Consider the following 57,671-nt stretch of genomic DNA (forward strand, 5'->3'; position numbering starts at 1 on the left):
CTGGCTCCCGCGGCGGCCGGGTTGATTGCCGTGGTCGCCAGCAGGCCGGTCAGCAGGGCTCCGACGATGCCGCCCAGACCATGTATGCCGAAGGCATCGAGACTGTCGTCGTATTTGAACAGTCGCTTGAGCCAGACCGCGCCGAAATAGCAGGTCGGCCCCGAGATCATGCCGATGATCAGCGCCCCCTTGGGGTCAACCAGACCGGCGGCCGGGGTGATACCGACCAGACCGCCGACCAGCCCGGACAACAGGCCCAGAAGGGTCGGGCGTTTGCGCTCGATCCACTCCACCGCCATCCAGCCGAGGGCGGCCGCGGCGGCCGCGACGATGGTATTCAGGGCGGCGACGGCGGCGATGCCGTCGGCGGCCCAGGCCGAACCGGCGTTGAAGCCCATCCAGCCGACGAACAGCAGGCCGGTACCGATCGCCGTATAGGCCAGATTGTGCGGGGCCATATTGTCTCGCCCGAAGCCATGGCGCGGACCCAGCACCAGGGCACAGACCAGACCGGCGACACCGGCGTTGACGTGCACGACGGCACCACCGGCGAAATCAAGCACCCCCAGGCCGCCCAGATAGCCGCCGCCCCAGACCTGATGGCAGATCGGCGCATAGACGATCAGGTGCCACAGCCCGAAGAACAGAAGAGAGGCCGAGAATTTCATCCGCTCGGCGAAGGCCCCGGCGATCAGGGCCGGGGTGATGATGGCGAAGGTCAACTGATAGGCGACCCACAAGAACTCGGGCAGGCCGGGGGCAAGGGCGTTGGCCGTGTCGATGCGCACGCCGTTAAGGAAGGCGGCCTGCAGACCGCCGATCACGCCGTTGACGGCGGCTGGCCCGGTGCCGAACGACAGGCTGTAGCCGACGATGAACCAGAGCACGGTGACGATGGCCAAGGCGGCGGTCGAGTGGGCGATGGTGGCGATGACGTTCTTGCGCCGGACCATGCCGCCGTAGAACAGGGCCAGACCCGGCAGGGTCATCAGCAGCACCAGGGCGGTCGAGGTCAGGATCCAGGCCGTCGCCGCCCCGTCGATCACCAGCGGGGCCTGATGCGCCAGAAGCGGGGCAGGCACCGCTGCCGCAGCTCGGCCGGCCAGTCCCGCCAGTCCGAGCGCCATTGGGATGAGGACATTTCTCGATCGTATCATGGCTGCGAACTCGGCTTGGGAAGCAGAAGTGCGGGCCGATCCCGGTCAAGGGTGGCATCACATCGCCATGAAAGACCATGAGTCCCGTGAGGGCAATTCATTTTGTGTGCGGCGCAACATGGCCAGTAACGCGCACATTTTCCTTGATTTTGGTGAAGGTCGCGTACGGATCGTGCGAGTTAATTGTGCGCAGCACAATATCATTGCCCCGATTCCACGGTTCACGGCCGTGCCGTTTCACGCATCGGTGTGCACGGTGGGGCAACAAGGGTCGTTTTCCAGGGAAACGCTCCCGCGCGGGAGTTCAATGAGTGTCGTAGAAGTCCCGATACCAGTCGACGAAATGTCCCACCCCGACATCGATCGGGGTGACGGGCGCATAACCCAGGGCGGTTCGGGTTTCGGTGATGTCGGCCTCGGTGCGGATCATCTCGCCGTCCTGGGCCGGCAGGACATTCAGCTGCGCCTTGCAGCCGAGCTTGTCCTCGAGCACCTCGATGTAGCGCTGCAGCCGTTCCCGGCGGCCGGCCCCGAGGTTCAGGATACGCCAGGGTGCGACGCCGCTGGTTGAGGGGTCGGGCACCGCCGCGTTCCAGGTCGGATCGCTGGCAGCGGGGGCGTCGAGGGCCGCGATCACCCCGTCAACGATGTCATCGATATAGGTGAAGTCGCGTTCCATCTGCCCGTCGCCATAGACGTCGATCGGCTCGCCTTTCAGGATCGCCCCGGTGAATTTGAACAGGGCCATGTCTGGCCGTCCCCACGGTCCGTAGACGGTGAAGAACCGCAGGCCGGTGCAGGGCAGGCCGAACACATAGGCATAGGCATGGGCCATGGCCTCATTGGCGATCTTGGTGGCCGAATAGACATTCAGTGGGTGGGCCACGCCCTGTTTCACCGAATAGGGCAGGGTCCCGTTGGCCCCGTAGGCCGAACTGGTCGAGGCGAACACCAGATGGCCGACGCCGACGTCTCGACAGCCCTGGAGCACGCTCAGAAAGCCGACGATGTTGGAATCGACATAGGTCTCGGGGTTCTCGACGCTGTAGCGGATTCCGGCCTGGGCCCCGAGGTGGACGACGCGGTCGGGCTGCTCCCCGTCGAACAGGGCGGCCATGCCCTCACGGTCGGCCAGGTCGAGGTGATGGTGGCGATAATTTCGATAGGCCGTCAGCTGCGCCAGCCGGGCCTCCTTCAGCGACACGTCGTAATAGGCGTTCATATTGTCGAGGCCGACGACCTGTTCGCCGCGCGCCAGCAGGCGCAGGGCGGTGTGAAAGCCGATGAAGCCGGCCGAGCCGGTGACGAGGACAGGACGGGTCATGCGAATCGGAACGCCTTGAAGCCGGAGCGACGCGGTCGGAAGGCCGCAGCGTCTCGATAGCCCCGCCGGGCACAAGACGCCACATCGCAGGCCGGAACGGAGCCCCTGACAATTCTGTCAGTGAGGCTGCTGCTGGAGCCGATTGGCTGGTAGCCTGTGCGTCGGTGAAGGAGACACGATGGCGATGGTGAGAGCGGCGCGAGGTTTGGGTATCCTGTTGGCCGTGTGCCTGTCGGTCGCACTGGCGGCTTCTCCGGCGGCGGCGGCGGTGACGGCCACCTTCCATGCCCATAGTGGAAACAAGATTCGCGGCGGCTGGCTGCTGTTTCCCCATGCCTATGTGACCCTGACCGGTACGGTCGACGCCACCGGCGAGGTTGTCGACGAGGCCGTCGGATTTACGGCGAAATATCCGGGGCCCCAGCTGCTGATGTTTTCAGGACCCGGCGTCGTCGAACGCCCGGACGCCCTCTATCTATCCGAGGGGCGGGCCTATCTGACGCTGACGCTCAGTGACGCCGTGTACGAGGCCGTGATGGCGCGGATCGCTCACTGGGGCAGTCCGGAGGGCTCGACCTACAGCCTGTGGCGTCGGAACTGCATCAACTTCATCGCCGACATCGCCCGCACGGCCGGCCTGTTGACCGCGAAGGAGGACACTCTGAGCCCGAACGGCTTTATGACCGGCACGGTGGCGCTCAATCCCGCGGCGGCCATCAACCCGGTCGAGGCGGGCATGACCGAACAGGACGGCGTGGCTGAAACCCCGGCTGAGGCAGGGGCCGCCGAAAGGGGGCGTTAATGATACTGTGGCGAACGTGGAACCCGATGACTCACAGAAAGGGCCGGGCATGAGCGTCCCGCCAATGATGCCGGCAGCGGACCCGAAGCGGCCTACCCTGGACAGTCTGGTCGGCGACTCCGCCTCACCGGAAGCCCTGTCCCGGCTGTCGCGCGCATCGCGCCCGGCGCGCCGTGCCGCCGGCAAGAAGGCCGGCAAGGCGTCGCCTTCGTCACGGGTTGTCCTGCTGCTTCAGGCGGCGCTCAAGGCGATCGCGGCCGAGACCTATGGCGAGGCCTCGCAACTGGCGCTCAAGGCGCTGAAGCTGGATGAGCGCAACGGGCTGTCCTGGCATATCCTGGCGATTGCCCAGGAGAAGGCCGGCGATCTGGCTCAAGCCTTTTCCGCCTATGAGGCGGCGGTGCGCCTGCTGGCGGACGAGACCACCGTGGCGTTTGATCTGGGTCGGCTGGCGCATCGCCTGGGCTATCTGGAAATCGCCGAAAAACTGCTGAGCCGCTATCTGGCGAGCCATCCCGGAAACGTTGAGGCGATCAACAACCTGGCCTGCGCCCTGCGCGACCAGAACCGCTATGACGAGGCTATCGAACTGCTGCGCGACGCCCTCGGTGCCAATCCTGCCGAGCCGATCCTGTGGAATTCCCTCGGCACGGTGCTGAGCGAGCGGGGCGATGCGGCCCAGTCCCTGCCGTTCTATGATGAGGCGCTGCGGCTGGAGCCCGGATTCTACAAGGCGCGCTACAATCGGGCCAATGTCCGCATGAGCCTGGGCGAGCCCTTGCTGGCGATCGCTGACATCGACGAGGCCCTGACCGGGGTCACCGCGCCGATGGAAATCGCCACGATGAAGATGGCCAAGGCTCTGACCCAGATGGCGGCCGGCCAGCTGGACCAGGCCTTCGACACCTATGAGGCGCGCCTCGACCCGGCCCTGGCTGATGCGGTGACCTTTGCGCCCGGTGGCACGCGCTGGGCTCCCGGTGACGACCTCAAGGGGCGGACGCTGCTGGTTTACGGGGAGCAGGGGCTGGGCGACGAGATCCTGTTCGCCAACCTGCTGGGCGATACGCTTGAGGCGCTGGGGCCGAACGGCACCCTGATCCTGTCCGTCGAGCACCGGCTGGTACCGCTGTTTCAGCGCAGCTATCCGCAGGCCCGGGTCGTGCGGCACCGCAGTGTGCGTCATCTGGGGCGGCTGTACCGCGCCGCGGATCTGCCCGATCCGGTCCCGAATATCGACCTGTGGACGCCGATGGCCAGCCTGTTTCGCCAGTTCCGCCCCCGGGCTGAGGCCTTCCCCACAACGCCGGGCTTCCTGACGCCTGACCCCGACCGGGTCGCACACTGGCGCGCGGTCCTGGCCGAGGCCGGGCCGGGTCTGAATGCCGGGGTGCTGTGGAAGAGCCTTCTGATGAAGGGCTCGCGCGTGCGGGTCTATTCGCCGTTCGAGATGTGGCGGCCGGTGCTGAGCGTTCCGGGTGTGCGCTTCGTCAATCTGCAGTACGGGGATGCCACCGCCGAGCTTGAGGCCGCCCGCGCGGCAGGACTGGAAATCTGGACCCCGCCCGGGATCGATCTGAAGGACGATCTGGATGACCTGGGCGCCCTGTGCGCGGCGCTCGACGTGGTGATCGGCCCGGCGACCGCGACCACCAATATCGCGGCCGCCTGCGGGACCCGGGTCTGGATGACCTCCACCGCCGAGGCCTGGTCCGGCTTCGGCCCGAACGGCTATCTCTGCTATCCGACCGTCGAGGTGTTTCGCACCGCTGCGGTCGGTGAATGGGGCGAGGTCATGGACCGCATCGCCTCCGCCCTGTCCGCCGAGGTTGCGCAGCGTCATGCGGCCTGAAGTCCCGACCATTCCCGTCATCCCCTATGGCCGTCAGTCCATCGATGCCGAGGACGAGGCCGCGGTCCTGGCCGTGCTGCGCTCGCCGCTGCTGACCCAGGGACCCGCCACCGCCGCCTTCGAAGCCGACCTCGCCGCTCATGTCGGAGCCCGATACTGCGTCGCCGTCGCCAACGGCACAGCGGCCCTGCACATCTGTATGGCAGGGCTGGAGATGGGGTCTGGCGAGGGAATCACCACGCCCAACACCTTCGTCGCGACCTCGAACGCCATGGCCTATGTCGGCCTGACCCCCGTGTTCGCCGATATCGACCCGGACACGCTGAACCTGTCCCCGGCGGAAACCGAGGCGGCCCTCACGCTGCAGACGCGTCTGATCGCCCCAGTCCATTTCGCCGGACTGCCGGCCGACATGCCGGCCTTCCAGGCCATGGCGGCAGATCGCGATATCCGCATCGTCGAAGACGCTTCCCACGCCATCGGCTCCGAATATGTCGGTGGCGGCAAGGTCGGCGACTGTCGCTATTCCGACGCGACCATCTTCTCCTTCCACCCGGTCAAGACCATCACCTCGGGCGAGGGCGGGGCGATCACCACCAATGACGAGGGCCTCTATCAGCGGCTGCTGATGCTGCGCTCGCACGGCATCACCCGCGACCCGGCCCGGTTGTCCGACAACCCCGGTCCCTGGTGGTACGAACAGCAGGCGCTGGGCTTCAACTACCGGATGACCGAGATGCAGGCGGCCCTGGGGGCCAGCCAGCTGCGCAAGCTCGACCGGTTCATGGCCCGGCGTCAGGCGATCGTCGCCCGCTACCATCAGGCGTTCGCCGGCCTGAACTGGCTGGTGCGTCCACCCGAAACCCCTGGCCAATCGGTCTGTCAGCATCTGTTCGTGGTCCAGATCGATTTTGAGGCGATCGGCCAGACCCGGCCTGAGGTCATGACGGCCCTGCTGGACCAGGGCGTGGGGACCCAGGTCCACTACATTCCCGTCCATCTCCAGCCCTGGTATCGTCAGACCCATGGCACGGCGACAGGGCAATACCCGGCGGCCGAACGCTACTACGACCGCGCGCTCAGCCTGCCCCTGTTCCCGGCCATGACCGACGCCGATGTCGAACGGGTCATCACCGCCGTCAGGGCACTGGTGTGAGGGTTCTGGCCGTCATCGCGGCGCGGGGCGGCAGCAAGCGCATTCCGCGCAAGAACGTCCGCCCCTTCGCCGGTCGGCCGATCCTGGCCTGGCCGATCGCCGCGGCGCTGGACAGCGGTCTGTTCGACACCGTCATGGTCTCGACCGACGACGACGAGATCGCCGCCGCCGCCCGCGCCGTCGGGGCCGAGGTCCCCTTCCTGCGCAGTTCGGCCACCGCCGATGACCACAGTACCCTGCTGGACGTGCTGGCCGAGGTCGTCACCGCCTATCAAACCCGGGGCCAGAGCTTCGATACCGTCTGCTGCCTGCTGGCGACGGCGGCCTTCGTTACACCCGAGGCGCTGAAGCGCGGGCATCAGCTGTACAAGTCGGGAGAGTTCGACAGCGTCTTTCCGGTGGTGCGTTTCGGTTCGCCGATCCAGCGCGCCCTGCGTCGCGACGCCGCCGGCCACACCGCCATGCTGGCTCCCGAACACTATGCCAGTCGCTCCCAGGATCTGGAGCCTGCCTATCATGACGCCGGCCAGTTCTACTGGATGAGCGCCGCCGCCTGTCTGGCGAAGACCCCGACCTTCTCGGGCCGCGCGGGCAGTTTCGAGGTCGATGAGACCGAGGTCCAGGATATCGACACCCCGACTGACTGGCGTCTGGCCGAACTGAAATTCGCGATACTGGGACGCGCGCCGGAACCGCGCGCATGAGCCGCCCGGGCCTGCTGGTCATCTTCACCGAGGGGGGACGCGCGCGCGGCCTCGGCCATGTCAGCCGCTGCAGCGCCTATGCCCGCTACCGGATGGCGCAGGGTGGCCGGGTGCTGTGGCTGCTGGACGGCGATGACCTGGCGACCGCCATGATCGCCGACTGTGGTGAGGTGCGGATCGGTGCCTGGCAGGACGACCCCGCCGCCCTGCCGGACCTGAGGCCCGCCGTCGCCATTGTCGACTCCTACCGGGTGAGCCCGGCCGTGGTTGCCGCCATCGCCGGGCAGGCCACCACGCCCGTCTTCATCGACGATCTGCAGCGGCTGGCCTATCCGCGCGGCCTCGTCATCTATCCGGCGCTGGACCCGGCACCGTTGCGTCCGGACGGGGCAGAATGGCTGACCGGACCGCTGTGGCAGCCTCTGCGCCCCGCCTTCTGGAACGTAGCCATGCGTGGACCGGTGCGCCCTGTGGTCGAGCGCATTCTCGTCATCCTGGGCGGCAGTGATGTTCATGATTTGGGCGCGGTGATCGTGCGCCAGGTGGCGGACGCTTTCCCCGCCGCGCGTATCGACTGGGTCACCGGCGACGGGCCCGCTCCGCCGCCCCCGGGCGTCATCATGCATCGTCGACTGTCGGACCAGGCCATGGCCGCGCTGATGCTGGAGGCCGACCTCGCCGTCAGCGCCGCCGGAACCACCACGTTTGAACTGGCCCGCTGCGGGGTGCCGACGGTATTGCTGGGCGTGGCCGACAACCAGCAGCCCAATCTCGACCACTGGCCCGACCTGTGTGGTTTCGTCGACGCCGGTCGCTGGGACGCTGCGGACCGGGACCGGCGGATACGCGCCGGGCTGGACCGGCTGCGCGATCCCCGGCTCCGGCGCACGATCACTGACCGGGCCGAGGCGACGGTGGACGGGCAGGGGGTCCGGCGGCTGTTCGAGCGGCTGCAGACCGAAGGCAGGAAGGGCAGACCATGAGTGATACCCCACGCACGCCGCGATCATCGGGCCTGCGATTCGAGGACTGCCGTCTGCGTCCCCTCGGACCGGAGGATCAGGCCCGAACCCTGGCCTGGCGCAATCAGGACCGGGTGCGCGCCAATATGTACAGCGACCACCTGATCGGCACGGACGAACACGCCCGCTGGTTCGCCGGCAGTCTGTCAAACCCCGCGGCCGCCTACCGGATCTACGAGTATCAGGGCCGCCCGATGGGTTTTGTCTCCTTCACCGGCATCGACCGGCACAATGACCGCTGTAGCTGGGCCTTCTATCTGGGCGAGGCGGACGCCCCGCGTGGCTCGGGGGCGGCCATGGAGCTGCTGGCGCTGGACCAGGTGTTCGGCGATCTCGGCATCGGCAAGCTGTGCTGCGAGGTCTTCGCCTTCAACGCGGCCGTGGTCCGCCTGCACAAACGCTTCGGCTTCATCGAGGAGGGCCGGCTTGTGCGCCATGCCAGCAAGGACGATCAGCTGCAGGACGTGGTCCTGCTGGCCCGGTTCGCCGATGGCTGGGTCGCGGACCGTCCGGCCCTGATGAGCACCGTATTCGAAGGCCCACCCGCATGAGCTTCACCTATCCCGACCACGTCTTCATCGTCGCCGAACTGTCGGCCAACCACGGCGGCTCGCTGGAGACCTGTCTCGAGACCGTGCGCGCGGCAGCGACGGCGGGGGCGGATGCGATCAAGGTCCAGACCTATACGGCCGACACCATCACCCTCGACTGCGACAGCGACTGTTTCCAGATCAAGGACGGCACCCTGTGGGACGGCACCACCCTGCACGCCCTGTATCGCGAGGCCGCCCTGCCGTGGGAATGGCATGCGCCGATCCAGGCCGAGGCCGGGCGCAACGGCCTGGTCTTCTTCTCCTCGCCGTTCGACTTCACCGCCGTCGACTTCCTCGCGGCCATGGACGTGCCGCTCTACAAGATCGCCTCATTCGAGATCGTCGACATTCCGCTGATCGAATATGCGGCGGCCAAGGACCGGCCGATGATCATCTCGACCGGCATCGCCGGCCTGGCCGAGATCGAGGAGGCGGTGGCCGCCTGCCGGCGGGTCGGCAATGACGACATCACCCTGCTGACCTGCACCTCGGCCTATCCGGCCGATCCGGCGGACGCCAATCTGGTCACCCTGCCGAAGCTGGCCGAGACTTTCGGCGTTCGTGTCGGCCTGTCGGACCATACAACCGGTGATGTGGTGGCCATCGCCGCCGTGGCCCTTGGCGCACGGTTGGTCGAGAAGCATTTCATCCTTGACCGGGCCATCGGTGGCCCCGACGCCAGCTTTTCCCTGACCCCGGACGAGTTCGCGACCCTGGTGCGCAATCTGCGGGTGGCCGAATCGGCCCTCGGCACGATGCAGTTCGGCCCGACCGGCCAAGCGGCGATCAACCGCCGCTTCGGCCGCTCCCTGTTCATCGCCGAGGATATGAAGGCCGGTGACGTCCTGACCGCGCGGAACCTGCGTTCGGTCCGACCCGGCGACGGCCTGCATCCGCGCCACTATGCCGAACTGCTGGGCCGCCAGATCACGCGCGACGCGGCCCGGGGCACGCCGATGCGCTGGGGCCTGGTCGAATAGGGTTCAGGCCACCGCCTGGCTGTTGAAGGCCCGGGTTTCCTCGACCGACAGGAAATGCGGGTTGGAGCCCGAGTTATACTCAAAGCCCGGCTCGACCCGGTCGCCGGTTTCGCCCATCGCATTGTGGGCGAAGTCGCTCTCGACATTGTGGAAGCGGATGGTCGGGGCGATCACATAGTGGTCGGCGAAATCATAGGTCAGGTGCGAATCGTCGGCCGGGCACATGATTTCATGCAGCTTCTCGCCGGGCCGCACGCCGACGACATGGGTGGCCATGCCCGGGGCCAGGGCCTCTGCCAGGTCGATGATGCGTACGGATGGAATCTTGGGAATGAAGATCTCCCCGCCCTGCATGCGTTGGAAATTGGTCAGGACGAAATTGACCCCCTGATCCAGCGAGATCCAGAACCGGGTCATGCGGGGATCGGTGATCGGCAGGGACTCGGCCCCTTCGGCCATCAGCTTCTGGAAGAAGGGCAGGACCGACCCGCGCGAGCCGACGACATTGCCGTAGCGCACCACGGCGAACCGGGTCTTGTGGCTGCCGGCCATATTGTTGGCGGCGACGAACAATTTGTCCGAAACCAGCTTGGTCGCGCCGTACAGATTGATCGGGTTGGCCGCCTTGTCGGTCGACAGGGCGATGACCCGGTCGACGTCATTGGCCAGGGCTGCGGCAATGACGTTCTCGGCCCCGCTGATGTTGGTGCGGATGCATTCGGTCGGATTGTATTCGGACGCCGGCACCTGCTTCATCGCGGCCGCGTGGATGATGAAGTCCACGCCCCGGGTCGCCTGGATCAGCCGCTCGCGATCGCGCACGTCGCCAAGGAAGAAGCGCATGCACGGGTCGGTGAACTCGTGCTGCATCTCGAACTGTTTCAGTTCGTCGCGCGAATACACGATCAGGCGGCGCGGCTTGAACCGGGCCAGAATCGCCCGGATGTACATCTTGCCGAACGATCCGGATCCACCGGTGATCAGGATGGACTTGTCATCAAACATGCAGGGAACGCCTCGGGACCGACGGGATTCGTCGGGGCCTTTGTGGCATCCCGCAACTTTGGCGCGGGCGGGTCAAGTCTATTCGGACCTCCGACGTGTCCGGACCTCCGGCGGGGCCGCGGCCCCTTCCAGAATGGCGGCGAACAGGGCGAAAAGCACGGCAATCGTCTCCGTGCGCAGCGGATAGTCGACGACCGAGTGGAGTAGAATCATCAACATGGCAGCGCTCGCGGCCCGCTGCATATCGGTCAACCGGGTGGGCGGAGCCCGCCAGCAGGCCCAGCTGCGACGCCCCCACCAGGCCAGGAAAACCAGGACCAGCGCCATTCCCATCCAACCCGTTTCCAGCCAGATTTCGAGATATTCGTTGTGCGCCTGGTTGAAATAGGTTGGGTCCAGCCGGTCGAGCGGCTCGATCGACCGGTACACGGTGTCAAAAGAGCCAAGTCCTGAGCCGACCGGCAGATAGGTCTGAGCCGCCTCGGCAACATAGGGCCAGTTTTCGAATCGGCCTTCCGCGGGCGCATTGGGATCGAACCGGTCGAGAATCGGTGCCAAGGCAAACACGCCGACAGCTGCGATGGCCACGCCGACAACCGCGGCCAGGCCAAGGAAGGCCGGACCCGGTCGGCGCCGGCCAGAGGCAATCCAGGCGGCCAGTACGCTCAGGACCAGAGACGGCCCGATCAGGATGACACCCGCTCGCGATTGGATGACACCAATCGCAACGACGACCAAGCCCATGAACAGGGCACCCAGCCACACGGCATTCTGACCCTGGCTCGAACTCCGGCGCAGTGAAGCGCCGGCAAATGCAGCGGCGAAAGGCGTGACGGCCAGCAGCAGGGTGGCGTGATGATTGCGGTTGGCGAAGAAGCCTTCCACGCCGTCCCCGTATGCGGCCGGCCAGAGATAGAATACGCCGCCACCGGATATCTGGAGTACGCCGATCAGGATGGAAATCACTGTCGCCCCGAGGGCCAGATAGATCAGCTGGCGCCTCAGTTCATAGGAGGCCATCAGCGCCGCCAGGAACATTGCCACCGGCGGGATCAGGGCAAGAAAATGCTGCCAGGTTCGGTCGGGGGTTACGGAGAGGGACGACCAGCCGGGCTGCAGCCCGGCCAGGGTCAGGGCCAGCGTCAGCTGTTCGCGCCCGGGTAGGGCCGTCCATACGGCAGGCGGCAGGGGGACAAGCTGGATCAACGGCACAGCGATCAGGCCGATCAGAAGGCCGAGGATCAACTTGTGTTCCCGCCAGCTTCCCCATTTCTGGAGGTGGATGCCGACGATCGCGAGCAGGGGCAGTGCCGCCAGCTCGACGATGGCCAGGCGCAAGGCGTGCATCCGGCTCGCACCGCCGAATGCAAAAGAAAAGACCAGCAGAACGATCATCGCAATCGCGATGGCATCCCACTGGCCTTTTCGAAGACTAATTTTCACGAACCGCCCTGGGCGACGTCAATAATGCGCCTGGGCTGCTGTGAATGATTTAGTTGCTGTCCGAGTCGTCGTCCGAAGCGACAACGATCGCGCCGATCAGAACGGCAGTGCCGATCAGGAGGACGGGAAGCGGAATGCCGGCAAACTCGCTGCTGGCGTCAGCGCGGGCACCAACGCGGTCGCCAACTTGAGCGGTCGAGGTGGAGCCGGCGGCAGCAGCCTGGCCGGCGACGAGCAGAAGGCCGACAACGGCGGCGGTGACGGTCTTGCGCATATTAGAACCCCTTCAGGAAATGGTGCAGGTCGAAGCCTGCGGTGTTGATCGTCATCATATCTACGGCTGCTAAGTTGCCGGTGCAAGGGAAAAATCTTCCCGTTCCACAATGCAGGCGTGTTCCCCAAATGGGTGTCACTCATTGGCCTCAGTCATAAGCCGTCTGCCTAGGCGCACGATTGCGAAGCGGTCATACCATCCCACAACTGTCGTGCGTCGATCTCCCGGGTTGGGGATCAGCCGTATCCACTGTGCGGAACAACCGCGAGTAGGCACCTCAAAGCTGAAAGAAAAGGGTTTCCAACGTTGCTCGCCCGGAACCGTGACGATTCTCGATTCGCCGATTTTGGCCCCCGTTTCGAAACAATAGACCGTCCAGGTCAGGCGCGCGCCGGGGTCGCCAACCTCGGCCCACGTTTGCCCCGAAAACCTGTAGGAACCGGCTTTCAGCTGAATCAGTTGTTCGGCGAGTCTTGCGGACGAATAGCTGCCGAACTGTGCGCGCAAGGCACTATCTCCGCGTATTTCATCGGGAAGAATTTCGGCGACTGAACCGCCGGCGGTAAATAGCCGCCATTCATATGGAACTGGTTGGTGGATGACGTCGAACTCACCATTCACCAATGTCATGCTGACGTCTGGACGTCCCAGATGGGTCCGAACCGCAGTCATCGCTTGCAGTCGGTTTTTGGCCAGCAATTGAAAATAGAGTTCAGTAAGTTCCGCGTTGGAAAAGGGCGACTCCGTAGGCTGCAGGGAGACGGCCAGATTAGCCGCCACGCTCAATCCCGACTCCGTCTGGTATAGGCTGCTTATATAAGACGACCGCCAGGGAGGAGCAGCTTCCAGGAGGGAGGCTAACACGGGAAGAGCGCGTCCGTCAGTTGAGGCGGCGACGGTGAACAGTCGGAACAACTGGGGTCTGAGATCTTCGCGACGACGCGCCAAGGTGTCAGCGTGGGCGAAGGACGAGCGGTAGTCTCCACGCGTCAGACGGTAGTCCATCAGCCAAGCGTGGGCCGGGTCGTCTCTGAGGCTCCAGTTGCCCGCCAGCGTGAGAACATCATCGGCCTGCTCCTTCCGGCCGCCTTCCGCTGCCGCGAGGCCGAGAACTCGAAGAGCCTGAACGTTAAACGGAGCGCGCACCAAGGACTGCTGGGCCAGATATTCCGCATTGTCGAAGCGATCATCCGCAAACTCCGACTCAGCGGCCCGGCCAAGTACGACGGCCGAATCCGGGGAAAGTCGGAGCGACTGTTCGGCGGGCAAGCGACCGACGGCCATTTCCCGGACGACCTGCCATCCAAGCCAGATCGCTACGGCAACAAATACATACGAACCGACTTCGGCAATCCACTGCCTCCGACCCCGCGCCGACCCCTGTCTGCTCAACGTTTGGGTCTCTTCGACGGTGTCGACTGGGCTCCATAGTTGTAGTCGTAGGAATAATCATAGCCGCCGTATGAGGTGGCCCGAGAGTCGAATTTGGTCAGAACCACGCCTAGCAGTCGGGCCGAGCCCATCTTGAGTCTGCGCATCGCGCCCCGGGCTTGACCACGCCGCGTACCTTTGGATTCCAGAACGAACAGGGTTCCTCCGACCGTCGCTGCCAAGATGGGGGCATCTGCGAAGCCCAGAATTGGTGGGCCGTCGATGATGATGTGATCGAAGCGCGTCAGTGCGTCATCCAGGAAGGTGCGAATCCGATCGCCGCCCCAGAGTTCTGCGGGGTTGGGCGGAAGCGGGCCGCAGGAGACGAATGACATGTTGTCGATACCCGTCTTGTGGACCACGGCATCCAAGTCTGCGGAACCGGACAGCAAATTGCTCATCCCCTTGTCATTATCAACGCCTACCAAGCGGTGCATCGAAGGATTTCGCAAATCGCCGTCGATCAGCAATACTCGCTTGCCGCCACGCGCGAAATTCTGGGCCAGGGCGTAGGCCGTCGTGGACTTGCCTTCAGCCGGACGCGAGCTGGTGACTAGAATACTGCGCGGAGCCCCGTCCGGTGTCGAAAACTGAAGCGCTGTTCGGAGGGAATAATAGGCTTCGGAAAACGCCGAGCGCATGTCGGCGAGGGCTTGGGCGGGAGTCGCCCCTTTAGGCAACAGAGGGACGGCTCCCAGAACCGGGAGGCCAAGTTTGGCTTCCACATCATCCGGGCTGGCTAGCGACTCGTCCAGAGCTTCGAGAATGAATGCTGCAAGGACGCCGAGACCGAGCCCGAACAGAACCGCAATAGCGAGATTCACCAGAAGTTTGGGGCTGGAAGGTTTCGACGGTGCCGCTGCCTCATCGACTATCGATATGTTGTTGGTAGTGACGCCGCCCGTTACGCCGACTTCCTTGTAGCGCTGGAGCAGGCCGTCATAGAGTGTTCGGCTGGTGTCAACCTCACGCTGTAAAATGTTGTACTGGATTGTGCGGTCCCGCAAGTCGAGTACATCAACCTTCAATCCGTTTACGCGTCCCTGAAGCGCCCGCTCTTGGTTTACCGCCACGGTATACTGGCCGCGAACAGAGTCCCGAATGGTGGTCGCGACGGCGTTGATCTGCCTGTTCATTTCATCGATTTGAGCCTTCAGTTGCAGCATTTCGGGGAACTCAGGTCCGAAAATGCGGGCCTTCTGCTGATATTGGGCGTCAAGTTTGGCGCGTTCTTCCATCAGGCGCTGGATCGTGGGATTCTGGATCACGTCGGGCACGGTCATAAGCGGCGCAGAGCTTGTCTGACGCCATTTTTCCTCTGCACCAACCCGCGCCGCGGTTGCCTCGGCCAATGCGTTGTTCAGCGCCACGAGATTGCTGGAAGCGAGAGACTGATTCTCGCCGGGATCCGTGCCGCCGTCATTGACGTTGATGATCTGTTGCTGGGTGGCATAGGCTACCAATTGCCGTTCCGAATCCTCCAGCTTGGTCTTGGTCTGGGTAATCAGATCTTCAAGAAACTGTCGTGCGTAGGATGAGGATTCAAACCTGCGGTCCAGATTCGACTGAATGAAGTTTTCGGCAAAGGCGTTGGCGACGCGGGCGGAGAGTTGAGGGTCTGGGCTGCTGAAACTAACAGACACCAAGCGAGAGCCCCGCACGGGACTGACGCCAAGATTTTCCTGAACGGCACGCAGCACCAGTTCACGACGCTTCGCAGCACCGCCCGGTCCGGTTGCCGGGGTAGTTACGTCCATGGCCTCCAGAAAGGCGTTGGACGTGGCCAAACCCTGATCTTCTATTACCCGTTCAGCCAATGAACGACTGCGCAGAAGGCCGTACTGGGTCTGGAAGAACTCCTCGCCCTGGATCATTGACTCCCGGGGAGAAGCGTCATCGACGTTGAGAACCCGTGCGGCTTCCCGATCAATCTGGACCGTGGTCGCCGCGGTGTAGAGTGGCGTGGTCAGCAGGGTGACTATCACCCCCACTACCAGTGAGGCTACAAAGATGGCCAAGATCAAAAGGCGATGCTTCAGGGCTAGACGCCAGTATCCTGCGAGATCGAAACTGTCAGACCGGTCTTCCGGGCCGCCCCAATTTCCGACTGCAGGCCCCCATCCAGAATCCGCGCCGTCTTCATTCGGTCGCGCGAAGCGCTTGATAGGCTCGCCGTAACTCTTGCCGTCAGCCAGCATCATTCGAAATCCGCTTCACAGGGTTTGCGGCAGCGCCGCGCAAATCAAAATACTTCGGCGCTCATTACCGCAAAGGCGACCAAGGGGCGATACACCGCCAAGCAGAAATTTATCGCAACATTCGGGAGTATTGCAGGAACCTCCTTGATGAGGGTGCGATTGGTTCATACGCTGTCTGCCGGGACAGGGGAAGTAGTCAGGGAACCCAGAAAGTCGACCAAGCGCGGGTAGATGACCTTGGCGTCGTAGTGCGTTTCAAAAAGTGCGGCCGAGGCCGTTCGAGCCTGCTGCACCGCATCCGGGTTGCTAGTGAGGTTGAGGATGATCGCCGCGAGTTCGTTGACATTGTCGGATTCGAACGGAAAGCCGCAGCCGGTGCGCGAAATTATCTGCGCTAGTTCGCCTTTCAAATTCGAGACCAGTCCCAATCCGTAGGCCATGTATTCGAATGGCTTGTTTGGCAGGCTCTGGGGTGCGTCCGTTGAGTAAGACACCAGGCCCATCGATGATGATGACATGATGGTTGCCAATTCAGCCGCGCCTAGCCAGCCGGCGAATCGCACGGTCTGCAAACCCTCGGCCAAGGTCTTTAACCGTTGCTCATCTCTTCCGCCGCCGCACAGCACAAGTCGAAAATCAGTCAGTCCGCCAAGCTCAAGTTTCCGACACGCGCGGATTGCCGTTTCCAGATCGTAGAAATGACTGAACTGTCCAACGTAGCACAGGGGCAGTGAGACACTCCGCATGTCTTCGACGATCTCACTCAACTCCGGTCCGGCATTGTTCAGGGCGAGAGGTTGAACGGCCTCGTAGCCCAGCGCGAATGCAGCGGCGGGAGATGAGGCTGAGGGTGCCATTGCCGCAGCCCAGGTCAGGTAGGATTCGCTGACGGCGGTCAGTCCGTCCGCTTGTTCGAGGGTCCGCCGCACGTCCCTGTAAAGCGGTGTGAGAAGCGGCTTGGCTAGCGATCTTAGAGACCGGGGAAGGGCGGTTAGGTAAACGTCCGGCCAGAGATCTTGAACGTCGACAACGACCTTGACCGTTGGGTGCCGCCTTGAGAACCGGAGCACTGAGGCGCACATCTCGGGAGTTGGCAGGGCGCAGAATATGACATCCGGCGTTTCCAGACCTTCAGCAATGACCTCGAAACGCCGGGCCGCAGTCCTATGAAATACGGCGCGGTCAACGCTGATGTTACGAACATACGCTCCCGCTTCGAACAGTTGGATGCGGTGATTCGGACGGACGTCGACCAGCGCATCCCCTCGCGAACGAAAGATTTTTTCAAGGTGGGAGAAGGTTGGGGCCCATTGCACGACCCGATGCCCAAGGGCCGCCGCCGCTGCTGCGAGTAACCCGTTCCGAAAAAGGCGGGGTTTGGCGTCAATAGGAAGTTGCTCACCGAGGTGGATGGTCCAGATCAGCATGTGGCGAGAAGTCTTCCGGCAAGATACACGGCCGTTGTAGCGGCGCATGGTTCAGGGAGTGACGTTCTTCTGGCTTTGAAGGTCCGTTACGTCAATGGCGGTCCCGCTGCGGTTCCGCTTCAGACGGCTGCCGGGTTCCATCGCCGTGTCAAGTTTGAATCCCGCGACGGTCAAAAGAGCCGAATCGTGCGGTCGGCAGCTGATTGAACTGATTGCGGAACACTAGCCTACTCGCTATGTGAGCTTCGTCTTGGACAAGACACTGCCGGACCCGGCTGGGTCTATGGCGGGATTGGTCTCGACGAGAAGCTGCACGTTGTGTTTCCCGCGTTGGTGGTTGGGAGGCACTGTGTTTTTTGAGATTGTAGCAAGGCGTGCATATTGGACCTTGTGACAAGGCCGCCACAGGACCCGACCATGACGATGAATGAAACCCTCTCTGCCGATGCCTCGATCGCTCCCGCGCCGAAACGCACGCTTGGTGTGACCTTAAAGGGGATATTTCTCAAGCCAGTGCTGAAGCTGCTGGAGAAGGTGTTGCCAGCGAAGGCGTTTGACCGGTTTTATGCCTCGACGTTTCCAGTGTATAAGGAAGTGGCTCGGGCCGGATACCTGCTGGGCAATATACTGACATTGAAATTCCTGAATTCCGAGGAATGGGCGCGTGTAAAGCGCGTACATGCCGTCATGCCTTACTCCCTTGTTGGGGCCGGCGGCCTGGATGCGACTGATCGTGCGGCTCAGAGCGTAAACCTCGCCGGCGTGCAGGGGGATTTCGCCGAACTGGGGGTTGCGCGTGGCGGATGCGCAAGCCTGCTGGGTATGTCGGCGTTCGCGGTGGGGGCACCGAATCGCAAGCTCTGGTTGTTCGACTCCTACGAAGGCCTGCCCGAACCGGGAGAGCGCGATTTCGTCGCCGCTGGAGACACCGGCGATCATGTTCGCCCCTTGCCGAAAGGGTCCTGCTTCGGGGCGCTTGAGGAGGTGCGCTGGTTGACGCTCGAGAAATTCAAGCTGCCTGAGGACCGGATCGAGTTCGTCCAGGGCTGGTTCGAGAATACCGTTCCTGCCAATCGTGGCCAGATTGAGAAGCTGGCGATCTTGCGCATCGATGGCGATTGGTACGAGTCCACGAAAGTCTGCCTGGAAGGCCTGTTCGGAAAGGTTCAAACCGGTGGCGTCGTCATTATTGATGACTACGACAGCTGCATTGGTGCCAAGCGAGCGGTTGATGAATTCGTTGCCGCAAATCGTCTCAACGTGACGCTCTGCTCTGATGGTCGCGGTGGGCGCTGGTTCCGCAAGTCCTGACCCCTGACTGCTCGTCTGCGGCCGTATCTAGGTTTAGGTGATCCATGGAATATACGCGCTTGGGGGGTAGCGGTCGCGAAGTGTCACGCTTTGGATTCGGAGGCTGCCCGCTGGGTGGGCATGGCTGGGGCGACACCGACGAACGGCGGCTAACGGCCGCTATTGATGCGGCATTCGATGCGGGCGTGACCTTTTTCGACACGGCGGACATCTACGGGCTGGGACGTTCCGAGGAGTTGCTGGGCGATGCCCTTCAAGAGCGACGTGGCGAGGTAACATTTGCTACGAAATTCGGTGTGCGTCGTGAGAACGACGTCACCGTTTATGACAATAGTTCGGCATGGATGCGAACGTCGGCTGAAGGCAGTTTGAAGCGTCTGAAGACAGATCGCATAGACCTCTATCAACTTCATTACTGGGATCAGCAGACGCCTCTGGCGGACATTGTCGGTGGCCTGCAAGGCCTGAGAGACGAGGGGAAAATCCGGGCCTTCGGCGTCACCAACCTGAACCCATCAGAAATCTCTCGGGACCCGGTTGAGGGACTGGTCTCGTTTTCGATGGAATACAATCTGACGCGTCAGGATCGTACGGAAGAGATCCGCCGGTCTGAGGCTGGAGGGTTGACCTTCCTGTCCTGGGGAAGTCTCGCGCAGGGAGCGCTGTCCGGAAAATACGCGGCGGGGGCGACGTTTGATCCGGCTGACCGACGCTCACGGGGAGCCTATTCTGCCTTTCACGGCGAGGGCGTGGCCAGACGCGAGCATGCGGTTTCACGACTGAGAGCCATTGCTCCCAACTATCCGGGCCGCACCCTGGCGCAGTTGGCTGTCCGGTGGATTCTTGACAGTCACCCGGCCAGCGTCGCCTTGGTAGGAATGAAGTCGCCCGGGCAGGTCGTCGACATGAGCAGTGCCTTTGATTGGTCCCTGTCTGAAGAAGACCTTGCCTTTCTGTCGATGAAGGGAGGGAGTTCGGCGGAAAATGGGCTCGTCGGAGACGTATGACGAATGTGGCATTGAACAGGAACTGGCGCGCCAGCGCTTCTCGGGCCGCGAAGCGTGGATTGGATGTGGCGTTGGCCGTGTTCCTGCTCATCCCCGGCACTCCGATTATCGCGGTAGCCGCCGCCCTCGTCTGGGCACACGATCACGAAGGTCCAATCTACCGCCAGATCCGTATCGGCAGGGGAGGGGTGCCGTTCAAACTGTGCAAGCTTCGTTCGATGTCCACGGCTGCACCCGGCAGTACAGTCGACACCACCAGTCGCACCGACCCCCGGATCACTCCGATCGGTGCGCTTATCCGCAAGACCAAAGTGGATGAGTTGCCTCAACTGTGGAACGTTCTCAGGGGGGACATGTCATTGGTGGGTCCTCGCCCGCAGGTGCCGCGCGAAGTTGATCTCTATACCGAGGTTGAACGTGACCTGCTTTCGGTACGGCCAGGTATTACCGACTACTCATCGATTACGTTTTCGGACCTCGGGGACATCGTGGCAGCGGCAGCCGACCCTGACATTGCCTATAACCAATTGGTTCGCCCTGGTAAGAGTCGACTAGGACTATTCTATGTGAGGAAATCGTCGGTCGGTGTGGATGTCGCCATAATGATTTTGACCGGGGTCGCTCTGATTCATGGTCCTTCAGCCCGACGGGGTGTGACGGCGATGCTTCGTTGGCAGGGTGCGGACCAGGCATTGGTCGAGATCGCCGGCCGGAAGGCACCGTTGACACCTGGGGTGCCTCCTGGTGCAGACACGATCGTTACGTCTCGTGTTATGTGTCCCATGGGGAGAGCGGGATGATGGCGAACTACGGTCGCCCGTCGGCCGGTGCCGAACATGAAATGCGGCCGTTGGTGGCGAGTTACGAGCAGGGGCGCGGGCTCATAGGTCGTCGCGCCCAGACCGTCGTCTTGAGTCTTTTGGCCTCCCTGTTGATCCTGACCCACTATTCGGCCTTCGTGGAAGGCGTGATCTTCCCGCGGGTCTTTTATGGCGAGGTGCTGAATCTCGGTGAGCAGTTGCTGGCCCTCGGCCTTGCGCTCGTGCCTTCGTTGTGGATGCCCAATCGGCTGACCAAGGTCAGCGATCCAATCGTGCTGACGCTGTACTTAATTGGATATCTGCCCATCGCGCTACTAGTTCCTCGACTGGCGCATGATGGGGCACCGGGTTTTCAGGTGGTCGCTGTCATACTGCTGGGTCTGGGCTTGCTTGAGGTTATGCGAAATCTCCCAGCAATCCGCACCAGGATCGCCTTGCGGAACCATCAGCTGTTCCGGCGCGGACTGATTGTGGCGTCGCTTGTCAGCACCGCAGTTACCCTGCTGGCCTACGGACTGCCTACGCAGTTGATTGGCTTGGACTACGTCTATGTAGCGCGGGAAGTTTTCAATAATTTTGCTTCTGACGAAATGATCCGCGCGATAGCAAATTATCTTATACAATGGAATGTGATTATATTTCTACCGTATATATGTGTAACAAGTGAGAACAAAAAATCTCTGATTACATCAGTAATTTATTTATTCTTTACGGCTTTTTTGTATTTCAACATCACAAGTTACCAGATTGTTCTGGTAATTCCGTTAGTGTTGGTGGGATTCTTCTTCCTCTATAAATTCGTCAAGCGACACGGCTTGAATGTTATCGTGATGGGCTTTTGTGCCCTGATGGTTGTTGGCGGAATTCTGAGTTTCGTCTTCAGAAATACCGAGTACGAACTGATCGCGTCCATGCCGGTCTATCGGTTTGTACATATTCCCGGGCTACTGGGCAGTCTGTACTTGGATGCTTTCAGTACGGATGTAGTGGCTCGCTCGACGGCGGGGGTTCACCCTGGATACATCGTCGGTAGTCTCTATTTTGGAGACTCTACGATGCTGGCGACAACCTCGTTCTGGTTCATCGCTTTTGCTGAGTATCAATATGCTGGAATTATTGCGGTAAGTATCCTGCTGGGTATGTATTTGTGGTTGATCGACTGCGTGGTTGACCCATCATTCGATGTCCTGCTCTTTTCCCTCTCTGGCGTGATCGCTTATTTTTTGGTCGGAGCGGGACTGGGTACGGCGATGATGACTTATGGCCTCCTGCCGTTGCTTATACTGTGCGCGATTGCGCCACGTATCCGGAAGAGACGTCCGGGGTGACCCTTCTATCGAGGTTGGGGCGGGTTCGCAGGGTGATCGCATCTGCATCACCTGGTTACATCCTTAAGCGGGTTCTTCTTGAGGTCCGGCGCATTGTTTATGATCGCTTGGGTCTGTGGGCCGCAGTCGACGCATCGGTAAATCGGCGGATCACTTCATCGGTTCTGGTGCGCCCGGGTGCATTCACCGGGGGGCTTCTGGCCGGCGACGCGCGCGAGGCAGCTCGGCTGGTGTTGGCCGGGAACGATGCGGTCCGCGCGAGATTTGAAGGCCGTGCCACCCAGGCAGAAGAGCGCAGGTTGTCCTTTTTTGGCTACCCCATACCAATGGAAGGCCCTTGGCCTTGGTTGGAGGATTGGGTGCATGGCCATGCTTGGCCGGTTGGACCGGCGGGGTCTGTGGATCACTTTGCAGTACGGGCGGTGCCGTACGATCCCAAACTTCCGTTCGAACTTTCCCGCCTCGCCTTCATTGTCCAGACCTTGGCTTCTGCGTTGGTCTCGGAAACGGACGATCGCCGCCTGGCTCTTCAGTCGTTCGCTCTGAATGCGCTGGCAGACTGGGACAGTGCGAACCCCCTCGGCCATAGCGTAAACTGGTATGCAATGGAGGCGTCCGTTAGAGGTGTTGCGCTTTGCCAAGCTCTGGACCTGGCCCGGATGGGAGGCGTGAATTTCGAAGGCCAGGCGCTGATTGCGCGAGTTCTGGCCCGCTGTGCCCACTATACCGAGATCAACATTGAGCGAGCGGTCGAAAGCAACAACCACCTTATCGGCAATCTCACCTGTCTTGCTGCGGCCGGGTTCGCACTGCGGGATATCTATCCGGCAGCATCGCGCTGGTCGCGATTGGCGCGGAGAGATCTGCCCCCGGAAATCGAACGTCAATTCCATGCCGACGGGGGCAATTTCGAGGGATCATTGCCCTATCATCTGGCCACGACCGATCTGGCGTTGATCGCCGATTTGATTTTCGAACGATCCGGCGATCCGTTGCCCGACGTTTCTCGCTCGAGACTGAAGGCAGCGTGTACGTTCGCGGCCCAAACCGCGGACCTGGATGGCCGTGTCCCGATCGTCGGCGACTACGATGAAAGCCGGCACCTGTTGTTTGACCTCGCAGGGCCGCTCGATGCCATGAATGTCGCGGCTTTCGGTGCGGCGCAGTTCGGTTGTGACAGGCCTGTCGGTAGGCCCGACGCTCTGATTTCCGTTGCTTTCCTGCTTGGCCGCAAGGGGCTTGATGCACTGGCAGAAGTTCCGTCGATGGCAACGGAGGTCGAGTGTCTTTTTCCGGACAGCGGAGTCATTGTCATCAGAACACCTTCGGTCTTCTTCCTCCAGGACGTGGGACATGTGGGGCAGAACGGCAATGGTGGCCATGGTCATAATGACTTGTCGTCATTCGTCTTCTCGTTCTGCGGACAGCCGATCCTCACTGACCGTGGCACGGGGGTTTACACGGCGGATCCGGCTTGTCGTGACCGGCTGCGCTCCTCGTCGTCTCATTCGCTCCTAGTGGTGGATGAATATGAGATTGCAGACCTTGGGCCCACGCTTTTTCAGATCCATAATCAGGCAAAACCCTTCGCCGTCGACCTTAGGGGCGATGGTCCGGAGCACTGGCGAACTCACGTCAGCCACACTGGCTACCAACGACTTTCTCCGCCAGTGGAGACTGCACGGACGATATACATTGATGGAGCTGGCGGCCGTTTGGTCTGCGAGGATCGTCTGCAAAGTCCGCTCGTTCGGACAGCGGTCCGGCGCTTTCAGTTCGGCCCGGATATTGATCTGACCCTGGACAAAGGGGGGTCTACTGCAGCCTTTTGCGCGGGCGGGCGTCTGTGGCGGGCGGTCTGGGATGAGGGCAGTCACGCGCGTGTAGAAATCGTCGATCATTTTTACGGATATGGTCGGAACGTCAGCGCCCCCTGTCTCGTCCTTACCGGACGGGGGGCGGACCAATACCTGACGCTGACCCTTTCGGTGGAGGCGTCTCCGGGCTGAATTCCGCAGGCGAGTGGACCGGTGTCGCTGGAGAACCCCACGTTCGATAGACCTCTGCCCACCTATCGGCTGGTCAATCCGCCCCCTTAGGGCTATGGATTGTACGCGAACGTGTTGTTCCTGGCCGGCAGTCCAGCCCCGGCACATGGCGGCTCTTGGCGACACAACAATCAATCGGATCGGGCCTGGATGGCGCTGCCTCTTAACCGACTGAAGAGCTCCGTCGCATCGCCAGTCTTTATTCTTTTAGCTTCGGAAGTCGTCGCTAAGGGCGCGATGTTCCTTTCGTCGATTCCAATTTCGAGACTGTATACACCCGCAGAAATGGGCGTGTTCGGCCTCTACATCTCGTTCGCGACCATCATTTCTATAGTTGCTGGTATCTCAATTCAGCGCGCGTTGCCGTTGCCACGTAGTGATGGTAAGGGTTTTATTCTACTCCTGATCGCGCTGGGAGTGATCATCCTAACGGCATTACTTACTGGCCTGTTTTTCACTGTCGCGCCCGCGTCGCTTCTGATGGCCGTCGGTGCAGATCACCTGGGATCCGCAGGCTTGGTCCTGCCGCTCGCCGTTCTGGGATGGGCAGGGTTTCCAATTCTTCAGATGTGGTTGTCGCGAACCGGACGCTTCTCGACCCTGGCGTGGAGCAAGCTTTCGCAAGTGGCGCTGTTGGGGGGCGGGCAGATTGCCTTCGGGTTTCTGCACCTCGGAGGGATCGGTCTGGCTCTCGGTGATGCTCTATCGCGTGCACTCGTACTGGCCCCCTTCATGCTGCGAGTGTTTCGGCCCGCGGCTAAACGCCTGCGCAAACCAGAGCGTTTCACCCGCGTCGCCTTAAAAATACTGATGGAGTATAAGCGCTTTCCTTTGATCGTGACGCCGACCCTACTGTTGCACTCGATCCCCGCAGCGATCATGCCGATCGCCATCGGTACCCATCTGGGCACGACAATGGCCGGCTACTGGACCTTGTCAGCCTATGTCACCAATGCGATCTTCGGCATCTCGGTCTCGTTCGCGCCCTACTTGTACAGTCTCTGGTCGAAGTCGGTTCACAGCAGCGGATTGCTTTCTCCGGCCTACGTCATCCGATCGTCTCGACCTCTCTTGGTGATCGCCGCAGCCGCCGGCCTCGGCTTGGGTCTGGCCGGCCCCTTCCTGTTCACCCTGATCTTTGGCCAGGAGTGGGTCTACGCGGGGCAGGTTGCGCAGATATTGTCGGTGTCGCTTGCCTTTCAGATTCTCGGAGGGCCGCTAATTCTCGTTCTTAGTGTCCTGAATCGGGAGGGATGGAACATCAGCATGGCCGTGATCTGGTGTGCGCTTTCAGGGTTGGTTTACTATCTGATCGGGGCAATGGAACTGAGTTTGCTGCAGGCGGCGGGCCTGTATGCGACAGTAACCTGCGTCGTCTATGTCGCCTACGTGGTCCTGGCTCTGGTTGCAGGCCACCTGTCCGTGCAAAGGAAGCGCGGTGACCACGATCCGGCATTTTCGGCAGGTGCGAGTTGAGTGGACCTACTCGTCAGAGTGTGCTGTCTGCGCAGCAATTCGGGTTGGGGGGATTTGAATGCGACGACTGCCACGAGCGGAGCGTAGATGACCAAGGTCGTCCATATGACGTCGGTTCACCGAACCTATGATACCCGGATATTCATCAAGGAATGTGGTTCTCTTGCAGTCGCCGGCTATGACGTGGTGTTGGTCGCCGCGCACGGTGTCGATGAACTGGCCGACAACGGCGTCAGGATCCGCGGTCGGGGCATTTCTCGTCAGACCGGCGTCTGGAGGCGTTGGCTGCTGACGGTGCCCCTAGTCGTCCGTATCGCATTAGCCGAACGGGCCGCGCTCTATCATTTCCATGACCCTGAGTTGATAATTCCGGCTCTGCTAATGCGACTCGCGGGGCGCAAGGTCATCTATGACGTGCACGAGCATGTGCCGGCTGCGATCCGCACAAAGCACTATATTCCCCGGGCGCTACGCCTGCCTCTCGCCTGGATCGCGGACAGGGTCGAGCAGTGGGCGTCTCGCGGTATGAGCGGGATTGTTGCGACCTCGCCCCACATTGCCCGGCGCTTTTCCCCCGAACGTACGGTGCTGATCGATAATTTCGCGCTGAGTAGTGAGTTCCAGGAGGCACGTCGGCGTGTACCTTACGCGGAACGTCCCTTCTGGATTGCCTATGTTGGTCTGATCTCGGATGAGCATGGCGTGCTGCAGACCCTGGACGCGATGGCAATCATCGCCGCAACCTATGACGTTCGTCTGCAATTGGGCGGCAATTTCGCTAACCAGGCCATCGAAGATACCCTGAGAGGGCATCTAATGTGGTCGCGTGTTGATTATCACGGCTTCATGAGCCGCCCGGAGATGCTTGATATCTTCGCCCAGTCCCGGCTGGGAGTAGTGCTCTATCAACCGACCCCGAATAATGTCGTCACCTCAGCCAACAAGGTGTTTGAAAACATGGCGGCCGGCCTGCCGGTGGTGGCGTCCGATTTCAAGACGCGATCAGACGTGATCGACGGTGCGGCATGCGGAGCTACGACTGATCCCACCGATCCTGTGGCTATTGCAGAGGTGATCGGACGACTGTTCGGCGATCCGGCTGCTGCCGATGCGATGGGCAGGCGGGGAGCTGCGGCGATCGATTCACAGTTTAGCTGGGAAAGTCAGATGCCGCGGTTGACGACCTTCTATGAGCACTTGATAGACGGTCGCGCACGGCCAGCGGACAGTTGCTGACCTTTGCCGTCCGCGAACATCCCCAGGATAAGGGCTTTCCCGAAATGACGCGCTACAAGCACAATGACACGCGGGCGCTGGCAATCAAATTGAGGAAGCATGTGTTGCGCATGACCCACCATGCGAAAAGCTCCCATGTGGGTTCAGCGTTCTCGATGGTGGACATTATAGCCGTTCTTTACGGCGGCGCTCTGCGGGTGGACCCGTCTCGACCGGATTGGGATCAGCGGGACCGGTTTATTTTAAGCAAAGGTCATGCAGGATCGTGCCTCTACGCAGCATTGATGGAGCGGGGCTTCTTTTCTGAAGATGTTCTTGGCTCCTACTATCTCAATGGTTCCATTCTTTCCGGGCATGTCTCGCATAAAGGGGTGCCGGGCGTGGAGTTCTCAACGGGGTCGCTCGGCCATGGTCTCGGAGTGGCGACAGGCATGGCGATGGCCGGCCGTATGAAGGGCTCGGACCACAAGGTGGTTTGTGTACTCAGTGATGGCGAATGCGATGAGGGGTCCAACTGGGAAGCGTTCCTTTTTGCTGCTCACCACCAGCTGGACAACCTGGTTGCAATCATAGATTACAATAAAATACAAAGCCTTGGGTCTGTCGCTAGCACACTCGCCCTGGAGCCGCTGGCGGACAAGCTGAGGGCCATGAACTGGGCGGTGGCCGAGGTTGACGGGCACGATCATACTGCCTTGGCGGCTCTGTTTGAGAGTCTGCCCCTGCAAAGGGGACGGCCCAGTGTGGTGATTGCCCATACGACCAAGGGCAAGGGCGTGTCCTTTATGGAGAATGCCGTGCTTTGGCACTATCGCACGGCGCAGGGCGAAGAATTTGAAGCGGCGATGTCGGAACTTGACACGATAGAAGCTGGGCTGATGTCCGAGCGGGGCGAAAACGATGCGTGACGCTTTCATTCGCGCCCTGACGGAGCTCGCTGAGGCTGACGAGCGTATCGTGTTGGTCACCGGCGACTTGGGATTCGGGGTATTGGAAGATTTCGCCCGACGGTTTCCGGGTCGCTTCATCAATGCGGGCGTCGCCGAACAGAATATGACGGCGATAGCGTGTGGAATGGCCCTGGAGGGCTATCAAGTTTATACTTACTCAATTGGCAACTTCCCTACCCTGCGTTGCCTTGAGCAGATCCGCAACGATGTCTGCTACCATGATGCGGATGTGAAGGTCGTGTCGGTGGGCGGGGGTTTTTCCTATGGCCAGCTGGGCATGTCGCATTTCGCAACCGAAGATCTGGCGATAATGCGGGCTTTGCCCAATATGACGGTCGTGGCACCCAGTGACCCTTGGGAAGCGGCGGCATTGACGCGTCAGATGTCTGCGCGCCGCGGACCCGCGTACCTTCGGCTGGACAAGAGTGCGGCCGGATTACCCGAAGAGCCCGTAACCTTGGGATGTGCGCGACAGGTTCGCGAAGGTGGCGATGTTTGTCTCATCGCCACGGGGGGTATCGTCGAGGAGGCCCTCAAGGCGGCCGACCTGCTTGCCGCCGATGGTTTCGCTGCCAGCGTTTTCGCAGTCAACACGATCAAGCCGCTGGATCCCGTTCTCGTGGCCGCAGCCGGCGCGGCGAAGGCGGTCATCGTTATTGAGGAGCACACCGTCATCGGCGGTTTGGGCAGTGCTGTGGCCGAAGCTTGCATGACCGCAGGAGTTGTCCCTCCCCGTTTCCTTCGGATTGGTCTCGATGACATCTATCCGACCGTCGTCGGAGACCAGCGTTACCTGCGCAAGGTCTACGAACTGGACGCCGACGCTATCGCTCGAAGGACCAAGGCGCTTCTTGAGCGCTAGCGTGTTGAGCGCTCGGTGGTATTGACCGTCCTTCTGTTAGGAATCTGAATATGTGTGGGATTGCGGCCCTCCTCAGCAAGAATGCCATCCCGTCCGCCCGCCTGGGTCGGATCGTCGACGAGATGGCCACCCGGGGACCCGACGACCGGGGCTTTCTTTCCTGGAAAGGAACAGGGGCACCCGTGGTGAGCCACGGCCCGGGCGAGGGATGGGGCCGAGTGCAGTTCGGCCATCTTCGCCTGTCGATTATCGACCTGAATCCCCGCAGCGCCCAGCCGATGACATATGGCGATGGTCGTTATCACATCGCTTTCAACGGTGAAGTCTACAACTACAAAGAGTTGAGGAACGAGCTCGTGGCGGCGGGCCACGTCTTCCGAACAGAATCCGACACCGAGGTGGTAATGGCCGCCTTCGCACAATGGGGAGAGGCGTGCCTGACCCGCTTGGTCGGCATGTTCGCCTTCGTCCTTTTGGATATCGAGACAGATGTGATCACCGTTGCGCGAGATCCGTTTGGTATCAAGCCTCTGTACTGGACGCGCTGGGACGAGGGGCTGGCCTTCGCCTCCGAACCCTTGCCGCTGCTGAACCTGCCGGGGGTGAGCCGTGAAATTGCCCCCCAGCCGGTTTATGATTACCTGCTCTTCCACCACCTCGACTCGGGTGCTGAGACGATGCTGGCGGATGTGCACCGGGTTCCTGCGGGATCGGTCATGCGGATACCCCTGGGTACGCTCGAACCCGAGACGCCTCGCACTTATTGGCAGCCGACGGTCGCCACCCAGCGAGATATAACCTTTGAGCAGGCCGCAGACGAGTATCGGGAACTGTTCCTGGAGTCGGTCAGGCTGCATATGCGGGCCGACATTCCAGTCGGTCTGGCCCTGTCAGGGGGGCTCGACTCCGCATCGATCGCCTGTGCGGTTCGGCATCTGTTTCCCCGGCAGGAAATCCACGCGTTCACCTACGTTTCTGCTGATCCACGCCTGTCAGAAGAGAAATACGTCGACAGGCTGACCGCTGATCTGAACCTGACTTGCCACAAGATTCACTTGTCTTCGTCGGACTTGGTCGACAGTCTCGACGGGCTCATAACGCTGCAGGGCGAGCCGTTTTCAACCTCCACCATTATGGCCCAGCATCGTGTATTTGGAGCCGCCAAGGACGCTGGCATCAAGGTTTTGCTTGAAGGTCAGGGTGCGGACGAGATCATGGCCGGCTATCCGTTCTATAGCGGCAGTCGGGCCGGTTCGTTGCTGTGCGAGGGCAAATTGCCGGCAGCGCTGAAGGCGATCAGTGGAAATTCGGTTGCCCGTCGGCACTTGGCGCAACATTTCGCACGAACTGCATTCGGCACCCGGAACGGACCCGGGTCCGCGGCTATCCGATTCTTCGGTCGCAGTGGACTTTCACCGGTTTGGCTTAACCGACAGGCCGTTATTGCGGCGGGGATCGTAGAGGGACCACCGGCCGTTGTGCCCCTGTCCACCCGCACACTGGCAGCCGAACTGGGTCGAACGGTTACGGAGCAACCTCTCCAGTCCCTGCTGCGCTTCGGAGACCGCAATTCCATGGCGCACAGCGTCGAGAATCGCGTTCCTTTCCTGACGACGGCCTTGGCCGATCACGTCCTTTCGCTTCCGGAGGACTATCTGCTTGGGGCGGACGGGACGACCAAGCGGGTGATGCGCGCCGCGATGCGTGGGCTGGTTCCCGACTATATTCTGAACCGCCGTGACAAGATCGGGTTCGTTACCCCTGAAGCTGATTGGCTGGCGGCACTGGCCCCCAGAGTCCGTGCCGCCCTCGACACCGACCTTCCGGCCTTCCTCGATAAGGACGCTGTTTGGACCTTCTACTCGGCAATCGCCGAAAAGCGGGCTCCGTATCATTCGTCGGTATGGCGCCTGATCAATTTCGTCCTGTGGCAGGCTCAGATCATCAGGAGCACCTGAACCATGAGTTTTCTCGCGCGCGTCATGGCGCAACCCGCCAATTTGCTTCGCATTCTGGACCATCCGCTCAACCGGGCGCGGAAGCTGGATGCTCTTCGTCGCTGGCTATCCTGGCACATCCGTTCCCGGCTGTCGGGCGGCGACGTGCTGGTTTCGTTCGTCAATGGGCTGGCGGTGGCCGGCCGCGCAGGCATGACCGGGGCGGCCTCAACCGCCTATGTAGGGCTGAACGAGCCTGACGACATGGCCTTGGTCGCCCATGCCCTCAGACCGGGTGACCTGTTCCTCGATGTGGGGGCCAACATTGGCCTCTACACGCTGTTGGCAGCAGGCGTAGCGGGTGCACAGGTGATTGCGTTCGAGCCAATGCCGGTCACAGCGCAACTCTTACAGCGCAATGTTGCCCACAATGGAATCTCGGCCCTGGTCACGGTAAAGGCCGAGGCTGTAGGGCGTGAAAATGGCGTTATCGGCCTGACCTCAACCGGCGATGACGTGACGTCCCGCATCGCGACCGCTCACGAAGGAGCCGATCAACAGGCTCCTATGACAACCTTGGACGCTAGTGTGGGAGAACAGATCCCGACATTTCTCAAGATTGATGTCGAGGGATTTGAAGGCGCCGTACTGGAGGGTGCGAGCAAAACACTAGCCAATCCGAGTCTGTTGTTTGCGTTGATCGAGATCAACAGTAATGCTGCCCGCTATGGCTATGGTGGTGACTGGATCGTGGACCTGATGGCGCGCAACGGGATGACGCCGTTCAGCTATGACGCATTTTCCCGCACGTTCATCCCGGCTCACGGAGCCAACACGGAGTCTGATAACACGTTGTTTGTCCGGGATGTGACGGAAGCTTCACGCAGGGTGAAGCAAGCCCCGTCGATCTCGGTACTCGGAACCATCATCTAGTCGGACCGGTTGTCAGACTGACAGCATGCCCCGGGGGTCGACGGTTCTGGGAGCCGCAGCAATCCGAACCCGTTCTGTCTTGAACGCTGCGTGATCGACAAGCACGACGACAACATCGGCGACGGTCAGGGCTTCAGTCAGGTCGACCTTGCGCACGCCCTGTGCGCTCAGCGAATCCGGTAGGATTTCAATGTGGGGTTCAACTACCAGCAGCGAGCCGGGGTGGGCTGCAGCCAGCAGCTCGGTAACCTCGACGGCGGGGCTCTCCCGGATATCATCAATGTCCGCTTTGAAGGACAGGCCGAGGCAGGCGATCACAGGCTTGGCGATCGAGGCGACCAGGGTGTTGACCTCGTCGGCGATCCGACGAGGGCGACCGTCGTTCACCTGTCGCGCCGCGCGGATCAGGGGGGTGTCTTCGGGTGCACTTTCGACAATGAACCAAGGGTCGACGGCAATGCAGTGGCCGCCGACACCAGGGCCGGGGTTCAATATCTTGACCCGAGGGTGACGGTTGGAGATGGCGATGACCTCGAACACGTCGATGTCATGAACCTTGCACACGTTCGCCAGTTCGTTGGCGTAGGCTATATTGACGTCCCTGAACGCGTTCTCGGCAAGCTTGCACAGTTCTGCAGCGCGCGCGGTCGTTGCCACCAGTTCGCCTTTAACGAACAGGTCGTACAGGGCGGTCGCACGTGCAGTGCAGGCGGCGGTTATGCCACCGATCGCCCGGTCGTTCGAGACAAGTTCCTCGACGACCTTGCCCGGCAGAACCCGTTCGGGGCAGTAGGCCAGATAGATGTCGGCTGCGGGTCCGTCGCGACTGGGGAATATCAAGTCCGGTCGTTTTTCAGCCAGTCGGGCGGCTAGCTGCTCTGTTGTGCCCACAGGTGAAGTCGATTCAAGGACGACGAGGTCTCCGCGCTTGAGTACGGGCGCAATCGAATCTGCTGCGGCGAACACAAACCGAAGATCCGACTTCCGTTCGCTGGTTACTGGTGTGGGAACCGCGATCATAAAGGCGTCACAGGGCTCGGTTACCAGTGAGGCCCTTAGCTGGCCCGAAGCGACGGCATCTTGGACCACTTTGTGAAGCAGAGGCTCGACGATGTGGATCGAGCCGCTGTTGACCGTGTCGATGATGTGCGGATTGACATCGATTCCCAGCACCTTGACCGTTCCGCTGGCGGCCAGCACCGCAGCGGTCGGCAGGCCAATATATCCCAGGCCGATCACCGAAACGCGATCAAAAGACATTCTTACTATTCCTGATTCTGAAGGAGCGACGCCGCCGTTGTTACGACAGATTCGGCGTGAGGAAACGTTGGGCGAGTGAAGCGACGATGCGCTGGCTGGAGCAGCCATCGCCATAAGGCGAAATATCACGCCGCATTGCCGATCGTTCCTCCTCGCTGGAGATCAGACGTTCTGTCCAATCGAGGATCAGCGTGGGATCCGACCCGACCAGACGGCATACGCCGGCGACGACACCTTCAGGCCGCTCGGTTTCCTCCCTCAGCACCAGAACGGGTTTCCTCAGGGTGGGGGCCTCCTCCTGAACGCCGCCAGAATCTGACAGGGCGAATTCACAGCCCATGAAAACGGACAGAAACTCCGCATAGTCGAGCGGCTTGGTCAGGCGAACGTTGGGCAAGCCGCTGAGTTGCTCGCGGACAATGCCGTCGACATTGGGGTTCGGGTGCACAGGCCAAACAAAACCAAAGTCGGGGTGACGTTCAGCCAGGTTCCGGATGACGCCGGCAATAGCCCTGACAGGTTCCCCGAAATTTTCGCGCCGGTGCAGGGTGATCAAGGCGTAACGATCGAAACCCTCGAACCTGAAGGGCGTAACTCGATCTCGAATGCTGCTAAGGGCATCAATAACTGTATTGCCGGTAACCAGTATGTCGTCATCGGGCACATGTTCCCGAAGAAGAGCCTCTCTCGCGGTGTCCGTTGGTGCAAAATGAAGTGTGGCCAATCGACCGGCAGCGATCCGGTTCCATTCTTCCGGAAATGGACTTTGCAGATCGTGGCTGCGTAGGCCAGCTTCGACATGAGCGAACGGTATGCGCTGGTAAAAGGCTGCCAGCGAGGCGCAAAATACCGTCGTCGTATCTCCTTGGCCAACGATGCAGGCAGGATCCAGACTGCGGATGACTTCGTCGATACCCGTAAGGCAACGCGACGTCAGGCTCGCGAGAGTCTGATTGGGTTGCATCAGGTCAAGATTATGATCCATCTGAATATCGAATAGGCCGAGTGCCTGACCCAGCATTTCACGGTGCTGCCCCGTTCCCAAAACCGTATGGCGGATGCCGGCCGCACGAAGGGCCAGGATGACGGGGGCCATTTTGATCGCCTCGGGTCTCGTGCCCAGCACACACAGAACAGTTTTTGCCATTGAGCAGTTTCTCGTGAGGTTCGATGCCATACCGGCGGCGGATTCAGGATGATCGTAGGGTCAATGCGCCCGTGAGCCACGGTCCACCGGCGGGAGGGCTCACGCCTTGGTGTTATTGCAGTCGGCCCCTTTCGGTGAACCGGCGGAACGAACCGAAGCCATGACTTCGAAGACAGCAGTGCGGATAGCGCTTTCGTCGCCCGAAAGGGCGACGGCCTCCAGGTCCCGCAATGTCCTGCGTGACAAGGGAGGGGGGGTACCGGCGTCCACAACCTCAATCACTCCCTCGGTTGAGGGCAGGGCAATTTCAGAGTTGTCTATCAGATTTTCGGTGAGTTTCTCGCCCGGCTTAAGACCGATGAATTCAATCTTGATGTCCTCGTCGGGAATCTTTCCGCACAGTTGAATCATCTGCCGTGCCAAGTCGAAAATTCTCACCGGACGACCCATATCCAGCACGAATACCGAAGGTGTGGTATTTTCCCGGGCCGCCGAAGATGCAGTCGCATGCAGGACGAGTTGCACGGCTTCGGGAATGGTCATGAAGTAGCGCTCGACGTCGCGGTGGGTGATTGTGACCGGGCCGCCGCGCTGAATCTGCTCCATGAATATCGGAACAACCGAACCCGCCGATCCCAGGACGTTGCCAAAGCGCACAGCACTGAAACGTGTGGAGGTGCCGTGTCCACGTGACCGGATAACGCTTTCGGCAATTCGTTTGGTCGCCCCCATAACGTTTGACGGGTCGACTGCCTTGTCCGTTGAGATGAGGACCATGTGCTTGGCACCGCACTGGATCGCCGCGTCGGCGACGTTTGAGGTTCCGACGACATTCGTAAGCACGCCCTCACCCGGATGCTGTTCCACCAGGTGCACATGTTTCAGGGCCGCTGCGTGGAAGACTATGTCCGGCTTTTCGGACTCCATCCAGGCTGCGATCTGGTGGCTGTTGCGCACGTCGCAGAGAATGCTGCGGCGAGAGAGACCCGGGTGGGCCGTGGCGATCTGTAGATCGATGCTGAAAAGAGCGAACTCTGAATTATCGACGATCGATACATGTGCGCAGGATAGTGAAGAGACTTGACGGCAGATCTCGGAACCGATGCTGCCGCCCCCGCCGGTGACCAAAACCCTCTTGCCAGCGATGAAAGAGCGCATCGGCGAGACGTCGAACTTGATCGCCGGACGGGCCAGTAGCTCCTCGACACTGAACTCACGGACGTCGGTGCCAACAGTACCCCCCGTTACTTCGGCGAGCCGAGGCAGACGGAGAAGCTTGGTGTTTGCGGCTCTCAGCCGTCCGACGGCATCGGGATTTTCAGCCGTTGTCGTGTCATTCAAAAACAGTATTGCATCCGGGGTCTTGGCCGCCTCGGTCAGGGCGATGACCACTTTCGGGAACTCGCTCGTTGAGCCGATTACGCGAACGTTGCGTACCTCCACACCGACGTCACCCGCTTCTCCGCCAACGATTCCGGTGACGCGGTAGGCGCGATCTGGCTCGCGATCCAGTTCACGCAGGAATGCGTCGGCCTTGCCAAGGTCGCCGACCAGCAGCAAGGTTTGCATATTTGTGTCTGCTGGCCGGCGTCCGGACAGAAGCGACAGGGCACCCCGACGCTCGTTGAGAACACGGCGGGAGACCCGAGCCGCCGCGACCAGTGAAAAATCGATCAGAATTGTCAGAGCCAGAACCGATCGTGGAAGCAGAATTGCGCGCTGAACGGCAAACACAATAAGTAGAAAGGTTATTCCAATCAGGATGGATGCCCTGACGTTTCTCAACAGGTCTTCGAAAGAGGTAAAGCGCCAGCTGGATCGCTCGGTTTTCAGGACGGCTGCATAGATCAGTGCAGTTCCGCCATAGATAAAGCCCATGATCGATACCGGAATATCGTCCCTGCGCCAGGGAAGAACTTCGTAAGCGATGCTGAAGGCCAGGACGAACGCCAGATATCCGAACAGGAATCGAAGCGTCAGCTTTGCGAGGTTCGCGTGGTTCATCCAGCCCTTGTCACGGTTCGTCTGGAACGAAAGGTCAGGCTTGATGGTCATTCAGATGGGGTTCTTGGGGCTACTTGTCATTAGGATAGAGCGGCGCGGATAGGTCGGGCATCAAGGTCCATGTTGGTGCGCCGCAGGGTAGCGCCTGTTGCCGCTCGGATGGCGAGATCTGAACATTTCCGCCCAGAAGCCGGTCCCGAACGGCTTCCAGACAAGGTGGTCGGGCGAACTGGACGAATACCTTATCTCACATGTTTCAGCTTCGCGCAGTCTCCAGTCGCGCTCCTAAAGGAATTTGGCGCACTGGAAAAGGGCGTAGGCAGGCGGGATCGTGGAAAAGTAAAGGCAGAACAGTGTGTGCGACCCGGATTGACAGGTGGAAGGGTGCAACCGACCCGATCGGGTCGGTGACCGGATTCGAGCGCCATGCGAACCTTGGCCTGTGACGACGAATTCTTTGGTGGTGCTTTGAAGGCGACAAATCTATGCCCCTTTGGAGCGGACACTTATCCTCGCCCAACGCTCGATTTCACTTGGTCAGGTTTGGTACGTTCGATACGGTTCGCGCCATGCACTGGAAAACCAAAGCTGGCCTGTTTTGGGTTTTCGAGAAGGCACCGTTCGGTCGCCTCTTCTACGATCAGGTCCAGCGCCGGGTCACCCGGACAATACCTCGTACCGATTATTCAAACCCGCTCGTGCGAACAGAGGCCCACGCGGCAGCCTTTCGCCGCAACGGGCTGGATCTTTCCGAAATTCAATATTTCGAATTCGGTGCGGGATGGGACCTGCTTCATCCGTTGGGCCTCTGGTGCATGGGAGTGAACCGTCAGTTGGTCGTCGATCTCTCACCCCTGGCCAAACCGGCATACATCAACCACACGCTCGACCATTTTCGTCGTCAGCCGCCTGAGACGGCGATACGACAGCCGGGTGCAACCGTCACCGACTGGGTCGACCTTCAAAAGGAGTACGGGATTGATTACCAAGCCCCGGCTGACGCGGCCGCTACCGGCTTGGCCGATGGTGTAATCGATGCCTGCGCTACGACCAGTACCCTGGAGCATATTCCACGAGATGCGCTGGGTCGGATATTAAAGGAACTGAAGAGAATCTGCCGGCCGGGCGCGATCATCAGTATGGCGATAGACTATACGGATCACTATGCTCATCGAGGCGGTCAAATAAGTCATTACAATTTCCTGCAATTCTCTGGCGCGGAGTGGACGGCCTTCAATCCAGGAATCCACTATCAGAACCGTCTGCGCCACAGTGATTTCCGCAAATTATTCGAAACAGCAGGCTTCCGAATTCTTGAAGATACACCCGAAACCCTGCCGGATTGGGAGGTTCAGCTGGGTCGTCAGGCGATTTCGTGGGATTTCGCCGACTATTCCATCGACGATCTGGCAGCTACCAGCGGCACCTTTGTGCTCACCAGGGATTAGCCCCTGCTTGCTTGCGTGCCGGGCCTCACGATGCCTTAGGAAGCCTGGACATGAGCCCTGCGTGTCGCCCCCTCAACCCCGCCCCCCCACCAACGCCACCACCACGCCCGGATCTGCCAGGGTCGACGTGTCCCCCAGCGCCTCCACCTCGCCCTCGGCGATCTTGCGCAATATCCGCCGCATGATCTTTCCTGACCGCGTCTTTGGTAGGCCCGGGGCCCAGTGGATGGCATCGGGCGCGGCGATGGGGCCGATTTCCTTCCGCACATGCAGGATCAGGGCGCGTTTCAGGTCGTCGTGCGGCTCGATCCCGGCGTTCAGGGTGACATAGGCGTAGATGCCCTGGCCCTTGATGTCGTGGGGGAAGCCGACCACGGCGGCCTCGGCCACGTGGGGGTGCAGTACGAGGGCGCTCTCGACTTCGGCGGTGCCCATGCGGTGGCCCGAGACATTGATCACGTCGTCGACCCGGCCGGTGATCCAGTAGTAGCCGTCGGCGTCGCGGCGGCAGCCGTCGCCGGTGAAATATCTGCCTGGATAGGTGCTGAAATAGGTGTCGAAGAAGCGTTCGTGGTCGCCCCAAACGGTGCGCATCTGGCCCGGCCAGCTGTCGGTGATGCACAGATTGCCACTGGCGGCTCCGTCCAGCACCGTGCCGTCCGCATCGACCAGCTCCAGCTCGACCCCGGGCAGGGGCAGGGTGGCTGAACCGGGCTTCAGCGCAGTGGCACCGGGCAGGGGCGCAATCAGGGCCCCGCCGGTCTCGGTCTGCCACCAGGTGTCGATGATCGGCAGTTTCCCGTCGCCGACGACCTCATGATACCAGCGCCAGGCCTCGGGATTGATCGGCTCGCCGACCGTGCCCAGCAGCCGCAGGCTCTTGCGCGAGGTCGCCTTCACCGGGGCGTCGCCGTCGCGCATCAGGGCGCGCAGGGCCGTGGGGGCGGTGTAGAAGATCTCGACCTGGTGTTTGTCGACCACCTGCCAGAAGCGGCTGTTGTCCGGATAGTTGGGCACGCCCTCGAACATCAGGGTCGTGGCCGCATTGGCCAGGGCCCCGTAGACGACATAGGTGTGGCCGGTGACCCAGCCGACGTCGGCCGTGCACCAGAACACCTCGCCCGGACGGTAGTCGAACACCAGCTCATGGGTCCAGGCGGCCCAGAACAGATAGCCGGCGGTGGTGTGCAGAACCCCCTTGGGTTTGCCGGTCGATCCCGAAGTATAGAGGATGAACAGCGGATCCTCGGCGTTCATCGGTTCACACGGGCAGTCGTCGCGGACCCCATCCTTCACATCGTCATAGCGGACGTCGCGGCCGGCCACGATCGGCACGTCGGCCCCGGTGTGGGTCAGCACCAGCACGGCGTCGACGCTGACCTTCTCCAGCGCCGCGTCGACATTGGCCTTCAACGGGATGCATTTGCCGGCGCGCAGGCCTTCGTCGGCGGTGATCACGATCCTGGAGCCGCAGTCCTCGATCCGCCCGGCCAGGCTGTCGGGCGAAAAGCCGCCGAACACCACTGAATGCACGGCTCCAATGCGGGCGCAGGCCAGCATGGCCACGGCGGCGGTCGGGATCATCGGCAGATACAGGGTCACCCGGTCGCCTTTTACGACGCCGAGATCCTTCAGCACATTGGCCATGCGGCACACCTCGCGGTGCAGCTCGCGATAGGTCATCCCGCCGGAATTGGCCGGGTCATCGCCTTCCCACAGGATGGCCGTCTGGTCGCCGCGCGCGGCCAGGTGCCGGTCGACGCAGTTCCACGCGACGTTCAGCACCCCGTCGGCGAACCAGCGGATGCGGAAGTCGGCCTTGTCGAACGAGACGTCCTTGATGATCGTCGGCGGCGTGATCCAGTCCAGCCGCTTCGCCTGCTCGGCCCAGTAGGTGTCGGGCGTCTCACGGGCGGCATTGCAGGCGACCGCATAGGCCGCAGCATCCATGTGGGCCCGCGCGGCCCAGTCTGCGGAGACAGGATAGAGTTCGGAATCGCTCATGACGGACCTCGCGGTTTGGGCTCCCGGGCAGGGGACACCAGTCGGCCGCCGAATTCCAGTCATCCGGCCGCCTCGGGCAGGCTCAGGGGCCTTTCAGACTCTTGGCCGCATGTGGACCCGAGTGAACAAGGTTGAACAGGATGCTCCCTGAGTGCATGTGACCGTCATGCTTCGTCGCCTGTTCAATCGTACCCCAAAAGCGGCCCCCGCCGCGCCCGCACCGGTCCCTGCCGGCCTGCCGGCGGGCAGCGTGGTGTGGGCGATCGGGGACGTCCACGGGCGGCTGGATTTGCTGGACCGGCTGTTGTCAGCCATCACCGACAGCGACGCGGGCCGCGACGGCCGGAGCCCGGTTCTGGTCTTTCTCGGCGACTATATCGATCGCGGTTCCAACTCCCGCGGCGTCATCGACCGGTTGGCGACCCTGGCCGATGATCCGGCGTTCGAAACCCATTTCCTCAAGGGCAACCATGAGGACAAGATGCTCGAGTTCCTTGAGGACTCTTCGGTCGGTGCGGCCTGGTGCGACTATGGCGGGGCCCAGGCGCTGGAATCGTTCGGCCTCAAGGTGCCGGTGCTCAAACACCGGCCGGAGGGTTGGGTCTCGCTCTCGTCGGACCTGGGCCACCGGCTGTCAGCGCGTCAACGGGCCTTTCTTGAATCACTCGAATACAGCGTCGCCATCGGCGGCTATTTCTTCGCCCATGCCGGCGCGCGTCCCGGCGTGCCGCTGGACGAGCAGTCCAATCATGACCTGATGTGGGTGCGCGGTTCCTTCCTCAACAATGAGACGCGCTTCGAACGGGTGGTTGTGCATGGTCATACGCCGACCGACGATCCCTACATCGACCATCGTCGCATCGGCATCGACACCCGGGCCTATGAGTCGGGTGTGCTGACCGCCGTGCGACTCGAGGGGCTGGATCACCGCTTCCTGCAGGCCGTGCAGCAGGCCGATGGCGACATCGTCGTGCGCCCATGGTCCGCGACCGCTCCGGCCTGACTGGTCCGGCCTAACCCAGCGTCAGGGTGGCTTCGTCGTCGTCCGCCACCATCGGCCAGGACGCCGCCAGCTGCTGGAAGCCGGCCATGATGTGATAGAGCGAACTGGCCGGGGCCGGTTCCGCGACAAAGCCACCGCCGGGCAGATGCTTGTCATGCCACAGGCCGCCCGGCGTCAGATACAGCCACAGCGCCCGCAGGGCCGTGGCCGCGTCTTCCAGCAGGGCGATCCGCTCGTCGGGGGACGCGGTTTCCGCCAGGATCAGGGCCGCCTTCAACCATTCGCTCTGCGGCCATAGCCGGGCCTGCCGGCTGCGCACCGAGCCGTCGGTGTTCAGGGCGTCGATGATGATCGCCGGATGCTCGGCGACGCCACGCCGTCCGGCGGCATAGAGGCGGGTCGCGGCGGCCAGCGCGCGGGCGTTACCGCGGCTGCGACCGTATCGGGTCAGCAGCCAGGCCCATTCAAATTGATGGCCGGGTTCGATCAGGGTGCCGTCCCCGCCCTCGGCCGGAGTCCAGTCGGCGTTGAAGAATTCACGCAGGAACCCACCCTCGGCATCGATGAAGGCGTCGAAGGCCAGGACCACCAGCCGGTCCGCCAGTTCCGACCAGCCGGCATCACCCCCGGCCGCCTCCCAGGCCAGGCAGGCCTCGAGCAGATGCATATGGGCATTCGCCTGATACGGATGGTCGCCCGCCTCTCTGAAGCCACCGTTCGGCAGGGTCTGGGTCAGCAGCGTCTCGCGCAGCCTTGTCGCTGCGGCCTCTGCCGCCTCAGCGTCCACCCCGGCGCTACGCACGGTGGCCAACGCCAGCAGCACAAAGGCCTGATCGTACAGTCGGGCCGTGTCGTCGAGCGATGCGCCGCTGTCCGAAACCAGCGACCGGCTCAGGCCGTCGTCGCGTAGATGGGAATCCAGCAGCCGGGCCACGCCGAGCGATACGATCCGCTGCCATGGTCCGGTCCAGCCCAGCCGTCCGGCCTCAGTGTAGACAAAGATCTGCCGGGCCTGGACACGGGCCCTGTGGGGGCGAGGGGCGACGCGACCTTCCAGCGTTAGAGCCTCAAGAAAGAGGCCGGTCCCGGCCTGGCCCAGGGTCGACCAGATCGGCAGCGCGCGCAGGCGTAGCCAGTCGGCGAAGCGACGGCCGCCGTCCACGAGGGGCTCGGGCGTCACCGTGGAGAAGTCCAAATGTTCCGGCGAACGACGACGGATCTGTTCGACCACCGCCTTTACCTCCTGGCCGCGATCAAGGTCGCAGACGAGGATCGCGTCCGCCTCGGCGATGATCGCCAAATTGCGCACGCCGAGGGTCGCGACCAGGGTGCTTGCTGGAGCCCGGATCAGGCAGTTGGCGGTGTCCACGCGGACGTGCTGACTGTCGTCGTCCTGGCTCGCGGCGGCGATGGCGTCCCACGCCCCCAGATCAGACCAGGCGAAGTCCACCTCCAGAACGGCGGCCCGGCGGGTCTTCTCCATCACCGCATAGTCGATCGAGATGCGGGGGGCGTGTCTGAAACTGTCCGCCAGCGTCTGGACGCTGTCCGTATCGGCACAGTTCAGGGCCGCGCGCACGGCCGTCTCGATTTCGGGCGCGAAGGTACGGAGCTCATCGAGCAGCGTCCGGGCCGGGACGATGAAATTGCCGCTGTTCCACAGATAACCGTCGCGAATATAGGACCCGGCCGTGGCCGCATCCGGCTTTTCGACAAAGGCGGCGACATCCGACAGGCCCGGTCCGGTCGGCTTGATATAGCCATAGGCCGAGGACGGCTCCGTGGGGCGAACCCCCAGGGTCACGATCCGGCCGGAGCCGCTGGCGCGGGCGGCTTCGACGACGGCCTCGCGAAAGGCGGGATGATCCGGAATGTGGTGATCCGAGGCCAGGAAGGCGACGATGCCTTCGGGGTCCTGCTCTGAGACCCAGACCGCCGCCGCGGCCATGGCCGGGGCCGAATCCCGGCCTTCGGGTTCCAGCAGGACCTGGGCCTCGACACCCAGTTCGGCCAGTTGCCCGATAATCCAGTGGCGATGGGCCAATCCGCCGACGACGACTAACCTACCGCCGTTCCGGACCAGCGGCGCGACCCGGATCACAGTTTCCTGGAAGAGCGATCGATGCCCAACCAATGGCAGGAACTGCTTCGGGCGGGACGGTCGCGACGCCGGCCAGAGCCGGGTGCCGACACCGCCGCACATGATGACTGGAAACAGGACCATGCCAACGCCTTAGCTTTCACGATCAGACAATGCCAATCCCTTTCGAGGGTTGACGGGCAGCGATGGCGATAGATGACCGCAACAGCGCAACCGTCTCAGATCATTTCACTCAATCTTGAGGTGTGCCTGAATAATGCCGCAGACGCAGGACTCCTTGCCCGGCGACAAGGGCGGCACCGGCCTGCTAGGTGGACCGCCCTTCAGCCGGATGATTTATGAAGACCTTTCTCAGACTGTTCGCGGCGGCGGTGATTGCCGGCCTCCTGTCCCTGATGTTGGGCCCGGTTCTTGCCATCGAACGCTTGGCCATTGTGTCGGACAAACTGGCCCACGCCGTTGCCTTTTTCATGATCGCCGTGTGTCTGGAGATCCTGATCTGGCGCAGCACCCGGCTGCTACCCTGCCTGCTGGCCTTGGTCATCGGCGGTCTGGTTGAGTTGATCCAGGGCGCGATCGGGCGCGACGCCAGCTGGGGAGATTTCCTCGCCGACTTCATCGGCATCACTGTGGCCTTCTTCGTTATGGCCAGGCTGAAGCCGCTGATCGACGGGACCGGGCGACCGGGACGGCAAGCCGCCCGGACCCGATCCTAGACAATCGGTTCTGGTTTGTCCGGTCTCAGGCTGCCTCGGCCGCGACCGGCAGCGCTTCCAGGGCCCGGGTCAGGTCGGCCAGCAGGTCGTCGCCGTGCTCCAGTCCGATCGACAAGCGTAACAGACCATCGGTGATGCCCGCGATCCGACGCGCCTCGGGGGTCATCGCCGCATGGGTCATCAGGCCGGGGTGGGCGACCAGGCTTTCGACCCCGCCCAGGGATTCCGCCAGGGTGAACACCGCCAGGCCGTCGACGAAGCCGCGCACCGCGTCGAGCCCGCCATGGAGTTCGAAACTGAGCATGGCTCCGAAACCGGCCTGCTGCCGCGCGGCGATGGCATGGCCCGGGTGGCTGGCCAAACCCGGATAGTGGACCACCCGAACCGCCGGCTGATGAACCAGCCATTCGGCCACGCGCTGGGCGGTCTGTTGCTGGCGCTCGATCCGCGCGAACAGGGTGCGCACGCCGCGCAGCGTCATATAGGCGTCGAACGGCGAACCGGTGACGCCGAGGCAGTTGGCCCACCAGGCCAGTTGCTCGTGATCGGCCTTGTCGGCGGCGATCACGGCCCCGCCGACCACATCCGAATGGCCGTTGATGTATTTGGTAGTCGAGTGGATCACCAGATCGGCCCCCAGCGCGATCGGCTGCTGCAGGGCCGGGGACAGGAAGGTGTTGTCGACCGCGACCTTCGCCCCCGCCGCATGGGCGCGGCGGCACAGGTCGGCGACATCGACGATACGCATCAGTGGATTGGACGGGGTCTCGATCAGGATCAGTTTCGGCCGCTGCGACAACGCCGCGTCAAAGGCGGTGGTGTCGCCCTGGTCGACGAAGATCACGTCGAAATGTTTGCGCCGGGCCCGGGCCGTCAGCAGGCGATGGGTGCCGCCGTAGCAGTCGTGCGGCGCGATCAGCAGATCGCCGGGCTCCAGTGAGCACAGGGCCAGGTCGACCGCGGCCATGCCGGTCGCGGTGATCACCGCCCCGGCCCCGCCTTCCAGCTCGGCCAGGGTTTCGGCCAGCACGTCACGGGTCGGATTGCCCGAGCGCGTATAGTCATAGCGCCGCTTGCCATCGAGGCCGTCGAAACTGAAATTGCTCGACAGATAAAGCGGCGGCATCACCGCACCGTGGGCGCTATCGGAATTGACGCCGTGGCGCGCGGCCAGGGTCGCGGGATGCTGGGCAGGGGGACAGGTCATGCGGCGGTCTCACGGGGGCGGGTGAACAGGGGGAGGAGGGCGTCGGTCAGGGTGCGACTGATCAACTCGCGTTCCTTGAGGAAGGCGTCATGGCCGAAAATCGAGGGGGCCTCGACGAACCGCTCCAGTGCCGGGACGCGGGTGGCGAGGTCGCGCAGGTCCTCGATCGGCACCAGCCGGTCGGAGGTGAAACCGATCAGGGTCAGGGGGGCGAGGATCCGTTCGGGCCCGACCGCGTGACGATCCAGCGAATCCGACAGGCTGATCCAGCGATCTACAGCCATGACCTGCCGGTAGGCAGTGCCGCGCGCGGTCAGATAGTCACAGACTGGATAGGCATCCCCCGCCGCGGCAGGCGGGGTCGAGGCAAAGCGCAGGCCGAACTCCTCGGGTGTCCGGTAGGAAATCATCGCCAGTTCGCGGGCCAGGGCCACCCCCTGCGCCTCCTGTCCGGTGGCACGGCCGAAGGCCAGCAGACGGCGCTGGAGGCCGCGCAACGCGGTGGCCATCGGGTGCGTCCGGTGCGCCGCAGAGATCACCACCAGACGGCCTATATGGTCGGGGAAGGCGGCGGCGAAGGCCAGGGCCACGGCCCCGCCGTAGGAGGCCCCCACAAAGGCGTCGAGGCGGGTTGCCCTGATCGCATCGAGCAACAGCTTCAGCAGTCGGGCCTGATCAGTCGCCGTGATGGTCACGGCCGCGTCGTCGTTCCCCGGCAGGAAGTCGAACGCCAGCACCCGCGCCCGGCTCGGGTCCACCGCGCCGCCGCGGCAGACCAGCCAGGGCCACCAGCCGGCCGCGCCCGCGGCATCGATCGACGGAAACCGGCCGCTGGAGATACCGCCGGCGACCGCGATCAACGGCCCGTCGTCCGGCCCGAGCAGACGACCCTGGACCCGGTCCGCCGTCAGCCGTTCGCCGGACTCCAGCCGAAAGTCAGCCGGAATCATCGCATGCACGTCACGGCCGTCGATCAGGGGGTGAGGTGTCGGGGAGGGGATGGGCACGGGTCACTCCAGGTCTCGCCCATCGAGACTCATGCAGTGACAGACCCGTGAAGACGCCGGACTCCACCAATGGCGGGGCCTTCGCTTCACTCATCTCTCGCGGCTCCGGAGAACCCCGCAGGAGTTGGCACCATCTCGCGCGGCGGGTAGCCACACGCAGGTTGCCCCGGCGTCAAAGGGCCTATCCCTCAGCCGGTCTTGATGAGTGGCTCTACGTTGGCGAACGACCGCGCCGCCGTCAATCCCCTCGCGAAAGAGGGTCTCCAGGCCGGCAAAAACGGGGTGTGCGGGGTCGCCAAGCCGGCTCGCGACGGGCTAGACATCGGCGACCCGAGCTTGTCGGGGCTCCGGGGGTGGGCTGATGAAACGTTCCTTGCTGACGACCGTGGCGGTGCTGATGTTCGCCGCGCCGGCCATGGCCCAGACGCCGCCGCAGCCGCAGCCCGTCCCGACTCCGGACACGGCGTCCGAACCGACTCCCGAACCGATGATGGACGATACGCCGCCGCCGACCGTCGATGTCACGGACGCAACAGACGACGCGGCTGCGCCCAAATGGGATGTGCAGGCTCCGCCCGGACCGTCGCGCGACATTCCGCTGGACGTGACCGAAGGCACCTGGATGTCGCTGGACGTCAGTCCGGACGGCCGTGAGATCGTCTTCGACCTGCTGGGTGACATCTATGTGATGCCGATCGCCGGTGGTGAGGCCCGGGTCATCGCCCGTGGCGTCGCCTGGGACATGCAGCCCAAATATTCGCCGGACGGCCGCCAGATTGCCTTCACGTCCGACCGGGGCGGGGGTGACAATATCTGGGTGATGAACCGCGACGGGTCGAATCCGACCCAGGTCAGCGACGAGGATTTCCGCCTGTTGAACCAGCCCGACTGGTCCCCCGACGGCCAGTTCATCGTGGGCCGCAAGCATTTCACCTCGGGCCGTTCGCTCGGGGCCGGCGAGATGTGGATGTACCACCGCTCGGGGGGCGGCGGGGTGCAGCTGACCGAGCGTCGCACCCAGCAGAAGGACACCGGCGAGCCCGCCTTCTCGCCGGACGGCCGGTATCTGTACTTCAGTGACGACGCCACGTCGGGTCAGACCTTCGAGTACAGCAAGGACCCGAATGGCCAGATCTATGTGATCCAGCGCCTCGACCGGGAGACCGGTGACGTCAGCGAGTTCGTCACCGGCCCGGGCGGCTCGATCCGGCCGACGCCGTCGCCGGACGGGCGCTCGCTCGCCTTCATCCGCCGCGTTCGCTACCAGTCCGTCCTGTATGTGAAGGACCTGGAGTCCGGTCGCGAAACGCCGATCTACGATGCGCTCGACCGTGACCTGCAGGAGACCTGGGCCATCCACGGCGTCTATCCGGCCATCAGCTGGACCCCGGATAACAGCGCCATCGTCTTCTGGGCCGGTGGCAAGATCCGTCGCGTCGACGTGGCCTCGCATGCGGTCACCGAAATTCCCTTCCACGTCGCCGACACGCGCCGGGTCGAGGACGCCGTGCGCTTCCCGGTCGAGGTCGCGCCCGACCGGTTCGATGTGAAGATGATCCGTTGGGCCACTACTTCACCGGACGGCAGCAAGGTCGTTTACGAAGCCCTCGGCAATCTGTGGATTCGCGACCTGCCGACCGGCACCCCGCGCCGCCTGACGCGCCAGTCCGACCATTTCGAACTGTATCCGTCCTGGTCCCGCGACGGCCGGTCGATCGTCTACACGACCTGGAGCGACAGCGATCTGGGCACCGTTCGCGTCGTGCCGGCCTCGGGCGGCAACGGTCGCGTCGTCACCCGCCAGCCCGGCCACTACCTGGAGCCCAGCTTCTCGCCGGACGGTCGCACCATCGCCTATCGCACCACCGGCGACGGCTATCTGACCACGGCCCTGTGGAGCCAGAACCCCGGCATCTACCGGATCCCCGCCGCAGGCGGTGAGGCCACCTTCGTCACCGATGATGGCACCACGCCCCGGTTCGGTGCCTCCAATGACCGGATCTTCTTCACCGGCCGCGAGGGCGAGAATCGGGCGTTCAAGTCGGTTGACCTGACCGGCCATGACGAACGCACCCACCTGACCTCTCAGTACGCGGCCGAGTTCGTGCTGTCGCCGGACGAGCACTGGATCGCCTGGACCGAACGGTTCAACGCCTATGTCGCGCCCTTCGTCGCCACCGGCCGCCCGGTCAGTCTGAGTGCTGACGGCAAGGCCCTGCCGCAGACCCGGGTGACCCGCGACGCCGGTGAGTGGCTGCACTGGTCTGGCGATTCCGATCGCCTGCAGTGGTCGATGGGCCCCGAGCTGTTCTCGCGACCCCTGGAGCAGACCTTCAGCTTCGTCGACGGTGCGCCCGAGACCCTGCCGAAACCGGCCGAGGCGGGGATCAACATCAGCTTCACCGCCGACTATGACCGGCCCACCGGCCGGGTGGCCCTGACCGGGGCGCGGCTGATCACCATGAACGGTGAGCAGGTGATCGAGGACGGGGTGATCGTCGTCAACGGCAACCGCATTGAATCGATCGGACCGCGCGGTTCGGTCTCCGTGCCCGCCGATGCGGTGGTCATGGACATGACCGGCAAGACTATTATCCCCGGCATTGTTGACGCCCACTGGCACGGCTCGATGGGGTCGGACGAGATCATCCCGCAGCAGAGCCGTATCGATTATGCGTCGCTGGCCTTCGGGGTGACCACGATCCACGACCCGTCCAACGACACGAGCGAGATCTTCGCCCACAGCGAGCTGGCCAAGGCCGGTCGCATCGTCGCGCCGCGGATCTTCTCTACCGGCACCATCCTGTACGGGGCCCGCACCGCCTTCACGGCCCAGATCGACAGTCTCGATGACGCCCTGTCCAACCTGCGCCGCATGCAGGCGGTCGGGGCCGTCAGCGTCAAGAGCTACAACCAGCCCCGGCGCGACCAGCGCCAGCAGGTCATCGCGGCCGCGCGCGAACTGGGCATGATGGTCGTCCCCGAGGGCGGCTCGCTGTTCCAGCACAATATGTCGATGATCGTGGACGGCCATACGACCATCGAGCATTCGATCCCGTTGGCCAATCTTTACGACGACGTGCACCAGCTGTGGCGTCAGACCGAGGTCGCCTACACCCCGACCCTGGTCGTGGCCTATGGCGGCAACTGGGGCGAGAACTACTGGTACCAGACCACGCCGGTCTGGGATGACGCCCGCCTGCAGCAGTATGTCCCCCGACGGGTACTGGACGCTCGCGCCCGTCGCCCGGTGCAGGTGCCGGAAGAAGAGCTGAACCACATTGCCATCGCCCGCGAGGCCACCCGCCTGTCGCGCGAGGGAGTCACCGTCGAACTGGGGGCCCACGGCCAGCGCGAAGGCCTGGCCGCCCACTGGGAGATGTGGATGATGGAACAGGGCGGCTCGACCCCGATGGAGGCCCTGCGCTTTGGCACCCTGAACGGGGCCAGGGCCTTGGGCATGGACCGTGACATCGGCTCGATCGAGGTCGGCAAGCTGGCCGATCTGGTGGTGCTGGACGCCAACCCGCTCGACAACCTGCGCAACACCACGGCCATCGCCTATACGGTGGCCAATGGCCGGGTCTACGACACCCGGATGGACGAGGTCGGTCGCCGGTCGCGGCCGCGTGCGCCCTTCTGGTTCGAGGGCACCGACGGCGAGGCCTGGAGTGCCGGGGCCGCCACGTCGGAAAGCGACAGCCACGGTCACGGACCCGACTGAGAATCCGCCGCCCGCTTCGGCGGGCGGCGTTTCCGCCCCCCTTACCAACCGCAATCAATTGCTGCGTGTGCGAACTCAACGTGGTGGGTGCGCGAGAATAGAGCAATAATCGTGCTCCAAATCTGCTGATGCACGCAAGATCGGCACAATCGTTGTGGTTTTGCCGCTGTCCGCCTAGACTTCTTCCTGCACTGCAGCAGGAACGTTGATTTTGGCCGACGCCAACCAGAAATTTGTCGTGGTTCCCCGTGCCGGCCCCACCAAGGTGCCGGCCGCGCAGCGCATGGGCGATTTCGGCGAGATCTATGCGGCCTATCAGGCGGCCGCAGCCCAGGGGCAGTCCAGCCGCTGCGCCCAGTGCGGCGTGCCCTTCTGCCAGACCGGCTGTCCGCTGGAGAACAACATTCCCGACTGGCTGCGCCTTGCCGCCGAAGGGCGGGAGGAGGAGGCCTGGTCCCTGGCCGAAGCCACCAGCACCATGCCCGAGATCTGCGGCCGGATCTGTCCGCAGGACCGGCTGTGTGAAGGGGCCTGCACGCTTGAGCAGGCCGGTTGGGAAACCGTCACCATCGGCTCGGTCGAGAAATACCTCGGCGATCTGGCGTTCGATAACGGCTGGGTCACGCCGGTGCGGCCGCTTGTCGAGCGCGGCCTGTCGGTCGGCATCGTCGGCGCAGGACCGGCCGGTCTGGCAGCCGCCGACCGTCTGCGCAGCGCCGGCTACGGTGTCACCGTCTATGACCGGCACGACCGCGCCGGTGGCCTGCTGACCTACGGCATCCCCGGCTTCAAGCTGGAGAAGCCGGTGGTGCAGCGTCGCATCGACCGGCTGGTCGAGGGCGGAGTCGAATTCCGGCTCGGGGTCGCGATCGGCGTCGATATGGAGTTTGCCGACCTGCGAACGGCCCACGACGCCGTGCTGATCGCCACCGGTGTCTACAAGGCCAAACGCCTGTCGGTGCCGGGCTGCGGCTCGGGTGGGGTCACGGCGGCGCTGGACTATCTGATCGCTTCCAACCGCAAGGGATTGGGCGACGCCGTTCCCGCCTTCGACGACGGTCCGCTCAACGCTGCAGGCAAACGGGTGGTGGTCATCGGCGGCGGCGACACGGCCATGGACTGTGTGCGCACCGCCGTGCGCCAGGGCGCGACCTCGGTCACCTGTCTGTATCGCCGCGACCGCGACAACATGCCCGGCAGCGCCCGCGAGGTGACCAATGCCGAGGAGGAGGGGGTGGTGTTCGAATGGCTGGCCGCGCCGCGGGCCGTGCTCGGGGAAGCCGATGGTGTGACAGGTGTCCGCGCCAATCGCATGGCTCTGGCCATGCAGGGTGCCGACGGCCGCTGGAGCGTCGAACCCGTGCCCGGCGGCGAGTTCGACGTGGCCGCCGACATGGTCATCGAGGCCCTCGGCTTCGACGCCGAGGATATTCCCGCCGGTTTCGCCACCTCCGATCTGGCGGTGACCGACTGGGGCACCGTCTGGACTGCGGGTGCGACCGGGGCGACGACGCTGGAGGGCGTGTTCGCCGCGGGTGACATCGTACGCGGCGCGTCGCTGGTGGTCTGGGCCGTGCGTGACGGTCAGGATGCCGCGGCGGAAATCGACACATGGCTGACCAGCCGGGAGCAGGCTGCGGCATGACCTTTGACCCCCAACACTATCTGGCCCAGCGTCAACGATTGATCGACGCCCAGGCCTATGATCCGGCGTCCGAGCGCGACGCCTGCGGGGTCGGTCTGATCGCCGCCATCGACGGCCAGCCGCGCCGCGAAGTGGTCGAACTGGCGCTGAAGGCGCTGAAGGCTGTCTGGCACCGGGGCGCGGTCGACGCCGACGGCAAGTCGGGCGACGGAGCGGGGATCCTGATCGGCCTGCCGCGCGCCTTTTTCGAGCAACAGGTGCGCGATGCCGGCCAGACGCCGCGGCCGGGTCCGCTGGTCGTCGGCATGGTCTTCCTGCCGCGCATCGATCTGGGGGCCCAGGAACGTGCCCGCACCATCGTCGAGAGCGAGGTGCTGGCGGCCGGCTTCTATCTGTACGGCTGGCGTCAGGTGCCGCACCGGGCCGAGGTGTTGGGCGAACGCGCCGCCGCGACCCGGCCCGAGATCGAACAGATCATGGTCAGCCCGCCCGAAGGACTGGACGGGGAAGAACTGGAACGCGCCCTCTACATCCTGCGGCGGCGCATCGAAACGCGCGCCCAGGCCCGCAACCTGCCCGACTTCTACATCTGCTCGCTGTCGGCGCGGTCGGTCATCTACAAGGGCATGATGCTGGCCGAGGCGCTGGGCGATTTCTATACCGACCTGACCGACCCCCGGGTCGAGGCCAATGTCGCCCTGTTCCACCAGCGCTATTCGACCAACACCTTCCCCGAATGGCGACTGGCCCAGCCGTTCCGCATGCTGGCCCACAACGGCGAGATCAACACCCTGCGCGGCAATGCCAACTGGATGCGCAGCCATGAGATCGGCATGACGGCCGAGGCCTTCGGGGCCGACGACGCCACGGTCAAGCCGGTGATCCAGTCCAGTGGTTCGGACTCGGCCGCGCTCGACAATGTCTTCGAGGTGCTGGTGCGCGCCGGACGACCGGCCCCGATGGTCAAGGCCCTGCTGATGCCCGAGGCTCCGGTTGAGGGCGTGATCTCCGACGATCACCGCGCCCTCTACGCCTATTGCAATGCGGTGATGGAGCCGTGGGACGGACCCGCCGCCATCTGCGCCACCGACGGCCGCTGGGTCGTGGCCGGCAAGGACCGCAACGGCCTGCGCCCGCTGCGCGCAGCCGAGACCGTCGACGGCCTGCTGATCTGCGGGTCAGAGGTCGGCATGGCCGGTATCGAGGACGAACGGATCGCCCGCCGGGTCTATATCGGCCCCGGGCGGATGATCTCGATCGATCTCGAGGCGGGCCGATTCTATGACGAGGCCCAGACCATCGACCGGCTGGCGGCGGCCTTGCCGTATCGCGACTGGCTGTCGAACATGGTCCAGCTGGATCCGCTGGTCGGCCCCGGTGACGAGCCGCGCCGTCTGACCGGCGAGGCCCTGACCCGCTTCCAGGCCGCCGTCGGCTGGACCCGGGAAGACATCGACACCGTGCTCGACCCGATGGCGGGTCTGGGCAAGGAGGCCGTGGCCTCGATGGGCGACGACACGCCCCCGGCCGTGCTGTCGACCCACGATCGGCCGTTCAGCCACTATTTCCGCCAGGCCTTTGCCCAGGTCACCAATCCGCCGATCGATCCGCTGCGCGAGACCGGGGCGATGAGCCTGCGCACCCGGTTCAAGAACCTCGGCAACATCCTGGCCCAGGACGAAACCCAGACCCGCGTCTTCGTGCTGGACAGTCCGGTTCTGACCACCGGCATGTACGAGCGGATGCTCGATGTCGTCGGGGCCGGGGCCACCACCGAGATCGACTGTACCTTCACCGCCCCGGCGACCGATGCCGCGCCGGGCCAGACGCTGGGCGCGGCGCTGGACCGAATTCGCGACGAGGCTGTGGCCGCCGTTCGCAGTGGGGCCGCCCTGATCGTGCTGACCGACGCCGCAGCCGGTCCGGGACAGCCGTTGATTCCGATGATCCTGGCCACGGCGGCGGTGCATTCGCGACTGGTCGACGCGGGGCTGCGCGCGGTCGCCTCCATCGTCGTGCGCTCGGCCGAGGCCATCGACGCCCATGGGTTCGCGGTTCTGGTCGGCTGCGGGGCCACCGCCGTCAACGCGTGGCTGGCGCAGGAAAGCTTCCTCGAACGTCTGGATACCGGCCGCTATCCCGGCCTGTCACTGCGCGAGGCCTGTCTGAACCACAAGGCGGCGACCGAGGCCGGGCTGATGAAGATTCTGGCCAAGAAGGGCATCTCGGTCATTTCCGCCTATCGCGGGGCCTATGAGTTCGAGGCCCTGGGCTTGTCGCGGGCGCTGGCCGCCGAATTCTTCCCCGGCATGACCTCGCGGATTTCCGGTGTCGGCCTGGCCGGGATCGAGGCCCAGGCCGTGCGCAAGACGGCCCGGGGCTTTGCCGCGCCGGCCCCACGGCTGCGCATCGGTGGCTCACATCGCATCCGGGCCGGAGAGGAGACCCACGGCTGGGACGCCGAACAGATTCACCGGCTGCAGGACGCCACCACGCGTGGCGACTACAAGCGCTACAAATCCTACAGCCGCCGCACGCGCGAGATCCCCTCGACCGCCCTGCGTGATCTGCTGGATTTCCGCGAGGCCACGCCGATCCCGATGGAGGCGGTCGAGAGCGTCAATGAGCTGCGCAAACGCTTCCTGACGCCGGGCATGTCGCTGGGGGCCCTGTCGCCCGAGGCGCACGAGACCCTCAACATCGCCATGAACCGCATCGGGGCCCGTTCGGTCTCCGGCGAGGGTGGTGAGGACCCGGAGCGCTACCAGGCCCGTCCGAACGGCGACAATCCCAACAGCGCCGTCAAACAGATCGCCTCGGGCCGGTTCGGCGTTACTGCCGAATATCTGAACCAGTGCCGCGAGATCGAGATCAAGGTGGCCCAGGGAGCCAAGCCGGGTGAGGGCGGTCAGCTGCCCGCCTTCAAGGTCACCGAGTTCATCGCCCGGATGCGCCACTCGACGCCCGGCGTGGCCCTGATCTCGCCGCCGCCGCACCACGACGTCTATTCGATCGAGGACCTGGCCCAGCTGATCTACGACCTGAAGCAGATCAATCCGGATGCCCGGGTAACGGTCAAGCTGGTCTCGTCGTCCGGCATCGGTGCCGTGGCGGCGGGGGTGGCCAAGGCCAAGGCCGACGTCATCCTGATTTCCGGCCACAACGGCGGCACCGGAGCCTCCGCCCTGGGCTCGATCAAACACGCCGGCATGCCGTGGGAGACCGGCCTGTCCGAGGCCCATCAGGTGCTCAGCCTCAACGGCCTGCGCGGCCATGTGCGGCTGCGCACCGACGGCGGCATCCGCACCGGCCGCGACGTGGTCATCGGGGCCCTGCTGGGGGCCGAGGAGTTCGGCATCGGCACCGCCAGCCTCGTCGCTGTAGGCTGTCTGATGGTGCGCCAGTGCCATTCCAACACCTGCCCGGTCGGGGTCTGCGTCCAGGACGAACGGCTGCGGGCCCTGTTCACCGGCACGGCCGAGAAGGTCGTCAATCTGTTCAGCTTCATCGCCGAGGAAACACGCGAGATTCTCGCCTCCCTCGGTCTGCGTTCGCTCGACGAGGCCGTCGGCCGCACTGATCTGCTGCGTCAGGTTTCGCGCGGTGGAGCCCATCTCGACGACCTCGACCTCAATCCCCTGCTGGTGCGGGTCGGCGAGGCCGGCAACGGCCGTCCGGCCGAGGCCCCGCGCAATGCCGTGGCCGACTCGCTCGACGCGCGGATCGCTCTCGACGCCGCCCCGTTCCTCGAGCGCCGCGAGAAGATGCAGCTGACCTATGCGGTGCGGAACACCCAGCGGGCCATCGGCACGCGGATGTCGTCCCACATCGTGCGCCGTTTCGGCGACAGCCTGCCCGAGGGGCTGCTGACCCTGAATCTGCGCGGGGCAGCGGGCCAGTCGCTGGCCGCCTGGGGCATGAAGGGGCTGCGCATAGAGCTGGACGGCGAAGCCAATGACTATGTCGGCAAGGGCCTGTCCGGGGCTACTATCGTCGTGCGTCCGCCGGCCTGGGTCGAGGGCGAGCCCCTGATCGGCAACACCTGCCTGTACGGTGGCACCTCGGGCAACCTGTTCGCGGCCGGGGCGGCGGGTGAACGCTTCGCCGTGCGCAACTCGGGTGTCACGGCGGTGGTCGAGGGCTGCGGCGCGCATGGCTGCGAATATATGACCGGCGGAACGGTGGTGGTGCTGGGCGCGATCGGCTGGAATTTCGGGGCCGGTATGTCGGGCGGCGAGGCCTTTGTGTTGCACGCCGACATCGCGATCGACGCCCGCCTGAACGGTGACTCAGTCGAGGCCGGCCCGGTCGTCGGCGCGGCTGCGGCTCGTCTGCGCTCCCTCGTTGAAGCCCACGCGGAGGCGACCGGCTCCCCCCTGGCCCGCCGCCTGCTCGAGAACTGGTTCCATTCCATGTTGCAGTTCTCCCTCATCTCCCCCCGCCAGCCCGAGGCCATGGCCGAGCAGAAACGCGCCTGATCCCGCTGACAAATCATCACGGTGCCGGGGATTAAACCAAACTGGAAGAATGCCTGTAAGGTAGGGTAGGGAACATCGCGCCGGGCACGACCCCGACGCGGACGCGTAGCAGTGAGGCAGGCGCAATGTCGTATGGAGCGGGAACGACGGATCTGGAGCCAGGGCCCACGGCCCGGTGCACGGAGCCTGAATTGTCTGGCGATCATCCACTGCTGCTGACCCCACGCCAGGAAGAGTGCCTGCGCCTTTCGGCGAATATGACCGACAAGGAGATCGCGCGGGTTCTCGGTATTTCGCCCAAGACCGTCAGCCTGCACATCTCGGAATCGATGCGCCGCCTGGGTGTCAGCTCCCGTCGGGCGGCCCGGGTTAAACTAGGGGAAAATCCCCTATGGGTATCGCCCCCGATAGCGACCCCGGCGGCATCCGGTTCAGTTGATCCGGTCGGTGCCGGAGTCGTTCCGGATCACCCTCCGGGCTTTTACCGGCCGCCCCCGTCGGGCGGAGTAAACACGTCGGCCATCATCGGGGCCTTCGCTGTTCTGGGAGCCCTGGTGGTCCTGATCTTCCTCCTGCTGTTCGGCTACCGCCTGCTTTAGGCGCCCGATCATCCGACCTGGATTTATAGCCGGACTCGTCCGGCGTGGGAGGCCGGAACCATGGATCGAAATCAGTTCGGAAGTGATCTTGCCGAGCGTCTTCAAACGGCGGAGCGCGCCGTTGATCTCGCCGTCGCCGCCTTGTGTGATCTGGGCGCGTTGATGGCCCGGGGGCGGATTGAACACGGCATCAGCGCTGTGGTCGGTCAGGAGGCCCTGGCCGACGTTACCGCGGCGATGCCGCTCATCACAGGTGTCAGGGACCGGCTCGTCCAGGCACACCGGAAGCTGGCGCGTGACGCCCGGGTCATGCGGATAGACAGGGTTAGCGGTTTCGGCGGGCCGGAGGAGAAGCCACCACCGGGTGAAACGGATCTGCCGCTTCTTCCTCAACGGCTCCGCCGGGTCGCTTGACGGAGATGTTCCGTGAGCCGACCACATTCACATGACGCTGGACGCCTTGCTCGACGCATTCATCCTGATCAAGACGCCCGCCCAGGCGCACGTTTGGCTGACGACCATGATCGTTGCTGGACTGGCCTGCTGGCGTGGGGACCGTCCCGAACGCATTGCGGTCCCGCTGGTCCTGCTCAACTGGGTGGTCACCGGCCTCGTCGACCAGATCTTCTGGCGCGGGGAAACCTGGGGCGTCGTGCTGATCGACGGACTCTTGTTCGCTGGCCTCTATTTCCTGGCGCTGCGCTATCCGCGTTGGTGGATTCACGGCGCGGCGGCCTTCGCCCTGCTGACGTTTCTCTCTCATTTCGCCGCAATGCTCGATTCTTCGATCGTGCGGTGGGCCAACGTAACCCTGCGCTATGTGACCAGTTACGGCCTTCTGCTGGCGCTCGCTGCCGGAGCCATCGAGGCTCCGTGGGCGAGACGCTACGAAGCCTGGCGGTCGCGGGTTCTTGCCTGAACCCCGACACCTTCCGACCCTGCAATTCCTCAACCTGGTCCGGTCTCAGACCGGCTGACCGCGGAGCGTCCCCATGCCGTCGATGAGCTTTGAATCTGCCTCGCGCCTGTGGCTTGACCTGGCCGATGCAACCGACCCCGGGTTCGACACTGGCGATGATGCCTATTTCCGCGCGGAGCAACTGATCCTCGGACATCGCCCGCGCAATGATCAGGAGGCCGTCCTTGTTGCCGAGGTTCTGGCCGAGAGCATCGCGGGCGGTGAGCGGTCGGATGGCCGCGACATCCTCGCCGCACGTAACCTGCAGCTCTGGATCGGCCGCAGTCTGACCGGCGAGGTCGTGCCGACCGCCGCCCGTACCCTGGCCCGCGTCGCCGCCCGGGTCGCCGCCTGATCCATCCGGACATCGGTATGCTGTCGGTTAGAGTGAGAAAGAATATGCCTCAATGGGCGCGGTTTGGGTTCCGCGCGGCATAAATCATCTAATGCTGGTTGTGCAGCGCGGCAATGTCTGTTTAGGTGGGTCACCACACAGGACTCGTGACTTGACCGACTTTGTTCGCAACGCTGACCGCAGGACCGCCCCCCGGGCGATCGCCCTGCCGCGCGTTGACATCGCGGTTCTGACCCTGAACACCATTACCCTCGGCCTTATTCTTGTACTGCTCACCGGAGCGGTGTGGCTGAACGCGACCTGACCCCAGACAACATTCTGGATCGCTCGCAGCCCCCGCTCCCGAAAGGAAGCGGGGTTTTTTGTGCGTGCGGTCCGGATTTTCCCGGAACCGACGACCCCAATGACGCAAGATTTCACCCCGACCCAAACGCGGCCCGACTGGCGGAGCCATGCCGTCACGCGCGGTCCCAGCCGGGCCGCAGCGCGCAGCTATCTGCGCGCCGCAGGCATGGCCGACGCCGATTTTGACAAGCCGATGATCGGCATCGTCAACACCTGGTCGACGGTCACCCCGTGCAACATGCATCTGGACCGGCTGGCCGTGGATGTGCGCGCCGGCATCATCGCTGCGGGCGGCTATCCGGTCGATTTCAACACCATCGTCGTCACCGACGGTATCTCAATGGGCACCAAGGGGATGAAGGCCTCCCTGATCAGTCGCGAGGTCATCGCCGA

44 protein-coding genes and 1 riboswitch (2 of these 45 cut by a window edge) are annotated in these 57,671 nt (G+C 63.3%); of the genes, 28 read left to right on the forward strand and 16 right to left on the reverse strand.

From position 1 onward, the window contains the following. A protein-coding gene (locus AAC067_RS04285; protein ID WP_339930885.1) for an ammonium transporter crosses the window boundary here: on the reverse strand, positions 1–1,127 show its 5' portion. It extends 166 nt beyond the left edge of the window; 1,127 of the gene's 1,293 nt are visible here — the first part of the coding sequence; its start codon is at positions 1,125–1,127; its stop codon lies off the left edge, out of view. A gap of 334 nt (positions 1,128–1,461) precedes the next feature. Further along, complete coding sequence (locus AAC067_RS04290) at positions 1,462–2,481, reverse strand: NAD-dependent epimerase/dehydratase family protein (protein WP_339929913.1); 1,020 nt, start codon at positions 2,479–2,481, stop codon at positions 1,462–1,464. Between the two features lie 178 nt (positions 2,482–2,659). Between AAC067_RS04290 and AAC067_RS04295 the strand changes: the two genes are divergently transcribed. Genes AAC067_RS04295 through pseI form a run of 7 tightly spaced genes read left to right on the forward strand, consistent with a single transcriptional unit; the run spans position 2,660 to position 9,590 of the window. Next, a complete protein-coding gene (locus AAC067_RS04295) occupies positions 2,660–3,283 on the forward strand; it encodes a hypothetical protein (RefSeq protein WP_339929915.1) in 624 nt (207 codons plus the stop codon). 49 nt (positions 3,284–3,332) lie between these two features. Next, complete coding sequence (locus tag AAC067_RS04300) at positions 3,333–5,135, forward strand: tetratricopeptide repeat protein (RefSeq protein WP_339929917.1); 1,803 nt, start codon at positions 3,333–3,335, stop codon at positions 5,133–5,135. Next, positions 5,125–6,291, forward strand: coding sequence for a UDP-4-amino-4,6-dideoxy-N-acetyl-beta-L-altrosamine transaminase (gene pseC, locus AAC067_RS04305; protein ID WP_339929919.1), 1,167 nt, complete (start codon positions 5,125–5,127; stop codon positions 6,289–6,291). Before AAC067_RS04300 ends, pseC begins: the two co-directional genes overlap by 11 nt. After that, positions 6,288–6,995, forward strand: coding sequence for a pseudaminic acid cytidylyltransferase (gene pseF, locus AAC067_RS04310; RefSeq protein WP_339929921.1), 708 nt, complete (start codon positions 6,288–6,290; stop codon positions 6,993–6,995). Before pseC ends, pseF begins: the two co-directional genes overlap by 4 nt. Continuing rightward, positions 6,992–7,978 carry a hypothetical protein gene (locus AAC067_RS04315; protein WP_339929923.1) on the forward strand — a complete coding sequence of 329 codons (987 nt, stop codon included), beginning with the start codon at positions 6,992–6,994 and terminating at the stop codon, positions 7,976–7,978. Before pseF ends, AAC067_RS04315 begins: the two co-directional genes overlap by 4 nt. Beyond that, entirely contained in the window at positions 7,975–8,568 is a 594-nt protein-coding gene (gene pseH, locus AAC067_RS04320; protein WP_339929925.1) for a UDP-4-amino-4,6-dideoxy-N-acetyl-beta-L-altrosamine N-acetyltransferase, read from the forward strand. The genes AAC067_RS04315 and pseH overlap by 4 nt, the downstream gene beginning before the upstream one ends. Further along, complete coding sequence (pseI, locus tag AAC067_RS04325; protein ID WP_339929927.1) at positions 8,565–9,590, forward strand: pseudaminic acid synthase; 1,026 nt, start codon at positions 8,565–8,567, stop codon at positions 9,588–9,590. The genes pseH and pseI overlap by 4 nt, the downstream gene beginning before the upstream one ends. 3 nt (positions 9,591–9,593) lie before the next feature. Here the strand turns inward: pseI and pseB are convergent, their stop codons facing one another. The 6 genes from pseB to AAC067_RS04355 form a co-directional block, all read right to left on the reverse strand. After that, positions 9,594–10,595 carry a UDP-N-acetylglucosamine 4,6-dehydratase (inverting) gene (pseB, locus tag AAC067_RS04330; protein ID WP_339929929.1) on the reverse strand — a complete coding sequence of 334 codons (1,002 nt, stop codon included), beginning with the start codon at positions 10,593–10,595 and terminating at the stop codon, positions 9,594–9,596. 78 nt (positions 10,596–10,673) lie between these two features. After that, on the reverse strand, positions 10,674–11,990 hold the full coding sequence (locus tag AAC067_RS04335) for an O-antigen ligase family protein (RefSeq protein WP_339929931.1): 1,317 nt from the start codon (positions 11,988–11,990) through the stop codon (positions 10,674–10,676). A gap of 97 nt (positions 11,991–12,087) precedes the next feature. Next, the gene (locus AAC067_RS04340) at positions 12,088–12,312 is read right to left on the reverse strand and encodes a hypothetical protein (protein ID WP_339929934.1); all 225 of its coding nucleotides are present in this window, start codon (positions 12,310–12,312) and stop codon (positions 12,088–12,090) included. Between the two features lie 135 nt (positions 12,313–12,447). Beyond that, positions 12,448–13,596, reverse strand: a complete 1,149-nt coding sequence (locus tag AAC067_RS04345) for a hypothetical protein (protein WP_339929936.1) — start codon at positions 13,594–13,596, stop codon at positions 12,448–12,450. 104 nt (positions 13,597–13,700) lie between these two features. Beyond that, positions 13,701–15,944: a polysaccharide biosynthesis tyrosine autokinase gene (locus AAC067_RS04350; RefSeq protein ID WP_339929938.1), complete on the reverse strand. Its 2,244-nt coding sequence runs from the start codon at positions 15,942–15,944 to the stop codon at positions 13,701–13,703. Positions 15,945–16,105: 161 nt separating this feature from the next. Continuing rightward, complete coding sequence (locus tag AAC067_RS04355; protein WP_339929940.1) at positions 16,106–17,368, reverse strand: glycosyltransferase; 1,263 nt, start codon at positions 17,366–17,368, stop codon at positions 16,106–16,108. A 417-nt stretch (positions 17,369–17,785) separates the two neighbouring features. Here AAC067_RS04355 and AAC067_RS04360 point away from each other — a divergent pair, with 417 nt between their 5' ends. From AAC067_RS04360 to AAC067_RS04410, 11 genes are all read left to right on the forward strand, one after another. Beyond that, positions 17,786–18,679, forward strand: a complete 894-nt coding sequence (locus tag AAC067_RS04360) for a TylF/MycF/NovP-related O-methyltransferase (protein ID WP_339929942.1) — start codon at positions 17,786–17,788, stop codon at positions 18,677–18,679. Between the two features lie 44 nt (positions 18,680–18,723). After that, positions 18,724–19,686 carry an aldo/keto reductase gene (locus AAC067_RS04365; RefSeq protein WP_339929944.1) on the forward strand — a complete coding sequence of 321 codons (963 nt, stop codon included), beginning with the start codon at positions 18,724–18,726 and terminating at the stop codon, positions 19,684–19,686. Beyond that, positions 19,683–20,486: a sugar transferase gene (locus tag AAC067_RS04370; RefSeq protein WP_339929946.1), complete on the forward strand. Its 804-nt coding sequence runs from the start codon at positions 19,683–19,685 to the stop codon at positions 20,484–20,486. The genes AAC067_RS04365 and AAC067_RS04370 overlap by 4 nt, the downstream gene beginning before the upstream one ends. Then, a complete protein-coding gene (locus AAC067_RS04375) occupies positions 20,483–21,835 on the forward strand; it encodes a hypothetical protein (RefSeq protein ID WP_339929948.1) in 1,353 nt (450 codons plus the stop codon). The genes AAC067_RS04370 and AAC067_RS04375 overlap by 4 nt, the downstream gene beginning before the upstream one ends. Before the next feature lie 32 nt (positions 21,836–21,867). Then, positions 21,868–23,844: a heparinase II/III family protein gene (locus AAC067_RS04380; protein WP_339929950.1), complete on the forward strand. Its 1,977-nt coding sequence runs from the start codon at positions 21,868–21,870 to the stop codon at positions 23,842–23,844. Positions 23,845–23,955: 111 nt separating this feature from the next. After that, complete coding sequence (locus tag AAC067_RS04385; protein WP_339929952.1) at positions 23,956–25,359, forward strand: lipopolysaccharide biosynthesis protein; 1,404 nt, start codon at positions 23,956–23,958, stop codon at positions 25,357–25,359. 87 nt (positions 25,360–25,446) lie between these two features. After that, positions 25,447–26,595, forward strand: coding sequence for a glycosyltransferase (locus AAC067_RS04390; protein ID WP_339929954.1), 1,149 nt, complete (start codon positions 25,447–25,449; stop codon positions 26,593–26,595). Further along, the gene (locus tag AAC067_RS04395; RefSeq protein WP_339929956.1) at positions 26,589–27,503 is read left to right on the forward strand and encodes a transketolase; all 915 of its coding nucleotides are present in this window, start codon (positions 26,589–26,591) and stop codon (positions 27,501–27,503) included. The genes AAC067_RS04390 and AAC067_RS04395 overlap by 7 nt, the downstream gene beginning before the upstream one ends. Next, a complete protein-coding gene (locus tag AAC067_RS04400; protein ID WP_339929958.1) occupies positions 27,496–28,407 on the forward strand; it encodes a transketolase C-terminal domain-containing protein in 912 nt (303 codons plus the stop codon). Before AAC067_RS04395 ends, AAC067_RS04400 begins: the two co-directional genes overlap by 8 nt. Positions 28,408–28,457: 50 nt before the next feature. Further along, positions 28,458–30,365 (forward strand): asparagine synthase (glutamine-hydrolyzing), encoded by a 1,908-nt coding sequence (asnB, locus tag AAC067_RS04405; RefSeq protein WP_339929960.1) that lies wholly within the window; start codon positions 28,458–28,460, stop codon positions 30,363–30,365. Positions 30,366–30,368: 3 nt separating this feature from the next. Continuing rightward, positions 30,369–31,277, forward strand: coding sequence for an FkbM family methyltransferase (locus AAC067_RS04410; RefSeq protein WP_339929962.1), 909 nt, complete (start codon positions 30,369–30,371; stop codon positions 31,275–31,277). A gap of 12 nt (positions 31,278–31,289) precedes the next feature. Here the strand turns inward: AAC067_RS04410 and wecC are convergent, their stop codons facing one another. The 3 genes from wecC to AAC067_RS04425 form a co-directional block, all read right to left on the reverse strand. Continuing rightward, on the reverse strand, positions 31,290–32,537 hold the full coding sequence (gene wecC / locus AAC067_RS04415) for a UDP-N-acetyl-D-mannosamine dehydrogenase (protein WP_339929964.1): 1,248 nt from the start codon (positions 32,535–32,537) through the stop codon (positions 31,290–31,292). A gap of 40 nt (positions 32,538–32,577) precedes the next feature. Further along, entirely contained in the window at positions 32,578–33,714 is a 1,137-nt protein-coding gene (gene wecB / locus AAC067_RS04420) for a UDP-N-acetylglucosamine 2-epimerase (non-hydrolyzing) (protein ID WP_339929966.1), read from the reverse strand. A 69-nt stretch (positions 33,715–33,783) separates the two neighbouring features. Continuing rightward, positions 33,784–35,739, reverse strand: coding sequence for a nucleoside-diphosphate sugar epimerase/dehydratase (locus AAC067_RS04425; protein ID WP_339929968.1), 1,956 nt, complete (start codon positions 35,737–35,739; stop codon positions 33,784–33,786). Positions 35,740–36,257: 518 nt separating this feature from the next. Here AAC067_RS04425 and AAC067_RS04430 point away from each other — a divergent pair. Continuing rightward, entirely contained in the window at positions 36,258–37,136 is an 879-nt protein-coding gene (locus AAC067_RS04430) for a class I SAM-dependent methyltransferase (RefSeq protein ID WP_339929970.1), read from the forward strand. Positions 37,137–37,208: 72 nt separating this feature from the next. Here the strand turns inward: AAC067_RS04430 and acs are convergent, their stop codons facing one another. Continuing rightward, positions 37,209–39,140 carry an acetate--CoA ligase gene (gene acs / locus AAC067_RS04435; protein ID WP_339929972.1) on the reverse strand — a complete coding sequence of 644 codons (1,932 nt, stop codon included), beginning with the start codon at positions 39,138–39,140 and terminating at the stop codon, positions 37,209–37,211. Positions 39,141–39,306: 166 nt separating this feature from the next. On the opposite strand from acs, the gene AAC067_RS04440 reads away from it, so the two are divergent. Beyond that, positions 39,307–40,143: a metallophosphoesterase gene (locus tag AAC067_RS04440; protein ID WP_339929974.1), complete on the forward strand. Its 837-nt coding sequence runs from the start codon at positions 39,307–39,309 to the stop codon at positions 40,141–40,143. A gap of 10 nt (positions 40,144–40,153) precedes the next feature. Here AAC067_RS04440 and AAC067_RS04445 read toward each other — a convergent pair whose 3' ends face one another. Next, on the reverse strand, positions 40,154–42,367 hold the full coding sequence (locus tag AAC067_RS04445) for an AGE family epimerase/isomerase (protein WP_339929976.1): 2,214 nt from the start codon (positions 42,365–42,367) through the stop codon (positions 40,154–40,156). 215 nt (positions 42,368–42,582) lie between these two features. Here AAC067_RS04445 and AAC067_RS04450 point away from each other — a divergent pair, with 215 nt between their 5' ends. Then, positions 42,583–42,960: a VanZ family protein gene (locus tag AAC067_RS04450; RefSeq protein WP_339929978.1), complete on the forward strand. Its 378-nt coding sequence runs from the start codon at positions 42,583–42,585 to the stop codon at positions 42,958–42,960. 25 nt (positions 42,961–42,985) lie between these two features. Here the strand turns inward: AAC067_RS04450 and metB are convergent, their stop codons facing one another. Together metB and AAC067_RS04460 are read right to left on the reverse strand one after the other, a co-directional pair. Further along, positions 42,986–44,167 (reverse strand): cystathionine gamma-synthase, encoded by a 1,182-nt coding sequence (gene metB / locus AAC067_RS04455; RefSeq protein ID WP_339929980.1) that lies wholly within the window; start codon positions 44,165–44,167, stop codon positions 42,986–42,988. Further along, positions 44,164–45,174, reverse strand: coding sequence for a homoserine O-succinyltransferase (locus AAC067_RS04460; RefSeq protein WP_339929982.1), 1,011 nt, complete (start codon positions 45,172–45,174; stop codon positions 44,164–44,166). Before AAC067_RS04460 ends, metB begins: the two co-directional genes overlap by 4 nt. Positions 45,175–45,261: 87 nt before the next feature. After that, positions 45,262–45,382, reverse strand: a riboswitch (SAM riboswitch). A gap of 153 nt (positions 45,383–45,535) precedes the next feature. Between AAC067_RS04460 and AAC067_RS04465 the strand changes: the two genes are divergently transcribed. The 3 genes from AAC067_RS04465 (at position 45,536) to gltB (ending at position 55,021) form a co-directional block, all read left to right on the forward strand. Further along, on the forward strand, positions 45,536–48,898 hold the full coding sequence (locus tag AAC067_RS04465) for an amidohydrolase family protein (protein ID WP_339929984.1): 3,363 nt from the start codon (positions 45,536–45,538) through the stop codon (positions 48,896–48,898). 211 nt (positions 48,899–49,109) lie between these two features. Beyond that, positions 49,110–50,543 carry an NAD(P)-dependent oxidoreductase gene (locus AAC067_RS04470; protein ID WP_339929986.1) on the forward strand — a complete coding sequence of 478 codons (1,434 nt, stop codon included), beginning with the start codon at positions 49,110–49,112 and terminating at the stop codon, positions 50,541–50,543. After that, on the forward strand, positions 50,540–55,021 hold the full coding sequence (gene gltB / locus AAC067_RS04475; RefSeq protein ID WP_339929988.1) for a glutamate synthase large subunit: 4,482 nt from the start codon (positions 50,540–50,542) through the stop codon (positions 55,019–55,021). Before AAC067_RS04470 ends, gltB begins: the two co-directional genes overlap by 4 nt. Before the next feature lie 431 nt (positions 55,022–55,452). Here gltB and AAC067_RS04480 read toward each other — a convergent pair whose 3' ends face one another. Beyond that, positions 55,453–56,013 carry a hypothetical protein gene (locus tag AAC067_RS04480; RefSeq protein ID WP_339929990.1) on the reverse strand — a complete coding sequence of 187 codons (561 nt, stop codon included), beginning with the start codon at positions 56,011–56,013 and terminating at the stop codon, positions 55,453–55,455. A gap of 52 nt (positions 56,014–56,065) precedes the next feature. Between AAC067_RS04480 and AAC067_RS04485 the strand changes: the two genes are divergently transcribed. The 4 genes from AAC067_RS04485 to AAC067_RS04500 all read left to right on the forward strand — a co-directional run. Then, a complete protein-coding gene (locus AAC067_RS04485) occupies positions 56,066–56,539 on the forward strand; it encodes a hypothetical protein (protein ID WP_339929992.1) in 474 nt (157 codons plus the stop codon). Between the two features lie 73 nt (positions 56,540–56,612). Further along, the gene (locus AAC067_RS04490; protein ID WP_339929994.1) at positions 56,613–56,933 is read left to right on the forward strand and encodes a hypothetical protein; all 321 of its coding nucleotides are present in this window, start codon (positions 56,613–56,615) and stop codon (positions 56,931–56,933) included. A gap of 151 nt (positions 56,934–57,084) precedes the next feature. Continuing rightward, positions 57,085–57,237: a hypothetical protein gene (locus AAC067_RS04495; protein ID WP_339929996.1), complete on the forward strand. Its 153-nt coding sequence runs from the start codon at positions 57,085–57,087 to the stop codon at positions 57,235–57,237. 99 nt (positions 57,238–57,336) lie between these two features. Further along, positions 57,337–57,671: the beginning of a dihydroxy-acid dehydratase gene (locus AAC067_RS04500; protein ID WP_339929998.1), read on the forward strand. Its footprint extends 1,414 nt past the window's final position; only the first 335 of its 1,749 coding nucleotides appear in the window; it begins with the start codon at positions 57,337–57,339; its stop codon lies off the right edge, out of view.

Origin of the sequence: uncultured Brevundimonas sp. (genome assembly GCF_963977465.1) — a bacterium.
Lineage (GTDB): Bacteria > Pseudomonadota > Alphaproteobacteria > Caulobacterales > Caulobacteraceae > Brevundimonas.

Bases quoted from the DNA above. Each gene is read 5' to 3' on its own strand.
- acs (WP_339929972.1), bottom strand. From the start codon at position 39,140: ATGAGCGATTCCGAACTCTATCCTGTCTCCGCAGACTGGGCCGCGCGG.
- AAC067_RS04440 (WP_339929974.1), top strand. From the start codon at position 39,307: ATGCTTCGTCGCCTGTTCAATCGTACCCCAAAAGCGGCCCCCGCCGCG.
- AAC067_RS04315 (WP_339929923.1), top strand. From the start codon at position 6,992: ATGAGCCGCCCGGGCCTGCTGGTCATCTTCACCGAGGGGGGACGCGCG.
- pseH (WP_339929925.1), top strand. From the start codon at position 7,975: ATGAGTGATACCCCACGCACGCCGCGATCATCGGGCCTGCGATTCGAG.
- AAC067_RS04290 (WP_339929913.1), bottom strand. From the start codon at position 2,481: ATGACCCGTCCTGTCCTCGTCACCGGCTCGGCCGGCTTCATCGGCTTT.
- AAC067_RS04350 (WP_339929938.1), bottom strand. From the start codon at position 15,944: ATGATGCTGGCTGACGGCAAGAGTTACGGCGAGCCTATCAAGCGCTTC.
- AAC067_RS04355 (WP_339929940.1), bottom strand. From the start codon at position 17,368: ATGCTGATCTGGACCATCCACCTCGGTGAGCAACTTCCTATTGACGCC.
- AAC067_RS04300 (WP_339929917.1), top strand. From the start codon at position 3,333: ATGAGCGTCCCGCCAATGATGCCGGCAGCGGACCCGAAGCGGCCTACC.
- AAC067_RS04410 (WP_339929962.1), top strand. From the start codon at position 30,369: ATGAGTTTTCTCGCGCGCGTCATGGCGCAACCCGCCAATTTGCTTCGC.
- AAC067_RS04445 (WP_339929976.1), bottom strand. From the start codon at position 42,367: ATGGTCCTGTTTCCAGTCATCATGTGCGGCGGTGTCGGCACCCGGCTC.
- wecB (WP_339929966.1), bottom strand. From the start codon at position 33,714: ATGGCATCGAACCTCACGAGAAACTGCTCAATGGCAAAAACTGTTCTG.
- AAC067_RS04295 (WP_339929915.1), top strand. From the start codon at position 2,660: ATGGCGATGGTGAGAGCGGCGCGAGGTTTGGGTATCCTGTTGGCCGTG.
- AAC067_RS04375 (WP_339929948.1), top strand. From the start codon at position 20,483: ATGATGGCGAACTACGGTCGCCCGTCGGCCGGTGCCGAACATGAAATG.
- AAC067_RS04490 (WP_339929994.1), top strand. From the start codon at position 56,613: ATGCCGTCGATGAGCTTTGAATCTGCCTCGCGCCTGTGGCTTGACCTG.
- AAC067_RS04360 (WP_339929942.1), top strand. From the start codon at position 17,786: ATGACGATGAATGAAACCCTCTCTGCCGATGCCTCGATCGCTCCCGCG.
- metB (WP_339929980.1), bottom strand. From the start codon at position 44,167: ATGACCTGTCCCCCTGCCCAGCATCCCGCGACCCTGGCCGCGCGCCAC.
- AAC067_RS04345 (WP_339929936.1), bottom strand. From the start codon at position 13,596: ATGGCCGTCGGTCGCTTGCCCGCCGAACAGTCGCTCCGACTTTCCCCG.
- pseB (WP_339929929.1), bottom strand. From the start codon at position 10,595: ATGTTTGATGACAAGTCCATCCTGATCACCGGTGGATCCGGATCGTTC.
- wecC (WP_339929964.1), bottom strand. From the start codon at position 32,537: ATGTCTTTTGATCGCGTTTCGGTGATCGGCCTGGGATATATTGGCCTG.
- pseI (WP_339929927.1), top strand. From the start codon at position 8,565: ATGAGCTTCACCTATCCCGACCACGTCTTCATCGTCGCCGAACTGTCG.
- AAC067_RS04390 (WP_339929954.1), top strand. From the start codon at position 25,447: ATGACCAAGGTCGTCCATATGACGTCGGTTCACCGAACCTATGATACC.
- AAC067_RS04400 (WP_339929958.1), top strand. From the start codon at position 27,496: ATGCGTGACGCTTTCATTCGCGCCCTGACGGAGCTCGCTGAGGCTGAC.
- AAC067_RS04430 (WP_339929970.1), top strand. From the start codon at position 36,258: ATGCACTGGAAAACCAAAGCTGGCCTGTTTTGGGTTTTCGAGAAGGCA.
- AAC067_RS04425 (WP_339929968.1), bottom strand. From the start codon at position 35,739: ATGACCATCAAGCCTGACCTTTCGTTCCAGACGAACCGTGACAAGGGC.
- AAC067_RS04340 (WP_339929934.1), bottom strand. From the start codon at position 12,312: ATGCGCAAGACCGTCACCGCCGCCGTTGTCGGCCTTCTGCTCGTCGCC.
- AAC067_RS04485 (WP_339929992.1), top strand. From the start codon at position 56,066: ATGACGCTGGACGCCTTGCTCGACGCATTCATCCTGATCAAGACGCCC.
- AAC067_RS04365 (WP_339929944.1), top strand. From the start codon at position 18,724: ATGGAATATACGCGCTTGGGGGGTAGCGGTCGCGAAGTGTCACGCTTT.
- AAC067_RS04370 (WP_339929946.1), top strand. From the start codon at position 19,683: ATGACGAATGTGGCATTGAACAGGAACTGGCGCGCCAGCGCTTCTCGG.
- pseC (WP_339929919.1), top strand. From the start codon at position 5,125: ATGCGGCCTGAAGTCCCGACCATTCCCGTCATCCCCTATGGCCGTCAG.
- AAC067_RS04465 (WP_339929984.1), top strand. From the start codon at position 45,536: ATGAAACGTTCCTTGCTGACGACCGTGGCGGTGCTGATGTTCGCCGCG.
- gltB (WP_339929988.1), top strand. From the start codon at position 50,540: ATGACCTTTGACCCCCAACACTATCTGGCCCAGCGTCAACGATTGATC.
- AAC067_RS04450 (WP_339929978.1), top strand. From the start codon at position 42,583: ATGAAGACCTTTCTCAGACTGTTCGCGGCGGCGGTGATTGCCGGCCTC.
- AAC067_RS04335 (WP_339929931.1), bottom strand. From the start codon at position 11,990: ATGATCGTTCTGCTGGTCTTTTCTTTTGCATTCGGCGGTGCGAGCCGG.
- asnB (WP_339929960.1), top strand. From the start codon at position 28,458: ATGTGTGGGATTGCGGCCCTCCTCAGCAAGAATGCCATCCCGTCCGCC.